Raw genomic sequence first — 56985 nt, 5'->3', positions numbered from 1 at the left:
ATTCTTCAGATTTCAGGTCGAGCCTGTTACATGATTCTTGACCATGCCATGTTTTAGTTTCTGGATTATATGTTTCACCTGAATTCGGATAAACAATAATTGGTTTATGCGTGTTTGCACGCAACACCTTTATGGCTTCCGTGATACCTGATACAGGCGCACAGTTGATGCCAATTGCTGCAATTTGCTCACTGTCCCCAAACAATTTCGCACACTCCTCCAGCAATGTACCGTCACTTATCGCTTTTTCATTTTTCAACGAAAAGGATAGCCAAGCATAGACTTCTGGATAATCTTTCAATAATGAATATAATACTTTTGCTTCTTGCACGGAAGGAATCGTTTCAAATGCTAAAATGTCAGCACCTGCTTCAATCAAAGCTGATATTCGTGAGCGATGAAATGCCGCCAAAGTTTCATCTGAAACACCATAGTTCCCTACATACTCTGAACCATCTGCAAGAAATGCCCCATAAGGTCCAACTGATGCAGCAACCAGTGGCCTAGGTCTAATCGTTTGATATTCTTCCTTCCAAAATTCATCTCTTGCTTTTCTTGCAAGTAAAACCGTTTTCCGGATAAGCTCCAAAGCCTCTTTTTCTTGTATTCCGCGGAGGGCGAAACCTTCAACTGTTGCTTGGTAGCTTGCCGTTATCGCACAGTCAGCGCCAGCACGAAAGTAGTCAGAGTGAACCTGATAAATCACTTCCGGATTTTCAAGCAATACACGTGCAGACCACAGGGGATCATCCAAATCACACCCATACCTTTCAAGCTCTGTAGCTAAAGCTCCGTCCAAAATCATGACTGAATGATCTCGTAAAATTGTTTCAATTGGGTTATTTTTATTCTTCATGATCTATTCCTCTTTTCTTTATAGTTTGTGTCAGATAATAACTTCCATAGCAAAACAAAATAAAAGGAATGCCACAATATAGTGCAATTCGTTGTGTAGGATCAAATGCAATTCCTATGCAAGAAGCAAGACATAGCATAAAAGAAACGATTGGTACGAGTGGATATAATGGTGCATGATAAGCCAAATCATTTACTGAATTCCCATCTTTTATAAATCGTCTGCGAAATAGAAACTGTGACGCGCTGATACTCATCCAAACTACAACCACGGCTAGTCCAGAAATGGATACAAGCACTATGTATACAGTATCCGGTGCAATAATACTTGAGAAAAGGGCTAAACCACCGCCCAACATACTGAAAAGGACTGCATTTATCGGAACACCCCGTTTTGTCAATTTTGCAAATATTGGTGAAATAGTTTTTTTATCTGCAAGTGACCAAAGCATTCTGGAAGAGGCATATAGTCCTGAGTTCGCAGCAGACAATATGGCAGTTAATATAACAAAGTTCATAATATCCGCTGCATATGGCACTCCAATTCGTTCGAGAACTGTAACAAAGGGGCTCTCTAATACGTTTGCATCCGAAATAGGCAATAATGCGGATAATACAACGATGGTACCTACAAAAAATATAATCAATCTCCATACTGTCATACGGATTGCCTTTGGTATCGTTTTTTCTGGATTCACAGTTTCTCCAGCTGCAATTCCGATTAATTCAGTTCCAGAAAATGCAAAATTCACCGCGAGCATCGTCATTAGAATGGCAAAAGCACCATTCGGAAATAAACCTGCACTTGTAAAATTGGAAAGTAACGGAGCTGATTGTGAATGAATTATTGGAATAAAACCTACCATTGCCGCAGCTCCCAGAATAATAAATATCACAATAGCAACTACCTTTATAGACGCAAACCAGAATTCGGATTCAGCGAAAAACTTAACGGTCCACGCATTTAATGCCAAGACCAATATGGCAAATAGAGCACTCCAAATCCAGACATTGATTGATGGAAACCATCGCTGCATCAACAAACCTGCAGCCGTGAACTCAGAACCCAGTGCAACAGTCCAGGTTAGCCAATACAACCAGGCTACTGTATACCCTGTCCCTGGTCCGATGTATTTGGCTGCGTAGCTATGAAACGCACCTGTCTCGGGCATATGTACTGCCAGTTCACCTAGACATAGCATGACTAGATAAACCACTAATGCTCCAATCAGATACGAAAGGATGGTGCCAAATGGGCCAGCCTGTTGAATCGTATAACCCGAACTTAAGAATAAACCAGTTCCAATCACCCCGCCAAGCGATAGCATTATTATATGCCGTGCTTGCATTTGCCTTTGAAAATCATGCTTCCTTTTGTTCTCCATTCTTACTCTCCTTAATCTTGCATCCAGAAAAAAACGAAAACGCACTCTAAAAAAGAGTGCGTTACTGACAAATAAACACGTACGGTCTTATCTATCAAGGTTTCACCCCCTGGAATTAGCACAGTGTCTTTGTAGACCTGTTGCTGAGGTTTCATAGGGCCAGTCCCTCCACCTCTCTGGATAAGAAATTATTTTTTTATAACTTTATCAGTCTATGAAAAAATTGTCAAGTTTTGTTTCGGATTCTAAAGAATTCCTTTTAAATTCTAACGATCACGGCGCCTGCGGCATAAAAATGAAATGGCTGCTTGTTTTTAGAACAGTCGCTCCCGTATTAAAATTGCAGATAAATTAATTTTTAGTCTAAAAAAATGACGACATCTTAAAAGATGACGCCATTTTTCTTTATGAATTCCCTAAGGACGTTCTATTTCAAATAATTCCCCTAGTTTTGTATAAGTATGGCCCGCTAATCTTGCTACAGGTTTTAGCCCATTCTGGTCAATTCGGCCATTATGGTAAATATCTTGCTCTATATGGTAGCAGACAATTTTCCCTATCAATAAATCACAACCAGGTTTATTCTTGGAACCTGCCAATGGTATCGCATGCTCTAATGTACATTCAAAGCGTACCTTCGCTTCTTGCAACCCTGGTACGGATACCTTATCACTAACAGCCTGCGTAAAATTGGTAAGACCCAATTCACTTTCGTCAGATGGGAGTTCCTTGGCCGTTCGATTTGCATCAACAACATTATTTTCATCAGTGATATGAACAACGAATTCACCTGTTTGAATTGCATTTCGGGCTGTGTCCTTTGAAACTCCTTCTTTCCGTTGAACAGAAATGGAAATCATCGGAGGATTTGAACTGACTATGTTAAAAAAGCTGAACGGCGCTATATTGATTGTACCGGTTTCGGATTTTGTCGTAACCAGGGCTATAGGTCTCGGTATTATGCTTCCAGTCAAAAACTTATAATTATCCCTTTCAGTCAGACTTTCAGGATTAACAGAAATCATCTTCATTCCCTCACATTCTTATAAAAAGTTCTTTTGAAACCATGTACCTGCTGCCTCAACCTCTGAACGTGTTAACTGATGACCGTAATTTTCCCACTGAACATCCACTGTAGCACCAGCTTGCAGTAAAAGTCGTTTAAGTTCATCAGTTTCTTCTGCCGGGCAAATCGGATCGTTTTTACCTGCAGCAATAAATACAGGTATATCCGAAAGCGGCGGCAAAGCAATCCCACGTCTAGGCACCATTGGATGATGAAGAATCGCTCCTTTTAGCGCCCCTTCGAAATGGAACAGCAAACTTGCCGCTATATTTGCACCATTGGAATAACCTAATGCTACCACTCTGTCACGATCGAAGTCATATTTTCCGGACGCTAATTCCAAGAAGTCATAAAGCTCCTTCGTACGGAAAATCAAATCTTCTTCATCAAAAACCCCTTCAGCTAACCGGCGGAAATAACGAGGCATTCCGTTTTCAAGTACATTTCCCCGTACGCTCAATACGGATGAACCCGGTGAAACCATTTCCGATAATGGCAAGAGATCTGTTTCCGTTCCTCCAGTGCCATGTAAAAGCAAAAGTAACGGAGCTTCAGAATTACTTCCTTGTTGAAAAATATGCTTCATCATTTATCCTCCTCTAGTACTCTCGGCACTGCCGGCAGTAACGTTTTCTCCATAATTCCCCTTTTTTCTTCCAGCCATGGCGGCAGCATTAATTTACTACCCATCGTTGCCTTCGTTTCATCATGAGCAAAGCCAGGTGGATCTGTGGCAACTTCAAAGAGTATGCCTCCATCTTCCCTGAAATAAATGGCATCGAAGTATTGACGGTCTGTAAAGGGGGTCACACCATAGCCATGGTTACCGATATGCTCCCTCCATTCTTTATGATCTTCATTATCGCTTGCACGCCATGCAAGGTGATGGACAGTTCCCACTCCGATTTTCCCATGTGGCAAAACCGTTTTTTTAACATCTATCAAATTTCCGATGTCCGATGTGGATTTGAAGCGGATGAAATCGCCCTCTTCCCCTATCTTTTGCAGGCCCATCACTTCCACTAATAGTTCCATCGTTTTGATCGGTTTTGACGTCAATAATACAGCACCGCCGAATCCCTTGACCGCCTTATCAGCTGGTACACCTCCGAATGACCACTCGCTATTTTTACCTTCTTTACGCTCAACCAGTTCAAGCTGCAAACCATGCGGGTCTTGAAATTCCAGATATTCCTCACCGAAACGTGAAACCTTTTCAAATTCTATGTTAAATTTACCCAAACGCATTTCCCAGAAGCCCATTGACCCTTCCGGAACGGCATATGTTGTAATCCCCACTTGTCCAGAGCCAATTGTCCCTCGGTATGCTTCAGGCCACGGAAAGAAAGTGATGATAGAGCCCGGTGAACCTGATTCATCTCCGAAATATAAATGATAGGTGCCTGGATCATCAAAATTAACGGTTTTCTTCACCATACGCATCCCCAATACTCCAGCATAAAAATCCACATTCTCTTGAGGATTGCCTACAATTGCGGTTATATGATGTATTCCTGCATTTTGCTTTTGCATGCCGATTACTTCCTTTCCCGTTGATTAATTGGTTGATTTTGTATTCAGTGGTTTTAAATTCGCTTCAATATCCTTTCTTTTCGATTCTAAAAATGGTGGCAGGGCAAGGTTCTCACCTAGGTGCTGCTCTGCTTCGTCCACTGCAAAACCAGGTCCATCAGTAGCTAATTCAAATAATATGCCATTCGGCTCCCTAAAATAGAGTGAACGAAAATAAAAGCGGTCCACATAGCCCGAGTTCACGAATTTCGATTCACTAATTTTCTCTATCCATTTTCTCAATTCTTCCTCATTATCCACCCGGAAGGCAACATGGTGCACTCCACCCCTCCCCAACCTTTCCCGAGGTATGTCATTCCTTTCTTCAATATGGAGTTCCGCTCCTGTTCCACCCTCACCTGTCTCGTATACGACAATCGGATTTTGCCCCCTAATTGAGGATGGGTAAGTGCCTGATTTCCTGAACCCCAATACCTCGGTAAGAACGCTTTCTGTTTGTTCAATATTGGGTACAGTAAGTTTTACTGGTCCTAATCCAAGGATGGAAAACTCTTGCGGTACAGGACTTCCATCCCACGGTAATCCTCCTTGAACGCCGTTATTATCCTGATCGGAAACCAGAAGAAGCCTCTGCCCTTCAGGATCTTTAAAAGAAAGCACCTTCCTCTCAAAACGGCTCGATATTTCATCATGTTCAACATTGAATTCCACAAACCGTTTTTTCCAATATCCTAGTGCTTCATCATCCCTCACCCTTAAAGAAATTTCTGAAATGCTATTGTTTCCCTCATGAGTGCGGGCAGCATTGGGAATTTCAAAAAACGTCAATTCCGTACCCGGTGAACCAATTTGATCTCCATAAAATAAGTGATACACACGAACATCATCTTGATTCACCGTTTTTTTGATTAATCGCATCCCTAAGACTTTTGTATAGAATTCAAAGTTATTTCCCGCTTTAGCTGTAATAGCCGAAACATGATGTAATCCTTTTAATTCCATCCGTACCACTCCTATCTTTATAAATAAATCTCCCCTAAAGGTTATGAATGAATCCTGGATAATATCTCGAATTCAAGGTATTTAATCTGCATAATACTTTTAATAAAAATATCTTGATTTAAAGATAAACGACAGTGATATATTTGTCAACCATTTTCATTCAAATAATTTCACCTGTATTCACTTATCATAAAATAATAAAATCAGGTCAAAATAAATCGGTATAAAGAATGGAGGTGTGATATATGGTTAAAGATTTTTTTAGCGCAATTGAAGATAGACGCTCTTATTATTCCCTTAGCAAGGAACGTGTTGTTCCTAATAAAAGGATTAAAGAAGTTATCGATCATGCCGTTCAATATTCCCCTTCCGCTTTCAACTCCCAAAGTGCAAGAGTGATTGTTTTAACTGGTCAAAGCCACGACCAATTATGGGATATCACGAAAGAAACATTAAGAAATGCAGTCGGTGACAAAGACTTTGCAAAAACGGAAGAAAAAATGAAGTCATTTATAAATGGTTATGGTACGGTTTTATTCTTTGAAGACCAGGCCATTATAGCTAGGCTTCAAGAACAATTCAAAACGTATGCCGAAAATTTTCCGATTTGGTCGAACCAATCGTCTGCCATTTTACAATTTGTCGTATGGACTTCCTTGGAAATTGAGGGGTTTGGTGCAAGTCTTCAGCATTATAATCCTTTAATCGATGACGAAGTGAGAAAGACATGGGATATATCACGAGATTGGAAACTCATCGCACAGATGCCCTTTGGAAAACCCACTGCGGAGCCTGGCGATAAAGACTTCTCACCTCTAGAAGAACGTGTGAAATATTATCAATGATACAATAGGGGCTGGCTCTACATACCGAGCCAGCCCTATCATTTATTTTACTTCAGTAATCCGGAAATGTTGAAAAAAATTTTGAAATTTCAACGACGCAAAGCCTATAAAATCTAAAACCGGCATGATTTTGGTATCCTCACTGGTGTTCAACAAGCACATTTCACATCCCTCTAGTAACCTATTGAATTGGTGAAGAACGCCCTGGTAGCCATTCCTTCAAATAATATGGAAGTTTTCCGGAATATTGTTTAGCAGCAGCATGTCCACTTTTCAGTAGGCTATATGTCTTATCCTTACATGTTAAATGCTCCATTACCGGATAAATCATTTCCTGTGGGACCAATCGATCATACTTACTCGCTATTACCAAAACACTAGCGTCAATTTTCGATAGCTTCGCTTTTTTCCCCCTTACTTTAAAACCCCCATTAACCAAGCTATTTTTCATCAAAAGGTCTTTGGTTATTTGTTTTGCGGCTGCTCCGGATAATGGTACATGACCATTAGCCCAAGCATTGAAGCGGCGCCAATTTTGAACGTATTCATCATCATCCGCTTGATTCAATAAAGATAAATAGGGTGATATATAGATAGGAGATGTAATTAACCGGATTCCATATTTAACTGCACTGGCTGGGATCGTTTGATAAATATCAATCGTCTCGTTAAAATCCGCGGTACCTTCCTTTAACGCTTCCTGCCATTGATCAAAAAATTCTGAGGCACTGAAATCAACCGGTGTAACGGAGAGGATCAAATTCTTGATTGGCTCGTCTGCAATGGCAGCATATATTGCGGCTATTGTACCGCCGAGGCAAAACCCCATAACTGTTATTTCTGATGCTCCAGAGTGGCGTAATGCACGCTGTACTCCTTTTTGAATATAATCGACGATATAATCTTCGATCGATATTTCACCATCTTCAAAGCTTGGACTTCCAAAATCAAGCAAATACACATCAAAACCTTCATTTACAAAAGATTCTATTAAACTATTCCCAGGGGACAAATCAAGAATCAAAGGGGTATTTATTAGTGAATATATAAGAAAAACCGGCACATCATACTTTTTTTGTGCTGACGGATAATACCAAAGCGTTGATTTGTTTTTTTTCCACACCGCTATTTTCGGCGTCAGTCCCATTTCAGGCATTGGCTGATTGGGAATATCCATAAAATGTTTCCATTTATTCATGGATTCGGATTGATTTTTCGGCACTTTCCGCTTAGACACTTGAATTCCCCTGTCCATGTGAATCGAACTCAGGTAACTGTGAGCTTAACAATAAGGAGTTATTTATAAAATCAGATATCCTTTTTTTACGCCCTTCCATTTCATTGGATTCCCAACTTGATTTCATTTTCTTACTGCGTGAAGCATTCCGTTTATTGCGGAATGAAGAATTACCTTTGACGTTCCCGCCCCTATCCTCAACAAGTGTAGAGACCAACTCATCTAACCTATCAATTTTTTCTTCGAGCTGGATGACTAATTTCGCTACACTCGCTACATCTTTTTTTGTTGGGTAATTCATGATAATGGACATTCTTTCTGAGGCTTCCTGCATTCTATTTATTCTTGGAATCTGCATTTGGGCATTGTCGCTTACTGCTTCTATTAATTTGCGATTATTCAGCAGACTTTGAATTTTAGAATTCAGCTGTTGCTCTTTTTGTGTGCCTAGTAGTTTAAGCCCTTTATAAAAATTTGATTTTTCCGTCATATATTTTTTCCTTCCTTTCTCCTCCGTTTACACTAATGCCGATATTCCACCGTCAATGATTAAAACATGACCAACCATATAGTCAGAAGCCTGTGAGGCTAAAAATACGGCGGCACCCTTTAAATCATCTTCATTTCCAAACCTGCCAGCCGGAGTTTTACCTAATATGTCATAGTTAGACTTTTCAAGAATTTCCTTTGTGATTTTAGTCGGGAAAAACCCAGGTGCAATTGCATTGACTTGGATGCCGTATCTAGCAAGTTTAACTCCTAAATCCTTGGTCATGGTAATGATGGCACCCTTACTGGTGTTATAAGCTATCGTATCCAATAGCTCAGGAAACGTCCCGCCAAGACCTGTCACCGATGCAATATTTATGATTTTTCCGGAATTTTGCTGCTTCATGACCTTCGCTACAGCCTGTGAAAAAAGGAATGTACCTGTAACATTAACATTCAATACTTTTTCCCACTTATCCTTGGGAAGATCCAAAAGCGGACCTGACCAGGACGTACCGCTATTATTGACAAGAATATCAATCGTGCCGAATTGAGCAACCGTTTCCTGGACGACATGGCCAATGGCACTCTCATCCGTGATATCACATTCAAAGGCAACGGCATTAACACCTATCGATTGCAAGTCTTCACATACCTCCTTACATACAGGAAGATTTCGTGAAGCAATGACTATATTTGAACCAGCCTCCCCCAACGCCATGGCGATCTGTTTGCCCAGTCCTCTGCCGCCGCCGGTAATGATAGCCGTTTTATTAGTCAAATCGAACATATTACTCAATGTAGTCAATTTTCCAGCCCTTCCTTAATGAAATATTATTTATATAAAACCGTCTATATCATTATAGAAAAGCCTATCCAATATTGTGCTTAAAATAGCCTAATGCCTCTGCCTTTTGTTTCATCAACATGTATCCTTTATATCAATAAGAATGCTTCGGTCAGCTGGCCGAAATTTGGCCTACCGGAAACTTAATTCGGCCGATCGCTGGATTATTCGGCTGAGTGAGCAAAATCGGATACTTAACCTGTTTAATCGTTTACACTATAGAATAGTTAGGAGGTTGAAAAAATGACGATACATCACTTTCATTTAACCGCGGAATGGCCCGGCGGCAGAAATGATATCGGTACGATTCATTCAGGGAATCTTCGAACACAGATAAGTATTCCTACTGGAATGGAGGGACCAGGGATCGGCACTAATCCCGATGAAATGCTGCTTGGGGCGGCATCGACCTGCTATATCATTACCTTTGCTGCCATGTTAGAGCGAGCCCATATAGATAAGGTGAGCTTGACCATGCAATCGGAAGCGTTAGTGGATGTTACGAATGGTGTATTCACCTACAAGAAAATAATTCATCGCCCTGCACTTATATTAGTACCGGGCACTTCTGAAAAAGTGGTTGAAAAAGCGAGGAAACTTGCTGAAAAAGCTGAAACTTCATGTATGATTTCTAGAGCGATCAAAGGTAATGTAGTGGTGGAATTGATTGCGACAATTTCCATAGCACAGTAACCTTGAACAGAAAAAGTGCCTAACCCTATATCGGTTTAGGCACTTTTTGAATTATTGAATGGCGTTCACTTTATTTTCAACTTCGCGGCACACTTCATCAGCCGTTAAACCATTTGCCTCAATGATAGACGCTTTTAATGAAGTATCGCTTATACCCATCACATTACTGTCCAAACCTGTTACTACACAACAATCCACGTTTTTTGCGTCAGCTTCTTGTTTAATCTCCACAACATCAAAACCTTTATCACGAAGTGCTTCCTGAATATTCGTTAATGATTCTTCAACACCGATTTTTGACATCAACACACACCTCCTCTACCTTCTAACCTGTCCTTTTCACCTTGAATATATGTATAGGATGCAAAGGAAATAGGGAAAGTAATATCGAGGTGATAAACATGAATGGAAAAAACAAGAAAGATGCTTCACAAACTCGTTTAGGTTCTTCTCAGGTAGAGGGGCAAGGTACCACTACGAAAGAAACCGGGTCCTTCACTCAACCCTCTTCTCTTAAAAAGCAAAAGCGTACATGATAAAAGAGAATCCTATACCACCATGGAATACACAAAAAAACGCTTGGTTTAACCGCCAAGCGTTTTCCTCTGCATGATCCTCTTTACTTCGACGATCAGGGAATTCTCTTATATATTTTGCTTTCTGATTTCCCTTTGAATCTTTAGATCATTCAATTGATCTCCATCAATTATTTTTGAATCCATTTTTACTTTATCGGCTCCATCTGGGTTTAAATCACTTGCCCTTAAATTATTATTGGGAGCTGCTTGCTCGTTCCATTTGGTCATCATGATCTCCTCCTCAGTCCTTTATCCTTCCCAAACCTAAGAATATTCATGAATACACCCCATGATTTATTGCAAAGATAGAAATGGAGGTGGTTTTATTGGAACCAAACAAACCCGGCAATAAGAATATACCGGATTTCAAAGAGTTGAACGACCGTATCATCCGAGAAGCATCACAGAGTCCACGTTTAGTGATTAAAACAAATTTGGATGCAAAGAATGTAAAGGATGAGAACCCATATACCGATCGGATTAACAGTGAAGGATTTGCTGATTTTTTTGAGGAGTAAGATAAAACCGGCTTGGCAGCCTCAATTTTACGAACCAAATGGTTCGCCGGCACCAGTTGCTCTAAAGTAATCATTTCAAGTTGATCTCGCTGAATAGAATGATGTTTCGAAAGCATCCTCATCACCTCAAGTTTTAATCGTTCTATTTTAAAACAAAAAAGACTGTAGGCAAAAGGAGTTCTATCTAAATTTTTAAACATAGTTGATTGGAACGGAAGGTGCGAAGACTCCTGCGGGAATAGCGAGTCCAAGGGAGACCCCACAGGCGCAAGTGCGCCGAGGTGGCTCCCGGACCGCCGCGGAAAGCGAGTGCCTGAAGTGGAAATCAACGTCCAAATTTGTACAAGCAAAAAAGACTGTAGACAAACTCGATTTTCATCGAGTTTGTCTACAGTCTAAAACTGGCTTAATAAGCCGGTTAATTTAAAAATATTTTTTCTTCCAAAAAATGAATGCCGTCGTCCCAGCCAAAGTGATGGCAATTAATAATGTAAAAATGAAAGCAAACCGATTATGTTCAAATGGCAATTCCACATTCATTCCGTAAAAACTTGCCACCATCGTCGGCAGCGTTAAAATAATGGTCACTGAGGTTAGAAACTTCATGGCATTATTGACATTATTGGAAATGATCGAAGCGAATGCATCCATCATACCGCTAAGAATGGATAGATACACTTCTGCCATTTCGATTGCCTGAGCATTTTCGATGATTACATCCTCAAGCAATTCTTTATCTTCTTCGTACATTTTTAAATAATTAAAACGGAGGATCTTATCCAGTACTACGCGATTGGATTTCAATGATGTCGTAAAATAAACCAGGCTTTTTTCCAAAGCAAGGAAAGTGTATAATTCTTTATTTTTCATGGACTGATGCAATTCACGTTCCGCTTCATTAGTCATCTTGTTAATCTGTTTCAGGTAACGTAAATAATAGGATGAAATCTCAAATAATAATTGTAAAGCAAACCTTGTTTTCTTGTTGGTGAAAAATCCTTTGATCTTATTGTTTTTAAAATTAGCCAATATCGGTGTTTCTTTTAATGATACAGTAATGAAACAGTCTTTGGTAAAGATCATGCCTATGGGAATCGTTTCAAAGATCGGTAAGTCGGCTTCGTCCCTGGTCAAATATGGGAAGTCGACAATAATTAAAACATTATCTTCCTCTTTTTCGATTCGAGGCCTCTCCTCATCATCCAGTGGATCTTTCATGAAATTGATCGGTAACTTCAAAGTTGTGCATATATAATCTATTTCAGCTTCTGTGGGCGCGACAATGTTCACCCAGGAACCTTTTGTCATATCCTCGACATTGTTAAGGTGACGGTTTTCATCCGTCTTGTAGATTTCAATCATTTCTTGACCTCCTCTTCTATAGAGAAAGCCTTATTTACCTTCTTCGAGCAGATACTCAGGGAGAATAACAGTCTCGACTTCTAGCATCATATTGGCTTCCTCTTGCTTTCTGGGTTCAGGATCATAAGAACTGCTGCTCACTCGTATCCACTTCCTTTCGATTCTTTAATCTTAATCCTTATTCTTTTAAAGCACAATAAAGAATTTAATACATTGATTCCCTGTTTAGAATTCGTAATTATCTGATTTTCACTTTTAGAAAGATAATGAAAACGACCACAAAAAAACGCCTGGGTATCCCCAAGCGAGTCTGATTACTTTATCCATGCTTAGCATTATTATAATAGTGAACACCATACATGGCGCCTTCATCTACCATTTTATTGTCCTCATGATCATATGGGTCAGGGTGACCTGCCTTTTCAATTACAGGATTCAGCTCTGAAGCCGTCCTATTCCAAAAGCCTTCTGTTCTCGCTTTTGCTTTGGACCATATGTCCTTCATTTTTCCTCTGTTCGTTTTATTCGATAAAAATGAGACTCCGGCAACTCCGACTCCCAGTAATACCACGTTTCTACCTAATGCCATCATTACCTTCCCCCTTATTTATTGGCTTGCTATATATATACCCAACGCCAGTTAAAGTAAACCTTTATTTATATGGAGGAATTTGATAAAAGAAATTAGGTTTCATTATTTCATTGTTGTATGACTGATGAAAAACGTGTGTCGTGGCTGGAGACACCGGTGGAATTAACCAAGTCCAGTCCCCCGTAACTTTTCGGTCACAAGAGGCTTCTTTTTCTTCGAATTTCTTGAATTGTTTAGCTGCTGTATGGTGATCAACAATGCTGACTCCGTGTTTTTTAAACGAATGAAGGACTGCTTCATTCAGTTCGATAAGGGCTCGATCTTTCCATAAGCTCGAATCACGTTTAATATCCAAGCCCATCCTCTCCCCGATTGCCGGCAGCATATTGTAGCGTTCTTCATCAGCAAGGTTCCTGGCACCGATTTCCGTTCCCATGTACCACCCATTAAATGGGGCAGCTGAATAAGTAATACCGCCAATTTCCAGCCTCATGCCAGATATGATTGGAACTGCATACCATTTGATTTGAAGATCTTTGAACCATGTCAGTACAGGGTGGGTAATTTGAACTTCTTTAACGAGGCTTTCAGGTATATCATGAAAACCAGGGGTTTTTCCGTCCAATTGGACTACAAGGGGTAAAATATCGAAAGGTCCGAATTTCCCTTCCCATCCTAATGCCATACATTGCTTGGTGAATTCTATTGAACTGGAATCGCCGATTACACCATGCTCCGTCTCATATCCTGCATATCGAATAAGCTGATGATTCCAAATATCCACTTTTCGATCATGATCTTTCTGTTTGAAAATTGTAATCACAGGTCTGATGCTCCCATTATTCGTAGCATATTCGATATGCTCAAAGAGAGCCGATACAATTTCTTCTTCGCTTTGAATCATCCTTTTATCAATCACCCTCAACGATTCCCAAAAAAAGCGCCCAATGCAACGATTGCTATTACGCCAAGCTAATTTAGCACCAAAAACCAATTCTTCATATGTATGTTCATATCTGTCTGTTTCATTTATTTCCTTTTTAATTTGTTCGATCCTTACATTTATGTCCTCTTCCGTTTTCAATAATTCCGGATAACTTGTCCTGATAAAGGATACGGCCTCTTGCAGTAAATCACTCATCTTTCCCACGGATCCTTCCATTTGCAAAACTTTGACTTCAATATTAAAATAACATATTTTTCATGGTATCTCTAAAGAACACATTTTTTAAAGCGCATTTTTTAAAAAATGTGGCAATTCCAAGGCGGAATACTTTTCATGATACTTAAAGTAAGTTCATAAATTTCTTATACTATAACATCTCTAGTAACTAAATAATTATCGGTAAAGTTGTTACATATAAGGTAAATGCATTATAATATAATAATAATGAGGTGATATGATGAATAATACGACACTTTGTCCACGATTTGAAAAAGGAATGCAAATCTTGAGTAAACGCTGGACTGGATTGATTGTCAATCAATTACTTAATGGCCCTCAACGGTTTTGTAATATTGAATCTGCATTCCCGATAAGCGGCAGGATTCTTTCTGAACGTTTAAAGGACTTGGAAATTGAAGGTATTGTTAAAAGGGACGTATATCCAGAGACACCGGTCAGGATTGAATATTCTTTAACTGAAAAAGGCAAGGCACTTGCACCAGTAATGAAAGAAATTCAAAATTGGGCACAAGAATGGCTCGAACCAATACAGAATCAATGATATTGGCATTAAAGAAAGGGAGGAAGGTCTGCCAGCTGCGGACTTCCTCCTTTTTTGTTTAAGCGCCAGCGACTAGTGGTATATTTTTTACAGATAGAATAACACTAGGTTTATTCCAATTTTATGGGCGGTGAATTCATGAAACAAGCAGATTGCATTATTATTGGTGGAGGTATAGCCGGTATTCAGGCAGCCATCCAGCTCGGAAGATATAAACATGATATTATCGTCATTGATTCTGCCCAAGGCCGCTCTTCCATTGCCAAGGATTACCATAACATTCTTGGATGGCCGGATGGGGTAAGCGGCAAACAATTAAGGACCCTTGGCAGACAGCACGCTGAAAAATTCGGTGTCGAATTCTTGGATGATACAGTGACATCTCTTGAAAAAAAGCAGGGCAATTTTTTTATCCAAACAAAAAATGACAGGGAATATCAAGCAAAAATGATTTTTCTTGGTACCGGCATTACCGATAACATTCCTCCAATCAAAAACATCTATCCAACTCTTGGGACGTCTACATATATATGCCCCGACTGTGATGGGTATGAGATCATGGATAAGCAAACCGTTGTCCTTGGAGGCGGAAATGCTGGTGCAGGGATGGCGCTTACTCTATTATATTGGTCAAAAGATATCATTTACGTAAATCATTTGAAATCAAAAATTGATGACGAGTATAAGGAAAAGTTAAAGGAAAATCAGATTCCTGTATTCGAAGAGGAAGTTTGTGAGGTTCATGTTGATGCCAACCAGCAGTTAACAGCCATACAGTTAGTCTCCGGTAAAATAATCGAAGCTGAAAAGGCATTCACGGCATTTAAAGGGAACAAACTTAATAATGACCTAGCCTTACAATTAGGTGTACAAGTCAATGAAAACAATCATGTCGTGATTCATCCCCGGACTAAAGAAACGAATATTAAAGGAGTCTGGGCAGGCGGTGACCTCGTTGCCCATTCCGAACAAGTCACCATTTCGATGGGGGATGGTACCCAAGCAGCGATATGGATTCATAAGAGGCTGTTAGGACAGCCACTTCCTTATGATTGACAACCTGATGGAAGATTAAAAGGCGACCTGTCCACCAGGCCGCCTTTTACATTGTTAATTACAAAACTTTTCAACGTTAGCCTTCGATACACGTCTACATTCGATTCCTTCCCTTAAAAACTTTAACCAAAATGAGAATGACCGCGATAATAAGCAAAATATGTATAAAGCCTGCAGCCACTTTAAAGACTAACCCAAGAATCCATAATAATATTATTACACCAATAATTGTCCAAATCATGATAATCCCCCTTTCTTCCCTTCTTAAAAGGATTTTTTTAATAAGAAGTTACAACAAAATTTTCTGCTTACATTTAAAATACCCATATCTTTTTGTAACAAACCCTTACCTAATTTCTTTACATAAAACTGTAAATGCTGTAAATGATAATAAAGAAATAAGGAATCTTCCATATTGAAAAACATTCACCATAAGGAAGAGACTTTCAGGTACTGAAGGTTCACCAGTTCTTCATAAGGCAGTAAAATTCAAGAAGAAGGAGTCGTTCATTCATGAAAAAGTTTTTAGTCATCTGTTTAACAGCTTGTTCCCTATTCTTAGTCAACCTTAATCATCCGGCTGCACAGGAAAATAAAGAAAAAACGGAAAGTGTGCAATTCACTGATGCTCAAAAATCGGAAATCGCTAAGATCCAAAAGCAGATACTCGCTGACAAAAAGATATTGATTGAAAAATATGTAGAGTATGGCGCGCTTTCGAAAGAAGAAGCCGATAAAATGGTTTCACATTTTGAAAAACATTATAAAATGATGGAAGAACATAATTTCCAAGTACCGCCGCACCGCCCACATACACCACACATGCATAAGTAATTGTAAGTTATTTGCCTATATAGCCTGATAATCCGACCTGATGAAAAGGCCGGATTTTTTTCATTTCTTTCGTTCTTGATAAATAAACCTCTCGTGTTTACCATTTACTAAAGGATTTATATTTCTCTTTAGCGAAATACATAACTATGAGAAATGAAAGGGTGAAAAGGATGAACAAAATAGGTATAACAGCAAGAGACTTATTTCACTTGAAATCAGTGACCGATCCAAAGCTATCACCGGATGGCAGCATGGCGGTTTATGTCCAAACCAGAATAGATGAAAAAACGGAAAAATACATTTCCAATCTGTTTATGTTCAGCCTGATTACGAATGAAACAAAGCAATGGACGTATGGGGATAATCGTGATACATCACCAGCTTGGTCCCCCGACGGCAAGCATATCGCTTTTATATCAGACAGATCAGGTAAAAAACAAGTCCACATTATTGGGAGCATTGGCGGGGAAGCTCGCCAGTTGACCCATTACGTTAACGGTGTAACCAAGCCTATTTGGTCTCCTTGTTCCACCAAGTTGCTGCTTTCTACCGGGTTAAAGGAAGGCGAAAACCTTAATACGGTTAAGGAAAATGATCTGTCCAAGGAAATTCATAGGTATGACCGAATCAAGTATAAATGGGATGGGAGAGGCTATTTTGATCAGTTATATCAGCAGCTGGTCATAGTGGAAATTTTCAAGGGAGAATCAACATTGCTAACGGAAAACAATGTTGATCATAATCCGAATGCATGGTCCCCAGACGGTCAGCATATTGCATTCATAAGCGGGGATGCAGAAAGAAGTGATGATGAACTTTTTTCCGATATTTTCATCATGGAGCTTGAAACGAATTCTTTAGAGAAGATAACGGATGGTACAGGTTTCTTTAGAGATCCGAAATGGTCTCCAAATGGCGAATATCTATCTTTCATTGGCCATAATAAAGAATTTGCCGGTGCCACCTTTTCAAAAATCTGGTTATATTCCATTTCCGATCAAACGACTCAGTGTTTGACCGATGGATGGGACGTCCAAATTGGAGATTCTGCAATTGGGGATTTCCAAATCGGAGCCGTCGACCCAGGTATTTTATGGACAAACGATAGCCAAGGTTTTTACTTTTTAATAAGTGATTACGGAAATACCGGAGTTTATTATGGCTCGATCGAAGGAGCCATGTATCCATCAATCCTTGACCCGCAGCATATATACGGCCTGACTATAGATCCAGAAAGCCATCGTGCTGTCGTGGCCATCAGTACACCTGTTCATCCCGGCGATCTCTTTGCTTATAACCTTACCAATGGCGATAAGGAACAAATCAGTTTTGTTAATGAGGATTTTTTGAAGGATAAACACTTGTCCATGGCTGAACCCATTACTTTTCCATCTGTTGATGGACTTACCATCCACGGCTGGATCATGAGGCCGACCGATTTTAATGGTAATCAAAAATATCCGCTCATTTTAGAAATCCACGGCGGTCCGCATATGATGTATGCCAATACCTATGTTCATGAATTCCAGACCTTGGCTAATGAAGGATATACTGTATTGTTCACTAACCCGCGCGGGAGTGTAGGATATGGCCAAGACTTCGTAAATGCCTGCCGGGGCGATTATGGAGGCATGGATTATAAGGACTTAATGGCTGGAGTTGATCACGTTTTAGCTACGTATGATTTTATAGAGCATGAAGATTTAGGGGTATCCGGAGGAAGTTATGGAGGGTTCATGACAAATTGGATCATCGGACATACCAACCGCTTCAAGGCCGCTGTGACTCAGCGTTGCATTAGTAACTGGCTAAGTTTTTATGGGGTCAGCGACATTGGCTATTATTTTACAGAGTGGGAAGTAGGCGGTGATATCGTTAACTCTGCTGAAAAATTATGGCAGCACTCCCCTTTAAAATATGTTTCCAATGTGAATACCCCTTTACTTTTACTTCACGGTGAAAAGGATTTTCGATGTCCCATTGAACAGAGCGAGCAATTTTTTGTCGCTTTAAAACGTCAAAATAAAGAAGCGGTACTTGTTTCATTCCCAGATGAAACTCATGAAGTATCCCGAAGCGGATCTCCAAAAATGCGCCTGCAACATGTTGAGGAAATCAAAGGATGGTTCAATAAATATCTTTAAAAACAAAAACTCTGTTAGCAAAAGCTAACAGAGTTTTTGTTTTTAGTGTTGTATTTGGTCTCTATCCTCGGAAATTGAACTTAAAGCATTTCCCGCCATTGTATTTGTCTGTTGGTGTACAGCAAGATCACCTAATGCCACGACTCCGACCAGCTTGTCATTCTCAATGATAGGGAGCCTTCTGATTTGTTCGGTAGCCATTAACTCCTCAGCTTCTTCCACTGACATATCAGGTGTGCCTGTCACAAGATTGGTGGAAATGACATCGGTAATTCTAGTCGAATTCGGCTTTTTCTCGGCAACGCAGCGAATGACGATATCCCTGTCTGTAATGACACCAATTAAATGGTTATTCTCCAATACAGGAATGACACCAACATCATCATTCTTCATTTTGACTGCTGCTTCATATATATTATCTTCCGCAGTGCAGCAGTCCACATCTGTTGTCATGATATCTCTTAATTTAGTCACGGATATCCCTCCATTTTTCATAAGTTGCTTGTTTATTTTGGACTTCTGAAGAGAAATTATTCATGAAATACGCTTCATTCCACATATTTCCCGTGATCCGGTTTAGCTAATGAATCGAATTCCTTTGCAAGCATTGCTAAACCCATTTCCAGTTCTTGCCCTTCAACAGGATACCCGTGTCCCGTTATCGCAACAGCCGGCTTCAGACTTTCCAATAACTTTACCGATTCTTTGGCAGCTTCCCAATCGGTTGTCAAATACCGCGGCGGGCCTGCTATTTCTTTCTCCTGAGTGATAACCTTGTATAGGGAATCTTGCCTGACATTCACAAAAGCATCTCCAGCAATCAAACTTCGGTCACTTTCACGAAAAAGAGAAATATGTCCTTTTGAATGACCAGGGGTGTGAACCCATTTCCAATCGCAAAGCCCGGGAACACTATGATCATCAGGCAATGGCTGAACTTTTTCATCAAGGTTGATTCCCTCATTTGGAAATACCCATGAAATTTTTGCGACCATTCCCCCTTCAACAGTAGGATCCGGTTCGGGATAATTTTCCTGTCCAGTTAAATAAGGCATTTCTTTAATATGAGCATAAACAGGAGCCTTCCAATACTCCATTAACTCAATCAGTGCGCCAACATGATCGAAATGTCCATGTGTCAAAATAATGGCAGCAGGTGGATTTTGTGGCCCGTATATGTCTTCAGCAGTTTTCTTTATTACTTCTGCTGAACGTGGCATCCCTGCATCTATCAATACCCATTTATCATCTTTGGGTGACCTTACAAAAATTACATTTACGATTTGGACGGACAGACAATATATATATCCTCATTTATAATCTGTACATCTCCACTGGATACTGAAGTCATCGGCATCCATTTTTCATTCAAATGATTATCATCCATTTATACCCCTCCTATTTTGAACATACTGTTTTTTAAAGGATACCCTGTACGGGAAAATAAAAAACAACCTATAATTTATATAGGCTGTTTCAGACAGTAGACAAATTCGAAGAATAAGCGAGTTTGCCTATAGTTTTTTATTTTCCAAAAAGTTGCAGATGATTTCAGAAACCCGCTTCCTTTCCTCCGATTGTCTGCCAAGCTTCTCGCCGCAAGCATCTTTGGGGACTCGGCTAGCCAGTTAAACCCGGGTGCGACAGTTCCGTACCCCTTTTGTCAACAAACTGTAACAACTTATAAGTTATATAGGCTGTTTCTCAGTATACATCCCTCCGCGTAAATACTGTAAAGGATACAATTAAAGCAAGTGCCCACCAAACGAGCAGAGTGATGACGGAGGATAATAAAGTCATCCCTTCTATCGGCGGAGCCGTCCCGCTAATATAAGCGGTCAACTTCAAATTCACCATAAAGAAATATTTCGCTGATTCCCATGATGAAACCATATTGTTCAATATAGCCCCGGAAATCAATGCAGCCAGCATGATGCCCATGCCTGCAGGGGTGCTTCTCACTAAAACCGAAAGCATGAAAGAAAGGGTCCCTACAACAACCGCCACCAGCCAGACAAGTCCCAAATCCATGAATAGGAATTTCCATTGCTCAACTAACCTTACCTGACTGACATCCACATCAGCACCATTCAATTCGAATCCGGTTATTACGGGGGCCCCCCATCCTTGATATCCGAAAACGATTCCTGATAAAAGGTAAGACAATAAGGCTGTCATCGCCACGATAATCGAAACCGATAATAATAATGTTACATATTTGCTAAATAAGATTTTCCAGCGCTCCACTGGCCTTGTCAGCAGAAGCTTGATCGTGCCTTGACTATTTTCGGAAGAAACCAAATCACTCGCCACAATCATGATCAACAGCGGAATGAACAAATCAATTGCATTTTCCAAAAACATGCGTGTAAAGGTGGCTGCGCCTGGTTCTGAGGGATTGATATCATGATCGAGATAATATTGCTGCTGCTTCAGACTAACTTGCAGCTGTTCACGCCACTCATCCAGCATCCTATTCGAGCCCAATCGATTTTGAGTATCAATGATTTGCTGCTGAAGCGCTGCACGCCAATCATCCGTTCCCAACTTCTCCCGCTGCTCTTCCACTTGTTTATATTGGGCATATGTAAACATCAGCACTAAAATTCCAACGATGATTCCGATTATGATTAGCCGTTTCTTTGCCAACAACTTCATCATTTCATTTTGGACCAAGTTATTCAATGCCTGCACCTCCGACACCGGTAACCTGCAAAAACAACTCTTCCAATCCCGGGAGCTTTCGATTCATTTCATGCACCCTCACCCCTGCTTGGTTAAGTGCAGCATTCCATTCGGGTGTTTTGAGTTCATCATAAGCTGTAATGATATATTTTTGATCCAGGGTAATATCGGTGAAGCTTCTAAGAATTTCCACTCCCTTTTGAATAGGTTCCACCCGCCAAATTATCCGCTCCTGCGTGGATAATAAGCTTTCCACTGTATCTGTTTTGATAATTTCCCCACCTTTAATAATTGCGACCCGGTCACAAAGTTGCTGTATTTCACCTAATAAGTGTGAAGAAACCAAAACACTCATACCTTTTTCTTCAGCCAACTTCCTGATGAATTGTCGCATTTCACGGATTCCGGCAGGATCTAGACCGTTAGTCGGTTCATCCAAAATTAACAGCTTAGGCCTGTTCAGCATTGCCTGCGCGATTCCTAAACGCTGCCTCATACCTAACGAATAGGTCTTCACTTTATCGTGAATTCTCGCTTGCAGACCGACGAGTTCAACAACCTCGATCATTCTTGTTTCATCAACTTCAGGTAACATTCTTGCAAAGTGGAGCAAATTATCCCAGCCGCTCAAAAATGGATATAACTCTGGATTTTCAACGATGCAGCCCATTTGCTTCATAGCCTTCGTAAATTCCTGACGAACATCATACCCACATATATGGATGGAACCCGACGATGGCTTAATCAATCCGACCAACATGCGGATCGTAGTAGTCTTACCTGCTCCATTCGGTCCTAAAAAGCCGAAAACCTCACCTTCATTCAGCTCAAAATCTATCCCTTTAATAATTTCCCTTTTGCCAATCTTTTTTCTCAAGTCCCTAACAGACAATGTCACCTGTTTCATCATTCCACATCCTCCCATTTTATTAAAGGAGCAACTCTATCAGCAATTAAACGATAACCCTGCTTATTAGGGTGAAATTTGTCCGAATACAAATACTCATTGACCGACAATTGAAATAAATCAAATGTTGGAACGAAAATTGCATTTTCATAAAGAGCCACGACTTCTGCCGTTTCATTATTCCAGTCCCGTACGATGCGGTTCGTATCAAAGTCTTCATCCAAATCTATAAATGGATTATACAGCCCCAGCAACAAAATGGTAGCTGTATCATTGACTTTATTGATATCTTTAAAAATTTCATGTAAATTTCCCAAGAAATTCTTTTGTGATACAGATATAGCTTCATGATCATATTCTAGCAGCGTCTGGCCTTTTTGAAATAAATCATTACCCCCGATTGTTACTAAAATAACATTAGCTGCCTGGATTTGGCGCTTCACTTCCGGTTGTTTCACTTGCTGCACCAATTCTTTAGACACTTGTCCATTAATTCCGAGGTTATGAATGATTGGTTTTCTATTGTATTCACTCTTCAAATCTTCAACAACAAGGCCAACGTAGCCTTTCCCTGTTTCATCACCTGTGCCACGTGTCAATGAATCGCCTAACGCCACTACCGTAAAATCATTAGGAAGATCATTTTTAATGGGGGTTTCTTCAATTACTTCCGTATCGGACGTTCCTTTTCCATAATGGTCCATAATCGCCCATCCAAGGCAAAATAAAAAAAACAGTCCGATAAGAGCTGATACGATGGTAGCAGCCAACACTTTTGGTTTGCTCAAAACACTCACCCTTCCATTCATTCTCTATCTTCCATTAAATCATATTATTTCCAAAAACAAAAAACTGATTGTTCTGGTTAAAGATCCCAATCGATAACAGCATTTCTTTTATAAACTTACCAATAAAAAGGCAGAAAGGGATTAAATGAGTCCCATTCTGCCTTTTTTTGAATTACTGCATAATCGTTTCCTGACCCGCCATGGAATTCCCTTTGATTTTATCTGCTCTTTTTGGCCAATAGGGTTCAATCTGCTTGATCATTTAACAGTCCTTCTCCCAAACTTGTAGAGAGACAAGTAAAAAAGGCCTCTTCACCATGATAGGTGGAAGAGGTCTCTCACTTTGGATTAGAAGATATTTCCCATCATTTTTCTAATATTCCTATGGGTTTTTCCATTACTCTTAAATTTTTTTCTAACCTCATGAGCCAAATTGTAAGCAGCATCCCGATCAGTGTGAGTGAACCATAAAATAAATAGACTGAATATATTCCTGATTTATCCAAGATTATCCCGCCGCTGAAGGTACTGAACCAGTTCCCCAATCCATTGCCAATGGCAGAATAAAGCGTTATTGCTGTTACTGTTATACGTGCAGGGACAACTTCCCTGATATATTGTAAAGCTGCAGGAATGAATAAGCCAAGAGAAAACCCTTGAATGATCGAAGTCACATATACGATAGCCAAACTTGGTTCGGTAAAGTACAAAACCCAGCGGACCAATGAAGCCGTTCCAGCCAATAAGGTAATTGGAAGCAGGCCTATCTTATGAATCCAGGTACTTGCGATTCTCATAAAGGGGATTTCCGATAATACAGCTAAAAGGAACGCAATGCCAATTCCTGTATATGTCCCGCCTCTTGCCTCGACAAACAAACCATAATATACATTATTTGCAAGATTAGGACCAAAAAGTAAGAACGTTATTGCAAGAAAGATAAGAAAACGTTTCATGGTGATCAATTCTTTCATTCCACCGAAAAGCTTCACCCTTTCCCCAGGTGGCTCTTCGGGCAAACGAAGAGCCAGACTAGCCGCGATCAAAAGGCCGAAGAAAAAGGCATAAAATATAACGGAAGGACCCATGAAGGATTCAGATAACTTTCCCATTACAAAAACGGCCACACCGTAACCAAGTGATCCGAATAAACGGATTTTCCCATAATTTGATTTGATTTTTGTTGTATATTGAAGGGTGATGCTATCTGAAACTGGTATTATCGCACTTTGAAAGATAGCCAAAGCGATTGCGACGGATACTATAAGTAGATAGTGCTCGAACAGCAAGTAGCCTAAACCGAATACACCAGCCAGCAACGATGTCATCGCAAGTATTTTTGCTGGTCTCCCGCTCCAATCACAGACAATTCCCCAAAAAGGTTGAAAAACGATCATCACTATCGGTCCAACAGACATGATCGTACCTATTTCAATACCGGACAATCCTGCCTCATTGGCCAAATAAACGCTTAATAGCGGTGTTAAACTTCCTACTGCAAAAAAAGAAAAAAGGTAAAATACCTTCAAGCTAATAATATTGACATGCTTTTGTTTTTCCAAATCCAGTTCCCCCATGCAGACATCTTTTACAAAGTTGTTGATTTTTTCAATGCTTCCTATCAGGCATTCTAAATAGGGAGCACGATTTTAAAGACTGTACCTTTATTGACCTCGCTCTCGACAAAGACATTTCCCAAATGGCTTTCTATGATTTTAAAGCTGATCATGAGACCTAACCCATTACCAGATTTTTTCGTTGTGAAAAATGGTTCTCCCAGTCTCTTAAGCTGCTCTGGCGGCATCCCAATTCCTGTGTCGGTAATCGATATATGCACTTTATCCTCTTTAAGTTCAGTAATGACTTTTATGAACCCACCGTCAGGCATGGCTTCCATACCATTTTTAATGAAGTTCAAGATGACTTGTTTTAATCGATTCTCATCACAACGAACGAGGATTTCTTCGTCATTACAATCCGAAATCAGCGTGATGTTCTTCTTCCTGGCTTCAAACTCCGTCAAAGATACAACGTTTTGAATGATCGGCACAAGATTCTTCGTTTCCAAAATTAAGGCCTGTGGTTTGGCCAATTGTAAGAACTCTTCAACTATCTCATTCACACGGTTGATTTCATCCATGATTATTTCCAGATATTCTTGTTTATTTTTGTCCGATTCATCCAATTGCAAAAATTCCGTATACCCTTTCATGGAGGTCAGCGGATTCCGTATTTCATGTGCGACCCCAGCAGCAAGCTGACCGACAGAGGCTAATTTATCCTGCCGATGGAGCATCTCTTCCGATTGTTTACGCTCAGTTATGTCATATCTAAGTGCCAAAAACTGAAATGGCTTTCCTTGTTCGCTGAAAAATGGAACAATTGTTGTATCGACCCAATAAAAACTGCCGTCTTTCGCCTTGTTTCTAATTTCACCTTTCCAAACTTTCCGTTCATGGACGGTCTTCCACATTTGTTCAAAGAATTCCTTTGTGTGGTATCCAGAATTAACTATCTTATGGGTCTGGCCTATCAATTCACCTCTCCCATAACCGGAAACCTCTGAGAACTTTTCATTCACTTCGATAATGACTCCTTTATCATCGGTAATCGCCACAATCAAGGATTGGTTGATGGCATAATGCATATCTTCTAGTTCCTTGATCGACCCCTTTAAAGCATTTTCTGCTTTTTTACGACTGGAAATATCCGAACGGATGGAAATATATTGATATGGTTTACCCTTTTTCATAAAAGGAACGATAGTTGTATCCACCCAATAAACATTACCATCTTTAGACCGATTGCATATTTCACCATGCCATGTTTTGCCTTGGCTGATCGTTAGCCATAAGTCAGTGAAAAATTCTTTTGCATGATAACCAGAATTGATTATGGAATGATTTTTCCCTATTAGTTCATGTTTTTCATATTGTGATATTTCCAGGAATTTTTCGTTAACATATGTAATGATTCCTTTTGCATCCGTGATGGCGACGATCGCCGATTGATCTAAAGCATAACGGATATCGCTCACAGTATTATCACTTTTTGCTAACCGCCGGCCAACGATCGTACTTGAAGCTATCAAGCTGGCAAGGATGAATAATGAAACGAAGCATGTAAGATAAAGCATAATTGGAGTGAGTGGAACAAATTCACCCGTTTCATTTTTCGCGTTCATTGGTAACACTCTCAAAAAAAGATAATAGCCTTCAATGATTGCCCCACTCATCATGAGAGTACTGACTGGCTTTAGTGAAGATTGACTTAATTTATTAAAATAAAATAATATTGCAAGTGCTGCTACAAATAAAATAAAGATACTGAAAAGCGTACTTAAGACTGACAATGGGCTAAAGTGCAAAGAGTGGTTTAAAGAAGATGTTCCCATTATATAATTAGATAATATAGCCATCGTAAACATGAAGCCGCAAAAAACAATTTGCAGGACTTGTGTTTTATACGATATGGCCAATAACCCAACCCCTGCGAGAGCGATCGCTAATGCTAACGAAAAAATTATTGTAGAAAAGTTGTATGCTCCCATTCCTGAATTATCGAGGGTGAATATGACCACAAAATTAAGCGTCCAAATAGCCACACCCATAGAGCAGCTGCTCCCTATATACACTAGGCGTTTATATCTCTCTATCGTCAGTAATGTTGTCAGTAAATCCAACGCCGTATAACACGCCATTATTATCAAAAGTACTGCTATCATAAAGAGAACAGGATTTGATGCCACAATTGATTGTTCCATTTTTTTACTTGATCACCTCAAACGTTCTATTTTCCTATATTGTAATGGAAATTCATAGTACCTCAAAGGTTTTTTATTTCCTTACTCCTATATTTACACACTGATTCTTTCGGTGCACCCCATATCTCAAGAAAATGCAGGTTTCTTTCATAAAAATCAATAACATTAGAAATACTATTGTTTTATATGGAGTAGAATAGGAATACATGGTAATGACAAGCTTTCACAACCCTGCTTCATCATTGCAGGACATTATCAATAACAAAAATAATTATACAGGAATATATTAATCAAGAATGTTAATTTCTTTATTTACTTATACCTATAGGTTTATAATTAAATAGAACCTATATAGAGAGAAGGAGTGGGGGGCATGATTATGTCAGACCTGGCAGGTGCAAGTACAACAGAAATTATGCAAAAGAAGACACAGCATAAAAAATTAACACTGAGACAAATATTACAGAGAGGTCTATTAATTACAATCGGTGCGGTTTTGATGGCAGTCGGCCTCGAGATTTTTTTAGTGCCGAATAACGTAATCGACGGGGGCATAACGGGTATATCGATTATGTTATCGTACATCACTGGATGGAAACTCGGAATTTTTCTTTTCGTTTTAAATCTTCCTTTCTTTTTCATCGGGTATAAACAGATCGGAAAAACCTTCGCATTATCTACTCTTTATGGAATTTTGGTCCTTTCCATTACCACTACATTGCTTCATCATGTACCAGCTTTCACTCAAGATATCCTCCTAGCGTCCGCTTTCGGCGGAATGATTCTTGGCATTGGTGTTGGAATGGTCATTCGATATGGCGGCTCATTGGATGGTACAGAAATACTTGCCATACTCGCTAGCAAGAAGATCCCCTTTTCCGTTGGGGAGATCGTGATGTTTTTTAATTTATTCATCCTTGGCAGTGCGGGCTTCGTTTTCTCGTGGGATCGTGCCATGTATTCGATCATAGCTTACTTCGTGGCATATAAAACGATGGATATCGTCATCGCAGGTTTGGACGAATCCAAATTTGTTTGGATTATCAGTGATGAATTTAATGATATCGGCGAAGCCATAATGAATCGCCTTGGACGGGGCGTAACCTTTTTAGCTGGCGAAGGTGCTTATTCTGGTGATGATAAAAAAGTCATCTTTTGTGTAATAAACAGGCTTGAGGAAGCTAAACTTAAAGAGATAGTCAAAAGCTTCGATCCATCTGCATTTCTTGCCGTAGGGGATATCGCGGAAGTTCGAGGCGGTCGATTCAAGAAAAAAGATATCCACTAATCTCACCTACTTTTTGCTTCCTCCAATTGGCAAAAAGATAAAAAAAGCTGAAGGGAGAATTCCCTTCAGCTTTTTTTATAGCCTTAATAATTTCTTGGATTGTTGATTGCTTGAAGCATTCTGGTGCCGGGTTTCATCTCGCTGCTACATAACGGACAAACGTGTTCATCATTACTCGTAAAGTTATCGCGAATCCAACCTTTGCAATCTTCTGATGTACATTCCCACACCTTTGTTTCTTCAGGAATGATTTCTTCCGTATTATTTCTTCTATACATATATCTCACTCCTTAGAATATAATTGACTCCGTCCTGCATAACAGATCACAAGCCATAAAGATAAAAAAAGAATAGATGGCGTTTAATCTAAATTGTGAGTAAATAACCATTCGCAAATCTAAGTATGATTATATTGTTCTTTCAACCAAACTTTCTAAATGGTAAGAACTTGAGATTACGACATGAATTTTTCATATCTCAGTAACCATTATACCATATATATGCTTTATATATTTGTGGAAAGATTCTAAAAAAGAAATGATTCCTCGAAATGAAACACAGTCCCTGACTTACCCTTCAAGATAATCGAGACTGCGCTGTTTAAGAATCCATTCCATATGGTTCTTCCTGCTCGTTCGATGAACATTTCAAAGCGAATTGAGCATGAGAGTAATTTTTAATGCCAAAACCTAAAACAATGAAAGCCCTGCCTCTCTCCCATCCATACGGTTCCTAGACCGTGCCTGCGAGAATCAGATAAAAGCTTGTAAGTACATGTTTATTAATTAAAACCGTCCGTAATTCCAATTGGGTAGATTAAATTCCAAAAGACAAATGGTACATAGAAGTAAGTTAATGAAGAACAGAAATGGATCGAGGAAAATACTTGGTGATTACATGTATTTCTTTTTCTAGATATGTTTAACTTGTTTCTACTTCATCATAAAAATGATGAAAAATTATTTTATTAATAAAAATGTTACTTTAAATTACCCTCCAGTGCATTCTTTTCATAACACTGAAATTTAATAATACCATACATTTTTTTATATGTAAAGCATTAATCCAGAATGAAACCACTCCGGCATACTTCTTTTTAAAAAATAAAAAATAAAGAGGCTATGATACACCTCTTTTATTTAAACGCATTATACTCATTTTCAATTTTCGGAAGTTCCCTGACTTCCTCTACCAATTGACTTCCACACATTGGGCAATCATAGTTTTCCGAGGCAAAATCTTTTCTCATCCAACCATTGCAATCTGCGGATCCGCACGCATATACTATCGTATCTTCCATAACGATTTCTGGTTCCTCTGAATTCTTTTTACCAAAATACATGAGCAACCTCCTCTTTTTTATATAAAGACTCTGATTAAAGGCGGGAAATTTCACCTTTTTATCATTCCTAGTATACGCATTAAACCAATTTCTTATTTATTCACTGAAGAAATTATCCAGAAAATCTTATCACCTTTCGTTTTCCAGCCCTGCTTTAACCAAGATCGCTTTAATCATGAAGTAGGAAATATGCTCAGGCAAGGCTTCTTTTAGTGGTTTCAATTTTTCAGAATCCAATTGTTTCGCAGTTTCCAAAACAAGATCAAACTCTTCATCCAAGAATATCTCATCCCATTTGATATCCAAATGTTCTTCTGCACACTTTAATAAATGATTTTCAATTGAAATGGAAGACAGCCCTCTCAATGTCCCTATTTCCTTGATTGATTTGCCTTCCTGATATAAGCGATAGCTTTCTAAGTGAGATGGTTTAGTAGCTCGCTTTACCGTTTCTTTTGTAACCATAGTATTCGTTTCTAATTCAGGATGTGCCTGTACATACTGGGAAATCCCTTGTAAGAACACGTAACCGAAGCGTTCGAATTTCTGGGTGCCTACCCCTTTAACTTCCAGGAATTCCTCTTCCGTCCTCGGAAGTTTGACGGCCATATCTTTCAATGATGCATCGGAAAAAATAATGAAAGGAGGTACATTCTCCTTACTTGCCAATTCTTTTCTTAACTGTCTCAACTCTTCGAACAACCCATGATCCACACTGATGCTGCTTACTTTTTTTATTTCCTTACGCAGGACTTTTTTCTGCCCCAACAGCACTTCCCTGCCAGCATTGGTTACTTTAAGGACTGGAAATTGGCCGCCCGTCATTTCGATATACTGTTTTGCTGTCAGGAAATCAATGAAATCACCTACATCCTTTGCAGATTGATCATTGATGATTCCATAGGTTGAAAGCTTCTGGAATCCAAACTCTTCAATTTTCTTATTGCGTGAACCCGTAAGGACTTGGGAGATCATCGTTTTACCGAATCGCTCACCCATTCGCAACATGCATGAAAGGACCATCTGTGCCTGTGTAGTTACATCAACAGAATCTCGTTTATCTGTACAATTTTCGCAATGACCGCAATCTTCAGGGTTTTCATCTCCAAAGTATCGAAGAATGAAAGCTTGCAAACACCCCTCGGTAAAACAATAATCCTTCATTCTGTTCAACTTCTTCAATTCCTGGGATTGCCACTCCTGCGAAGGGTTTGATTGATCGATCAAGAAACGCTGTATCTGCATATCCTGGGGGGAGTACAAAAGGATACATTCACTATCCAAACCATCCCTCCCTGCACGGCCCGCTTCCTGATAATAACTCTCCATGTTCTTAGGAGTTTGGTAATGGATGACGTATCTAACATTCGACTTATCGATTCCCATCCCAAAGGCAGATGTCGCTACCATCAAGGGAATGTCATCCCGAATGAATTGGTCCTGCTGTTCCGAACGGTCTTGTTCATTCATGCCAGCGTGGTATCGACCTGTTTTGAACCCGGCTTTAATAAGCTTCGCATATAAGGAATCGACTTCTTTCCTAGTGGCTGCATATATGATACCCGATTCATTTTTGTTTTTCTCTAAATAGCGCATTAAAAACCGTCCGCGATTTTCTTCTTTCACTACGGAAAAGAACAAGTTATCTCTGGAAAATCCCGTTGATATTGTATGCTCCCCTGATATTCCGAGCGACTGACAAATATCATCGGTCACATTTGGAGTGGCTGTTGCCGTTAATGCCAGTACAGTCGGAGAAGATGGCATGTTTTTCAATAAGGTTTTGATTTTTAAATAGCTTGGTCTGAAGTCATGCCCCCATTGAGATATACAGTGGGCTTCATCAATGGCCACCAATGAAATGTCCACATTAAATAAATCTTGTTGAAATGCAGGATTTTCCAAGCGTTCCGGTGCCACATAAACCAATTTATATCTTCCTTGCTTAATATCGTTCATTCTATTGGATGATTCTAACCCAGAAATGGAGCTATTAAGAAATGTGGCATCAATCCCGTTTTGTTCGAGGGCATCTACTTGGTCCTTCATCAAGGAAATAAGTGGGGAGATCACGAGTGTTATACCAGGTAACAAAAGGGCTGGAATTTGGTAACATATCGATTTACCTCCGCCAGTAGGCATGATTCCCGCGGTGTTTATTCCTCCCAACACCTGTTCGATAATCTGTTCCTGACCTTTTCTGAATGACTCATATCCAAAATATTCTTGTAAATACTCACGTGCTTTTTCCATCAATTTACTACTCCTCCTATTTACCTTGTAAGGATTTATAAGGATCTATTACTTTCATTGTACCTGCTTTTACCGTGAACCAAAAGGATAAAAAAAGCAGACACATTATGTCTGTGTCTGCTTTTTTCAATATATAAACATGTTTTGCATGGTTAAATTAATTCAGGATTTGCACTTTAACGCTTTTAACGCCCCAATTCACGGCATCCTGTTCGTTTGGAACAAATATGTCCACTCTATTTCCTTTGATGGCACTGCCTGTATCGGCTGCCGTTGCGTAGCCATAACCTTCAACATAAACCTTTGATCCTAGTGGAATGACCGAAGGGTCCACGGCAATCACTTTTGCATCAGGATTAGCTTTCAAGTCCACTCCTGTGGCTGTTGTTCCGCTGCAGCCTTGACAATCAGCCGTATAGGCGGTTGCACTAACAGTAATCTCTTTTCCAGATTCCGGTTGATCTTGGGATTCATTGTTTGTGTCTGCTGGTTCTGATTGTTCAACCGGCTTTGTTTGTTCTGCTGGCTTCGATTGTTCTACTGGCTTGGATTCTTCTTTTGGTTCGGATTGTTCTACTGGTGCAGCTTGCTCTGATTTCTGCGCAGGCTCTACACTCGCCGCTTCGACTTTGTTAGCCGCTGGTTTAATGATTAGTTCCTGATTCGGATGGATAGTATCTGAATTTAAACCGTTCCAAGATTTAATATCATTTACAGCTACATCATATTTGTCTGCAATGTCCGATAATGTGTCCCCTGACTTGACTTTATAATGCTTTTCTTGAGAAATATGTATGGTTTCCCCGACATAAATCGCGTCTGAAGACAAATCATTCCAAGACTTAATATCTTCTATTGATACTTTATATGTTTGAGATATCCCCCATAATGTGTCTCCATCTTTCACTTTGACATCTTCTGCTTGTACCGGAATTGTAAATGCACCGGATATTGCAGCCGCTGCCGCTAACGATAAGATTGATTTTTTCATATGTTGTTACCTCCTTGTGAGCTGCTTTATAAGCTACGAGTTAAATCTTAACATAGTTTTTTTCTATACAAAGAACAAACAGATAAAGAATAGATGACAAACATCACAGTAAGATAACGGGACTATAACAAGATTTTATAATATTCTAAAAAAACATCATTTTCCAGTTAATTCCCTTTCCAAACCAAGGGAGTCATATAATGCATTACCCCGGCATAAGAATTAAAGGCTATATCTTTACAAAGGAGGTATTTTTTTGACTCGCGAAAAAACTTTTACCTTAGTTAAATCATATAAGCCTTTCCATAGTAAATTCGATCCGTGCCCGCCTATTGGGAGAAAGTACTACCGGACACCTCCCAATTTGTATATTAATTTTCAACCGCCTAATTTGGAGCAGTTCACACCGGAAGAAGCTTTGAAATACGGTACACTTTGGAAATTCTTTTATGATTTTTATGATAATCCATATCGGGAAAGGGAGACGTAAATGAATAAGAAACTGGATGATGAATATTATCAGTTGCTTGAACAAATACAGGCTGCCGATTTCGTACTTGTCGAGTTGACTCATTATTTGGATACACATCCTAACGATCAGCAAGCATTACAGCAATTTAATCAATTTCATGAATACTCCAAACAATTGAAATCGGTTTTCGAGCCTAAATATGGTCCATTATTGGGTTTTGGAAACAGTTCGGGCGGTGAAAATAAATGGGAATGGGGCCAAGGCCCTTGGCCATGGCAGGTATAAGGAGAGATAACTATGTGGGTTTATGAAAAGAAGCTGCAATATCCAGTTAAAGTAAGAGACTGTAATCCTCGATTGGCAAAATATTTAATAGAACAATACGGGGGTGCTGATGGTGAGTTGGCTGCAGCACTCCGATACTTAAATCAACGATATACAATACCCGATAAAGTGATTGGCTTGCTTACTGATATCGGAACTGAAGAATTTGCCCATCTGGAAATGATCGCGACGATGATTTATAAGCTTACAAAAGACGCCACTCCTCAGCAGATGGCTGCAGCTGGCCTAGGTGACCATTATGCCAATCATGATAGTGCCCTTTATTATCATGACGCAGCGGGGAATCCTTGGACCGCCACCTATATCCAAGCCAAAGGAGATCCCATTGCAGATTTATATGAAGATATCGCCGCTGAAGAGAAGGCCAGAGCAACCTACCAGTGGTTGATTGACATCTCGGATGATCCTGATATCAATGATTCACTCAGGTTTTTACGTGAAAGGGAAATTGTCCATTCGATGAGGTTCAGGGAAGCTGTGGAGATTTTAAAAGAAGAAAAAGGTAAAAAGAAGTTCTTTTAATGAAATTCACATGAAAAAAGCAGCGGAAAAATCCGCTGCCTTTTTTCATTTACGGTCTGAGGAATATGTCCATCCATCTTCCTGGTAAACCTTTTCTTCTTTCATCAGTTTGCCGAGAGCACGTTTGAACGCTCCCTTGCTTAAACCGAAGTTAAACTGGATATCATCTGGTGGCGTTTTGTCGCCATATGGCATAGCACCGCCACGATTCATTAAATAAGTGAAAATGACATCAGCATCTTCTCCCATTAAATCTTGTTTAAAGGGAATTAAAGAAACGTTAAGCGTTCCATCTTCTTTACTATCAATGACTCGCCCTTCAACTAATTCACCAAGACGGGGCTCCTCCTTGCGTTCACTTTCGTGAATGAAACAGCGGTATCCTTCTTGTGAAATAAAGAAAGATCCAACCATAAGCAAACGATAGACATTTCCCTTAACAGTGGTGTTACGGACACCTTTTAATGGAGCTTTCACTGCAATCTCCTGAATTACATCTTCCGTTGCAAGTTTACCAAACAGGCGATCATGTCGATCTGTCTTCAGGGAAACATATAGACGATCTCCAACCTCAGGCCATAAGCGATCAATATTCGGAAGGTCGTCTAGGGATACAAGAATATCTTTGGAAAGGCCGATATTCACAAAAACACCAAGTTTCCTTTTCACATTGACAACTTCCGCCCAACCATACTGATCAATCTGAATTTCGGGGATCTTCATTGTCGCTGTTAGCCTTGCTTGTTTATCATGGTAGATGAACACAGTTACTTCATCTCCAAGTTCAAGTTCCGTTCCTTCATTCATTTCATTATGATGAAGTAAGACATCTTCTGAACCGTCCGTTAAAAACCATCCGAAATCAGCCTTACGTTCCACTTCTAACTCTACAGCCATACCGGCCTGAATTTTTTGCATGTATTCATATCCTCCTGTAACTTACCTTTACCTACAATTGTACCCAATTATTTATTTTTCCATCATATTTGAATTTATCATTTTTTTGTTGTTCTGTATACCTATTACGATTTTTTATTTTTTACCCTTTTCGTCTTCATGTAATCCTGCGGGATCAGAATCTGTCCTTGTTTACCGTTACTTAACAAGGTATGCATGATCACTTTGGATAATTGGCTCGGTTTATAAGGTTTAACTAAATAATCCTTAGCTCTTTCAAGGAAATTCCCTTCTCCCTAACGTCAAGAGCGGTCGATACAAAAACGGGAACCTCATTCAGCGGATCCTTTTAATTCCCTCAGGATCGTCCTTCCGTCCATCTCTCCCTCTTCAAGAAGAATATCCAGTACTATGGCATCAGGAGGTGAGGTTTTTAGCTTTTGAAATGCCTTTCCACCACTTTTTAAATGGCTGACGTGGAAGCCACTGTCCACCATAGTTCAGCCCCACTTCTTTCAGAGTTACTCTAGGTAAGGATATGGTAAATGTATTTCCATGTCCTTAATTGGTAACCACCGTAACATTTCCGCTGTGTGACTTTATGATTTCATCAACAATGGCTAATCCAAGGCCCGTTCCCCCAATCCGCCTGCGATTGAATTATCGACCCTATAAAATTTCAGTAATAAATGCGGCAGTGATTCTTTTGGGATCCCTACACCCTCATCCTGGATATCTACGGAAAGCATATCGTTCCTGCTATATACACTGAGAGAGATCCTGCCCCCATCCGGAGAATATTTGATTGCATTGCTTAACAGGTTAAAAGGCTTGTTCGATTTTTAAGCGATCCCCTAGAATCATTAAATCCTTGGTTTCGATATTGAGCCGAATGTCATGCTGCGCTGTATTTATTTCTAAATGTTCGATTACCTTTTGAATTAATGGAATGATTTCCACATATTTTTTTTAAGGGTTAGTCTATAAATAGAATATTGCCATCTTGCACAATTTATTTAAAATTTGTCATAAAGTTTACTTATTTACCTGACTAATCTTCTAAACCCGCAATTTCAAACTCAGGTATTTCGGTGATATAATTTAATGATCAACTGAAAGGAAAAAGAAATCATTCATGACAAAAAAATTGTATTACACGTCCCCCAAGACTTCCCAATGGGATACCAAAATTCAGAGTACCTTTGAGGAATATGGCTTTTACTACATCACTCTTGAAGAAACCGCTTTTTATCCCGAAGGGGGCGGTCAGCCAGCAGATACTGGTAAAATAGAAGGAATCACCGTTCTTGACGTTATAAAAGGCAATGATGGAAAGATTCTTCATAAGACGGAGAGGCGGCCAGATTCAGAGATCGTTTACTGTGAACTTGATTGGTCTCGCCGCTTCGATCATATGCAACAGCATAGCGGCCAGCATTTACTCTCTGCTGTCTGCAGGGAACTGTTCGACTCTAATACGGTCAGTTTCCACCTTGGAAAGGAATATTTAACGATCGATATAATGTCAGGATTTCAATGGACTCAAGTACATACGGCTGCTGCTGAAAAGCTAGTTAATCAATATATCATCGAAAATCGCGAAATACTTATCTATTACGTGACAAACGAGCAATTACAGACACTTCCTGTCGTCAAAATGCCTAAAGTGTCTGAGAATATCCGTATTGTTGAAATAGAAGGAATTGAATATAACCCTTGCGGTGGAACCCATGTAGGGCGTACCGGTGAAATTGGCTTAATAAAAATTTTCAAAACGGAGAAGCAGAAAGAACTTACCCGTCTCTATTTTAAGTGCGGCTTCAGGGCATTGAACGATTATTCCGAAAGTCTAGGTATTCTTTCAGCATTATCGAATAAATTCAATACCGGACGTACAGAGATTCTTAATAGGGTAGAGAAACTGGAAAATGACTATAAGCAGCTGCTATCGGCAAATGAAAACTTAAAACTTGAAAATGCAAATTTTCTTGCTGACTCCCTGCTTGCAGAAAATGGAGGGGGATTCATCTCTCAAATTTTCGAAGATAGCTCAATGAAAGAACTGCTATACCTTGCAGGTACGATTGTAAAAAAGGAAAAGGTTACCGTATTATTAGCATCACGTAAAGAGCAAAAGATCATCCTTTCGCACAGTGGGGCCATTCCCTTTCATTGCGGACAATATTTCAAAGCTGAACTCAGTTCGTATAATGGGAAAGGCGGAGGGAACGAACAGACTGCACAAGCAGGTTTTGCGTCACAAAATGACTTACATGCATTTTACCAATACACAGTTGAAAAATTAGGCCAAAATCCTGGTGTATAAAACCGCTGCGTAGTGGCCGATGGCATTGCATTCATGCGAACATGGAAACTATGATTTTTCATAATAAGAAAAGAGAGGACAATGATGCCCTCTCTCCAGACTGTAGACAAACTCGAAGAACAGTGAGTTTGCCTGCAGTTTTTTTATTTAGTAAACGTTCCAGCTGTTTTCAGAAATCCGCTCCCTTTCCGCCGACTGTCTGCCAAGCCTCCTCGCCGAAGCATCTAGCGGGGGCTTGGCCAGCCAGTAATTCGGCAGGAGTGTCGCAAATTTCTTCAATCTAATGAGGGTTTCATAAAACAGTAAAAATCCATAAAGTATAAACTAGCTTAAACAGCTTCGGGATGAGACCATTCTACAGTACAGTTTTTCTAAAAAAACAATCCAGTTGATTGGAACGGAAGGTACGAGCCTCCTGCGGGAAAAGCGCATCCAAAGGAGACCACACAGGCGCTAAGAGGGCCGAGGGCGGACCACCCGCGGAAAGCGAGTGCTTGGAGCGGAAATTTCAACGTTCAAATTAACCAGGTAAAATCATGGAGTAAAACCAAGTCTTGTTTTAATTTATGATATTCATTCCCTAATAGTAAACGGATTGAGACCATTCTGACCTCATTGTCGAGAAACTGGAGAGAGGACAAATTAAGTCCTCTTTCTTTTTATTCTTCTAACTTCAATTTACGTAACCCGTGTTCTTCAATATGAAGATGATATTTTTCCTCGAGTTCCATGATACGGATAAACGCTTCCTCCTGATTGTATTCATGGTTTTCCGATTCCTCGGCAAACTCTTTTCTTGCCAAATGGTAAGCAAGCTTATCCCTGAACACTCCTTCTTCATACTCATTTATGACTGTATGAAGTTGATCCTCCAATTCCCTGCTCAGATCATAAATTTCATATTCCTTCACAAACTGTACTCCTTCCATGCCGAAATCTTTGGCAAAGGAATTGAGATACTGTTCCATCTCACTGAATTCTTTATTATCTTCAGTATCGGAAGCAACCCAATATCCGTACTGAACCATTTTAAATAATGTTTCATACTGTTTTTTGGTAAAATTGATTTTCATTGTCGGTTACTCCTTTTCCGGTTTCCTTACAACAAAAAGAATAAACCGCAATGGAACAAAAGTCCAATGCGGTTTATTCTCATTCCAATATTTCCGTTACAGAAAAATAAGCTGCTTTTTCCGTATCTACGACATAATGGCAATCGCCTTTAACTAAATTATAATAACGATGCTTTTGAATATTTGAAATCATTTGAGTTGAGTCATCGCCTTCTACCTCATGCTCCAGGTCTTTGCCGCCCGGAAAATAAAAACCAACTTTTAATTTCATCTTTCTCATCCTTCCCTTCATCTGGTTGAATCACTCTTTTATTTCTTATCCTTTCTCATGCGGTTATAAACATAAATAAAATGCTTATTCACTTTTTCCATGATATTCTAGGGGAAAATACAAAATCAGAAGGTGTTTTTCATGAAGATAAGGATAGCCACAGAAGAAGATGTAAATGGAATGGCAAATGTACATATAAACAGCTGGAAAACGACTTATAAAGGAATCCTCCCGGATCAATATTTGTCTTCCATGAATCTGGAAACCAAAAAGAAAAACTGGCTAAGAAATTTAAAGATGCTGCATAATGTCACCTTTATAGCGGAGAACGCCAATGGGGAAATCATCGGTTTCGCTGCCGGCGGACCTGAACAAACGAATGACTGGCCTATTCAAGGTGAAGTATATGCCATTTATTTTTTAAAAGAATATCAACGACAGGGACTCGGACGAAAAATGATAAAAGCCGTCATACATGAGCTTATGAAAATGGAACATAAAAATTTAATAATCTGGGCATTAAAGGATAATCCGTCATGCGGTTTTTACAGAGCCATTGGCGGGCAGGTGATAGCTGAAAAAACCGTTAAAATGGCAGGCATCGAGCTCATCGAAGTCGGTTTTGGGTGGGAAGATATCAAGGATGTTCTTTTGTATTTGTGAGTGTTTCCCGGAGGGTGGTTACATTCCACCCTCCCCCTCTCATGTCTTGATAAGGAAAGCCTTTTTCTCATTACCTAAAAAATAAAGCCGGTGCAATGGCCTTGTCATTGTGACGTACAGCAATTTGATATCAAGCTCATTTCCATGGCAATACGCTTCTTCCAGGGATATTGCAAATACGACATCGAACTCTAGACCTTTGGCTTGATAGGAAGGAACAATCAACGTTTTATCTTTAGGGATGTTTCCCGCTTCATCTATTAAATGGAAGCCTTTATGAAGTCCACTTAGTTTCTCGTTTGCCAGTTTGCAATCTTTCATCGTTTTGGCAATAACGGCAAACGTTTTAAAACCTTCTCCTTTAAGGCTTGCGATAAGTTCGATGAGCTCTTCTTCCCAACCTTCCTTTTCAATGGAAATGAATTCTGGATCCTTGCCATGACGGACTACAGGTTCAACTTCAGGGAAATCATAAGTTAACAACTGAAGTATCTCATTGGCTTGTTTCATTATTTCAACAGTTGTTCTGTAGCTTTTTTGTAATTCAGTATACGTCGCCCGTGGGAAAATACGACTGTGAACCTCTTCCCATGTTTGAAGTCCGCGGTATGAATGGATGCCTTGTGCAAGATCGCCTACAAGTGTGAACATATCGGTATCCACTGCCGTCTTGAGTGCCTGTAACTGCATGAAACTGTAATCCTGCGCCTCATCAATGACGACATTTTTTGCTTTGTTTTCTTTATCGACACCAAAAAGCCGCTCCTGAAGATATAATAATGCTCCTAAATCCTCCATCTCATAACTTTTAGCAGAAAATAATTCATGATTATACACACATAAAACACTAGCATCTTCAACAGTAAGTTTACCGTTGCTGTAAGAGGCGAGACGCTCCGGATCTTGGTATAATTCCTGATAGTAATCCAAGAGAACTTTACTTTTGAATTGCTTAAAATACCCTTTTACCGAAGAACGGATCGCCTTTTGGATCTGTCCTATCCTTTCCTCCTTTTTATCGAGGCATTTTGTAACAAAATCCTTACGTATGACTGGATCGATATTTTTATAGAGTGCCTTCTCAATTTTGGCCTCATAAAAATCAACAACACGTTCAAGCATTATTTTCTTTTTCAATTTCACTTCATTTTGTAAAATGGCCTTCAGTTTGTCCAGCCTGCTGTATAACGGTAAATACCAATAATCCTCTTCCAATAATCTAATGAACTTCTTAGCGGAATAGAGGCGATATTTATCACAATAAAAATCAGCATCCGGATGAAAGCCCCTGAAAATATCTTTTACATATTCGTCCAATATATATTTAAAGGCAGGGGAGCCCTTAAGACCTGATATCCAGACGGCTGAATTAATTCCTTCATCATCCTTTTCCAGCAATCGAGTTAATTTATCATCCTCTACAAGCTTCACTTGCTTTCCTATCGCTGCCTGAACATACTCGGAAAATGTGAATTGTTTTACTTTTTCGACACCCAATTCAGGTAAAGCTTCAGATATGTAATCAATGAAAACCCGGCTAGGAGCAAGAATCATTAATTGTCGCGGATCGAACAAGTCTTTATAGTGATAAATGAAATAAGAGATCCTATGTAAAGCAATTGTAGTTTTACCACTGCCAGCTGCGCCCTGGACAATGATCGGTTTATTCAAATCTGCACGAATGATTTTATTTTGTTCTTCCTGGATCGTGGTAATGATATCTGTCAATCGATTGCTGGAACTTTTAGATAAGGATTCCTGCAACAATTCATCCGTTGTTGTCAAATCAATGTCCCTTATCTCCTCCAAGACACCTTCTTCTATCATAAGCTGCCTTTTTAAAGTGATGTTCCCGCTGAATGTTTCCCCTTCCGCTTCATATTCAATTTCACCAATCCGTCCCTCATAATAAAGGTTTGCAATCGGTGATCGCCAATCGACGATGATCTGTTCCTGGCTTTCCCTCTGATAAAGCGATGTTTTTCCGAAATAAAGGACTTCACCACTATCACTGTCATTCCTTTCAAAGTCCACTCTTGCAAAGTAGGGCTTTTTACTTGCTTTGCGTAAACTTTCAAGTTCGGTTTTGGACATCTCAAAAAAGTTGGCCGTCGTCAGCAACTGAGAATATAAGCCTGATTCAGACCAATCGGCATCGCCAAAAGCTTCTTGCATATTCCGCTGAAATTGATCTTTGCTTGTTTCTGATGTTTTGATGACTACATCCATATAACGTTTCGTAAAATCCAGCCGCTGTCGTTCATGTTCAAAATCAGGGTGATTTCTCAATAAAACCACTTCCCCTTCCTTGTCTTTTTATCAAATTTAATAAAATGCCGAGCTTAGACGAAATGGACATTTATACTATCAGAAAAGCCAATGGTTGACAAATCTGGAGATATAGAATTATATAGTTGAAATTTACCTTTCATGTTATTTCATATAATTTGAAGAATAAAACATATATTCCAGTCTGGATTTTGCTATAATGTGCTGACTTATGAAAGAGCATCCAAAATGCTTTCAGTAGGGAAATTATTGAAAACTTTTCTATAAATCCGAAAGAGAAATATATAATAATTACATCTTGGAAAATGTCATTACCATTCTGGGAGCAGGAAGTTTATTTCTATTTCATCAGATTGATATCACTTTATCCGATACAATTATGTTAATGGCAATTATACAATTCTCTTTATTCATAATGATATGCAGTGAATTAATTGTATATCAAAAAGATGGCAAACCCTGATTGTGCATTACTTATGGGCAACCATACTTGTTATTTTATTTATATATTGGGAAAAACTAGATTCAGGCACTTGGGTGCTATTGGGATTGATCGTTGGTGTATTTACGTCTGTGATGCACGCTTTAATTGACTTTTTCTTATCCATGAAAGCCGTCCGCCCTATAATCGTTGAACTATCCAAGCGGGCAGAAACCTTGTGCGGGGAAAATGGAAAGCTACAAAGTAATGTTTTTATAGGCATTCAAACAAAATCTCTGGCTAGTTCTATATTTCTGGATTTTTTTCCTATCCTATTATTCAGTTTACTTTTAACAGTTATTCTAGATGTAAGAGCCGCATCCTTTTTGGGGGAGTTTTCCCTGACACCGGGATTATTTTTCTTCATGATCCTACTTTTCCTTATTGGAGGAGTATATCTTCTTCCCGATCATATCCTAGCACCCATCCATACGCTAAAAAAAGGCAGATCAACTTTTCAAAATGGGAAATTTCACGATCTCGAACATAGAAAAATATAATATGGGCCGGGCATTACTAAAGCTGTTTAATGTGACCCCTACGACTACAACTAAAAATCAAGGCTAGCTTTAATGCTTCAATAATATGTGGCCATCTTGATTCTCTGGGAATGATCAACACTTCCCTTAATGTGCTCGATTATACCTTTCTATTACAATTGACATCAATTCTTAACATAAATAACGCTAATTTAATGTTTTATTGGAAACTCACATTATATAATTAAATTACAATTAAATAATTTACAATTAAATAATTTTTTTAAGAAAGTGGGTACTGTCATGGAAATAAATGAAAGACAACCAATGCTATCCCCTAAATTAATCCATGAACTTGAAATTTTATCATCCAAAACAAATATGCCTATCTCCGAATTATTGGAAATATCTGTAGTATCGCTGCTAGAAAAAGTGAATAATACCAAAGAACTGAATGTTGGACTCAATAATAAGGAAATGATTTTAAGAAATAAAATCATCATTAATCAAAATAAAGAGGTTTTGAATAAACAAAGCACTTGACTATATAGGTTAAGTGCTTTTTAGTTCCTATCTGCCACTATTTTAATGAATAAATATTCTATCGTGGTTTCCAATGTAATATAAATTCCTTAATGTGCCCTCCAATAAAGTAATCATCAATATTCCTACATATTTTAAAAATTATATCGGTTTTGAATGTGTAATTTTGCATAAAAAAAAGCAGCTATTAAACTGCTTATCAATTAATCATGGTTTATTTGATGTCACGTATGTACCTGCTATGAAATCATGTATCGCTCTATGATCTTTCCTTAGGCCGACCATGAATGCACTAACAATAAACCCTATCCCTAATGTAATGACATAAATCAAAGCAGCAACTAAATACCTCAATAACATTGTGCCTATGCCTAATTTTTTGCCATCCATCCTTACTATACGTATTCCCATAATCCTTTTACCCACTGTATAGCCATACCATAATATCGGGACAATCAGCATGTATAGAAAGTCGAAAAACGTTGAAAAGTTCTCATTTTCCCAATCTCCAGTAATCAACCCGAAAATTATCGCTAATGGTAAAGATACTATTATGCCATCCAATAATCCTGCTAAAAACCGTTTCCAAAAACCTACTGAATCACTCATATACGATCCTCCTGATGTGTTAGTTACAGTTACCTATATTACCAATTATATGGTTGATGCGTAATGAGTCTTTATACCTATAAATTTCTTTTAAAAAAAATATAACATACTTTATACGCGACAATTTATAAACAATATCAAATTCTTTTGTAATTTTTGCTTATAAACGTTTGTTTTTGCTAATCTGCCTTTAATTTTCATAAGAAATAAGATACAATTTAACGAGCGGCATGTAAAAAATTATTGGACATAAACTGCTGTTTGTGTGAATCAGCGTAAAACTAATGAAACAAAGTGTTGGACACGTTGAAACAAAAGTATTTTGGAGGAATGTAAATAAATGATTACAGTAAATAATGTTGGTTTACGCTATGGCGATCGTAAACTGTTTGAAGATGTTAATACTGGAGTAAAACGCTGATTCTACGCTGTGCAGTTTACGCTCTTGTTTACGGTGTGTCGTAAACTATATAGGGAGCGTATTTATTATGAAAAGGACTCGTTTTTTAACTAAGGATGAACAACAAAAACTTAATACAGTAGATAAAAAGGTTAATTACGTTACTGATTGGACAAGTGCTATGGAATCGTTCTTAAAGGATTGCGAGATAAGGGGTTTACGTGAAGCAACTTCTTTCTATTACATTAAAGAAACTCGCATGATATTTCGTTACTGGGAAGAACAAGAACTAGATATCTCACCAGATCAATTAACTAGTGAACACATCACCGATTTAATACTCTACATGAAAAACAAAAAAGAGTTGTCTCCTTCTAGTATTAACATTCGTTTAAGAGCATTCAAAACAGTACTCAAATGGCTTTATGACAATAAAAAAGTGCCAATTAATGCTGGTGATGGCGTAAAGCGTCTGAAATTCCGACGTGCTGCTATAGAAGCATTTTCAGTTGAACAATTACGTCGCTTTTTCAATGAAATAGAAAATAATACTTGGATAGGCGTTCGAGATACGGCTATTTGCCTTGTGTTACTTGAATGTGGTCTGCGTCAAAATGAAATATTAAATTTAAACGTCTTTGATGTGGTATTTGAGCAAAATTATATTATGGTTCGCCATACAAAAACATACCATATGAGGAAAGTACCGATTACTCATCGGACTAAAAATGCTATACGAAGATGGCTTACTGTACGTGGCGAAAGTAAATATTCGCAACTATTTATTAATATTGCTGGTAACCAACTCACTAATCGTGGTATATATCAACTTATTGAAAAATATGGGAAGCGAGCTAAGATTGAAGGAATTCGTTGTAGCCCCCATACTTTTAGACATACATGTGCAAAACTCTATTTAAAAAATGGCGGCGATTTATTCAGTTTACAGGCTATTTTAGGTCACATGAACATTGAACAAACAAAACGCTATGTGACCCTCAATCATGATGATGTTGCAGAGTTACATGCAGAACATAGTCCATTGAATTCCGTCTGGAAAAAATAATATTGAATATTAGGTAGTCATCTTGACTGCCTTTTTACTTTGGAGAAAACACTACTCAACCATACTAGATTTCAGTTCAATGATAACCTGTTGGTTTAGAGAGCCTAAACATCACGCTTAAACTCTCTAATTTAAACCTCTTCTATTTGGCATCCGGGAACATTCTTTGTGCCATATCTCCAAACTCATCAAATAGTCCGCTAATCGGCTTTCCATTTTGAATATCGTTGACATATCCCTTCATACTTTTAACAAAGTCTGGATTTGCAGAGACATAAACGTTGTCTGCACCTTCATCATGTTTTTTTACTTGATCAACAATTTTCTTTTCTAAGTCATTTGTCAGGTTCTTGTCATTTGTCAGATTCACGGCGACATATGCGTTATTATCTGTAATAATGACAGAGGCACCCTTTACATCCTTCATGTCCTCTAGCCGATTTGCTACTTCATCTGCCACGCGCATTTTATTATCATTGTCATCATTGCTTAATTGCCTTGCATTGTAATCGTTGTCGCCGTTTCTGTCATTTACATTCAAGGTATTGTCAAAGGCATTATTTTGATCGCTTCGATTATTCATTCCAACATTTTTTCCATCATCATTATTATCATTTGTCCCACAGCCGGTAAGGAATAGAGCAATCAAGGCGCTTGTTAAAAATGTGTATTTCATGTTAGTCACTCCTTTAAAATTAGATACCCTAGTACTATCTGCTGTATTTTCGAGAATATTCATAAAAAACACTTTAAGTTAAACTATACCCCGGTAACGGACACACATAAAAAAGTATCCCTTATCCGGGTTTTTTAATGTTTCAATAGATGTAATGAGTATAGACGGAGGGTTTCTATGAGTAAGAATTTATCCATTTTCCATTTAAAGCACCCCAATCGTTTAATGGTTATACTACCTATCAAAAGTAAATCCCTCCAATATTTATCGTATACTTCGAAGGGGATTACTCTCATTGTGTTTTTGCTAGATTAAGATTATCGGTATATAGCACTAAATTTCCTGCGAGCTTTCGGATACACATTCGAATTTATTGTTATCGGTCAGGGAAATAACCAATAAGCTGTCCTTAAGAAAGAAAATTAAGGTAAATTTCCTCACCGTTTAATCGAACTGTTCGGTTAAACCGAATACTTCAATATGTCATATCCATAACGTTTGTTTTATTAAATTTCCTTAGCAAGAATTCTCCTTCGCCTTTTTGGAATAATAAAGCTACAATCAAAATATGGAGGTTCTATATGCGATTAAAATTCCCCCTGCTCTTTTCAATTCTTGGCATTATTGTTGCATCTTTATATGGCGTTATTATGATTTATCAAGCCCTCAGCAAAAGTAACCTTTCTTAGCTGCACATCATGTGTCAACTATTTCTTTTTGAGTAGTCTCTCTTGTTCCCCTTTAGAAAGCTTAGTCCAAACCGCAATAGCCTTAGCTTCACACTTCTCACAAAGCATCTTCTAGGATCTATCCAATCACTACATTCAAGACAACTAGCCATTTATTTCACCTTCTTCTTACTTCACAGTTTGTGTCGACAGTGCTATTTCTTTGACACTATGACCTTGTCAAACACACCCCATATTTGTTCACACTACCTCGTGATCCGATAATCCAAATTTAAAAATTCTCCCCTCCCTACTACGTTTAGGTAAAGACTTTCGCATTTCCTCATAAGATGTCAGCTTTATCATTGAAGCGAATAACACTTCTACCGTGACTTTCGCAGCTTCTTTATTATCTTTCCTATCGTATTCTTTAACTCGGTAATCTCTAACTCAGTGGCTGTGATAATTTCTTGGAGGACATCATTGGCAGAGTAATGGACGGAAGGTTTCTGTTATTCATTAGTTAATCACCCGATATTCACATACATAATCATTTGGAGACTCTTCTGGGTAATCCTCTGTGTGCCATTTAGCAACACCTTCTGCAGTTTCAACGTTATATGTAAAGAATTCACCAGTAGCTGATACGTAGTCGTGAAGGTCTTCTATAGAAGCAAGTTGATAATTGAATCCTGCTAGCATTTGTTCTTCTAATACGATCCACTGTGCGGCATTATCGATTGATACGTATACTTTTGTAGCTTCGATTGTTTGAGTTGTCATTTTGGTTATCCCCTTTTAAATTCAATTTTTGTTGGGTTCACATTGAACCTGACACTGACTAATGTAGAGGACTCGGAGTTTAAGTCCACAACCTCAACTTCCTAATTACACCTGTTCCTAACTCAATTAATACTTAAGTCTTTCACCTGTACCTGTCTGTTACGTTGGATGAGTTGGTAATGAACTACGTATACCAAATTACGTTATTTCGTATTTTTTAACTCTTGAACTTATTATAATTCCGTTATTTCGTAATTGCAAGCTCTAAAATACGAAATTGCGTAATTTATTTTTCCAAGGTATAATATCGTTAATAGGTAATGTTCGTTAGGGGGATTTAAATGAAGATTGTTTTAAGGGTACGATTGGATGAAATTCTAAAGGAAAGAAACATGACACAAAAGGAATTAGTGGAATTAATTAAAGAAAAGTTAGATAAGGATGTTAGAACAGCTTCAATCAGTGAGTTATATAACAATCAGAGAAAATCACTAAACAAAGAATTAATTGAAAATATTGCAAGTGCTTTGGAAATTAGCAACATAAATGAATTTATTACTTTTGATGTTAAATAGCAAAAAACCGCCAATCAAAATAAACTGGTGGTTTTTGTATAAAAGGTATTTTATTGTAAATAATAATTATAACCCAGCTAATTCTTTTTCATAGAAATTCCCCTTTATTGAGCTAAGGTATATTCCTTAGCTTTTTTTCGTTCACTTTGAATATTTTGTTACGATTAAATTTACTTCCTTTTGCAAGTATTCGTCTACTGTAAATTCATTTAGGAATGTTCTACTTTTGATCCACAGTTTTGTTTTACCTTTAGACTTTTCAACTTGGGTTTCTTCCTTTGTTCAACCATCTACTTTATCATTCCTTTTTTATTTTCTTAACAATAGATTTTCTTCTTTTTCATAGTAGTCCTTTAGTGTTAAATTTAAAATTTACTTTGAAATTTTTTATCCTAACCTTTTGCTATTTATTTTCTTTTATCTTGTCAGTTTCATTCATTCCAGCACCTCGGAAACAAAAGATTATTCCCTTAAATCATAATTATTTTTATTAAAGTACTAATTAATCCGATTGTAATAGTAGCACTGATGAAATTATTAAAAAACAATCTTTCTTTTACTAAAAATGACCCGTATGTTCCTTTAAGTTTGACCAACTTTGTGGATCTTAGTTTGAATTCCATATCTGACTTTTTTGCGAATCTTCCTCTAGTATCCCTAGTAGGATATTGCTTTTTAAAAGCTTGTCCCTCTTTAGGCTTTAAACTTCTTTTTTTATTTTTTATCATCTAAAATCCTCCTTATATAATCCTTGATACTACAATATTTTCCATGTATCGAATTTTTATTCACATTTCATTAACTTTTCTATGAAAATAGTAACGAGTAAAATTATAGAAAATACACGATAGAGTAACACGTAAAATTATATAATAGAAGAAAGATGCAATTTCCTCTTCAATCTTTAACCTCTACCCCTACAAGATCCTCAAACTTAACCCTTATAATATGCCCCTTCTCTTTTTCCAACTCTAAGTGAATCACCTTTGTCAACGCATCTAACTTGTGTATCATCCCAACATACTCCCAGTCAAATCCATCTTTCCAAACAGTAAACTTTACAGCTGAACTAAACTCCATAGCTATGTGTATTTTGTTCTCAAACTCCTCTAACTGGTATTCATCTAATATTGGCTTTATCTGACGGTAATAATCTTGTTGTAAACCTTTAAGTAATTTTACGTGTTCAGGCATAAAGAACCCTTGCCATTTTAACTTTCCACGATCTTTTAGTGACATAAGAACATCTCCATTCATTCTATAACTACATTATAGAACATTTGTTCTTATCTATACATAAAAAAATACCCCCATTTCTTTGGGAGTATATAGAAATAATTTAAAACCTTTTATTAATATTTTCTTTAAGGTGTATAATTTCTTCTTTCTTATTTTTTAACCCTGCAAGTTCCAATTCAATTAAAATGTTAGCATATTCTTTTGCTTCTTCTAAATTTGACTTTAAGAAAATCTTACTATGCCAGAGTGCTTCATTTTCGTATTCCACATAAATAATTGCTCCATTTTGTCCAATACTCTTCTCGATTTCATTAAAAATAGAAAAGCGACAGTCGGTAACCATTACTTTATCATATGTTGTAGTTGATAAAGTTTCAAAGGAAATTGAATTACTAACACCGTATATATGATCTTCAAAGTCTTTAATAATTTGAAAAAACATTTTATCAACAAATTCGTAGTCATCATAATTCGAAAGATTTGCATAACCTAGTTCTTCATTTCTCAATAAGTTATCAATCATCCATTTTTTCAGGTCTTCCGTTTGGTCCTTTTCAATAATTTTTTTCATTTCATCCCCCGCTTCCTATCTACACTTTCGACAAAAGGAGAAAATTTCCTCTTTAAAAACAAAAAGCCTATCAATCGATAGACTTCAATATTACATTATTCAGTTTTTCAAATTCCTGTATCGCTAATTGAATCGCTTCTTCTTCATCATATTTTTCACGGCACAGCTTTACAGGCATACAATCTTCAGCCATTAAGAATACATGATCATCAAATAACTGTAACTGAGCCTTTATGTAACCGATTCGCTCAAAACTCAATTCCTTCAATTTCACAAAACCAACCTTCCTCATAGAATATATACACATTATATAGACAAAAGGTCCTTCTGACAGCATTGTAAATAAATTATTTCCTTAACTAGCAGTGGTTTTCTCAAAATGTTTAAAAGCACCCTTTAAACAGAGTGCTTTTTTTGTATTTCAGATTCAATTCGAGTAATCACCTTGCTCATATTTCCATTGATGGCACTTCCACTGAACCGCAGCGTTTTCCATCCGATTGATCTTAGATATGCGTCTCGCTTCCTGTCGTGTGCTTTAGCTTTCTTACTTGAATGAAAATCTTTACCATCACATTCAATGGCTAGTCGATATTCTGGAAATGCCACATCAATTCTATATCTTCTTATCGGATACTGTGTAGTTACTTTATAATCCCTCATCCATAATGCTTTTAATACCTTCTTCTCAATAGGACTTTGACATTTATCCAATTCCACAAAGTATGGGGAAATGTATTGATCCACCGTCACTCCTCTGCTTCTTCGTATGTCCAAACCTAGAAAGACAAACCCTGATATGACAAGTCCAAAAAACACGATATATTCTACCATTGTAAATAAATTTCCCCTTTCTCGTAGGTACAAGCAACATCTACGAACTTTCTACATATCATTTACCAAAGTAGATACAAATCCTTTATTGAATCACCTACTAATTATCTGAAAAAAATCAACTAATTACCGACTGATCAGTTACTTTGTTTTTACTTATTATCATTACCAATGAAAAACAAGTTTAATCTGTTGGTATGACTGAAACAAAGGCATTTGTTAAGAGTGAACGTAGTGAGGGATTAAGGGGGAGCGCGAGGGGGATTTATTTAATTTGTAATTGACTAAGTATTTAAAAGGAGGAATTACTCTTATGAGAAGAAAGAATACTATTGAGTTGCATTCATTTATGGACAGAAGTTTTAAGGATAAAAAGAAGGTAAAAAGGAAAACTAGTCCGAATATTAACCTATATTCGGTTAGTCCACTTATTTTATTAGATCCTACAATTTGCCTTATGGGCGTTGGACTTGTATCGGTTGCCCTCTTGGAAAAGTTTTTTGAACAACAGGGAAATTATGATGTAGCTGAAGCCCTACACACAGGAGTTAATATTGCTATACCTTGTATAGCATTCGGATTTATATGGAAACTAATTCTCGCTGTTAGTGGTGCGTTCCTATGATGAAGTTATGGAGAACAAAGATGAAGCTGCGTGGTTCGTTAATGAGGGCATTTAAGCTTGGTGGAATTCATAAACAAACGACAACACAATCAAAGACGTATACACGCTATCCTAAGATTCACGAAGTCCATATTGATGAGGAAAGTGAAGCTGTTCGATTTACATTTACTTTACCCGATGGTTCTAATCCTGATTTAGTTTTGAAACAAGAATGGGTATTCAAACAGTGCTTTGGTAATAACATTGAAATAGATGGTAAGGTGAAGAAGTTTATATTGTGGTGTTATACAAAGGACATGGAAAAAGATATTCCATACGAGTTTAAAAAAATTCAACCTCATTTGAAGGATAAAATAATTCCTATTATGTGTGGTGTAGATAGGTCAGGTAAGTTGAATGTAAAGGACATGGCAGAAGAACATCATATGTTGCTCACAGGAACTACTGGAAGTGGTAAAAGTTCTTTAATTAGGGGAATATTGACCTCTTTAATACTGCATAAAACACCGAATGAAATACAATTCTTACTTGGTGATTTAAAGTTTTCAGAGTTTGGAATATACAAACGTTTGCCGCATGTAATGGGTGTTTATATGGATGCCCAGGCATTATTACCTCCACTTCAAAGAATTGCAAAGGAAATGGAACGTAGAGGTAAATTACTCGACAAGTATGACGTAGAGAGTATTTATGAACTAAAAGATAAGCCACCTACAATTGTGGTGTGTATTGATGAGGTTATATTGCTCAAAGATAAACCCAAAATAATGAAAATAATTGAAAGTATATCTTGTATAGGTCGGTCTAATGGAGTTTATCTATTATTGTCAATGCAACGTGGTGATGCAAAGTCATTAGGTGGACAATTGAAAAATAACCTTACCTTTAGGATATCAGGTAAACAGTCAGATGAAACGAATGCAAAAATAAGTGGATTGAAGCAATCAGTTGATTTAGATACTGCAGGTAGGATGATACTTTCAACTAAAGAAGGAGAAATAATGATTCAAGTCCCTTACATGAACAAGAAAAAAGCTAAAGGATTACTTGCTCCGTTAAAAGTGAAACAAGAAAAACTAGAAATTGAAGATGTCTCAGATCGAAAGGTAAATGAATTTTCATTAGATGAGGTGTTCGATAGTGAACCAAAGGGATAAAGCCATTATTAATGACTTGAGACAATTTAGAATGATGTCAAGAAACCAGATAGTTGAATTACACTTTAAGCATCTTAAGAACCCTATAAATTCTTGCAATAGCGTTTTAAAGCGTTTAACAAGGGATAACTTTATCAAATGCAGCACACTTCACTCTCCATACGTTTATTTCAACTCTGACTGCAACATTAAACCAGACTCAACTAAAATCCCCCACTTCCTTGAACTTGTAGATACTGTTATTGAAATGAAAGCGCATAGGGAAACCAAAAACCTTATGATTGAGCCTAAATATGGAGACAAAGGAACAATAGAACCGGACATCTTTGCTATTTGGTTTAACCCTATATTTATCGAGGTTCAACGCAATGTTTATACAAAAGAAGTCATGCAGAAGAAAATTGATCTTTATGAAAATTATTATGATACAGGCGATTGGAAAGATGAACCCTGGCAAAAACCAGATAAAAAGGTGTTCCCATCTATCCTAATTATTACCCCTACTCGATATGCAATTAAAAGTACAAAGCTTGAAATATATCAATCTCCTTCCATCTCTGACTTCATTGAAAGTAGGTTAGGTGAATCAACACTACAAATCAAGCCTAATCCTGTTAAAAATGTAATTCAATCCAATGGCGGTTCTTTGAAGCTGAAAAAGTAAAATTCATTCACAAATTATATCTATAACTATTAATCTTTAATTAAATAACGTTAATATATCATCTGAAGGGGGAATAAATATGAGTCAGAAAAGATTCACTGTTACCTACAATATCAATGGTGCCAATGAAAAAACAGTAAATATTTGGGTTGATACATTGTACACTATGGATATAGAACACATGATCAAAGTGGAATTAAACGAATCTATAGAAAGTAATATTGGTATAGACAAAATAAATTTAATCAAATTCTAGCGCTTTAATTAAAGAAAATATTGTACATTTCGACGTTAAAAAGTAAATTAAATAGGAGGTTAATCGTGAAAAATAATCCTTGTGATAACCCGCTATTTTCAGCTATTGAAAAACAAAGCGAATTTATTAAACTTTCTATAGATCATGTAAATTGGCTCAATGATATGATACCTCCAGTATTCAGAGAAATTCAAGCTAGTACATTAGCTATTGACAGAATAATGAAATCCGTTAGTCCACAGTATAAAATTTTTGATACGTTTGAAAAGATTAGAAGGGATATTGAGCAAACTGAGGAAGACATGGAAGTATTTCAGGCAGCAATTGTTGAATTGGGATACCCTCCTCATTATGATGTTGATATTAGACAGATGAGAAAGATCGTAAAGGATTTCATAGAGGATAAGAAACAAGTGGTTGAGTATATTGATGAATTTATGGCATTAAACTATGATGCTACTGCAATGAATGAAATGTTAATTAAATGGGATGGAAAACCATTCCTTGAAAGAAGAATTCAGATTTTAAGAAATGTAGTTAGAGCCCATAATCAAGGAATGTATCATCTAGCTGTTCTAGGAATAATTTCTCAGTACGAAGGAATTATAGTAGACGCTTTTAGTATTACTGGTCATGTAAATGGACACATTCAACAAATTCTATTGGAACACTTGTTGAAGCATAAGAATGTGATCAGTTTTGGTTTTGACAAGGTGATTTATGATTATTATAATTCAAATATTTTAGTTTCTTTTCGTCATGGAGAAGAATTAGGGGCCAATATTAGTCGTCATGCTATTTTACATGGTGGTCACACTGATTTTGGTACATTACCTATATCGCTAAAAGTAATTCTACTATTCGATTTTCTAGTAGATGCTATCGAAGAGTTAACTCCAGAAAGAATTTTAGATTGTCAGAATGCTGTTGAAAAAAAGAGAAATAAAAAATGATTGTTTTAAAGTGAAACAAATTTCAGAGGAGAAAAACACATGGATGACAAAAGGTTATTGTTAATTTGGACAGATATTCTGAACGAACATGGTGGAAAAGAAACAGTTGATTCTTTAAAAGATGAATACAGCAAGTTGAATATTTCTCAACTAATTGAGTTTTTAAACTCCCTACTAATCACAGAGTTTGAGAATAAGCCATTTCGCTCTAGAGCAGAAATTCAGACCTCACCATTTCTAAATAAAGAGAATGAAACAATTGTTTATGATGAATCTAATATAATTTACAAAGATTTGCTTGTATCATTAGTGTCTTTAATGTTCTTGACGAATGTGGAGGATAGTCCTACTTTAATTATAGATGTAGCTTTTTGCTTAAAGGAAATAGATGATGTAGTTTCTGAACAATTTAGAAAGGATATTGCTGAAAAAGTTTATAGAACATATAGGTAGTATTATCTACTACTTTAATAAGTTTCATCCTAACATTAAGGAGACTAAAATAATGAGTTCTGATGATAACAAACTAATAAAAATCCCGATAACGAATGCTCAAAGAAAAATTAATGAATATGGAAATGGTTACGTACCTTGTGAAGTTACTGAAAGGTGGCTGCAATTTTCAGAAAATGGATCATCGAATGGTCTCGTGGAAGTGAATGTAATGACTTTAGGAGCTAATGATAAGCCAAGAAAAGTATGCGAACTAGTTTTAACTAAAGAAAATATACTGAGAGCATTGGAAAATGTAGATTTCAAATAAGTTCTTAGATTTAATATATGGAGAAGTAGATTCACTTATTTATTAGAAGAAAAGAAAAAAACCTTCTCGATTAAGAGAAGGGTTTTTTTGTCTGAAGGAGTGTTGTTGGAAATACAATAATATATTATCCAATTAATGATTTTATAAGCATTGTAATAAAAAAGCCCTCTCCAATTAAGAAGAAGGGCTTTTGGAAAAGGAGTGTTACTTGGAAGTAGTAACACATTTAATATGATATCCACTGAATTACAATTTATTCTTTCATTTGAAAACAAAAGTATGCCCCTACTCGAAATGAGTAAGGGCTACATTTATAAAAAAGATAGATCATTTTTGTGTTCCTTAATCAACTAATGCATTATTTGAGGAAACAAGGATATAAAGTAATGCAGATCAGTGGCAGCATTGTGAATCGTATGTCGCAAGTTTTAAAAAGAGTGAAAACAAGGTAAATTAAGATTTTTCTTCTCGAATAGTGTGTAATAACGTGAGCTAAAAAAGGATTTTTTGTAAATAAATCATATCTATTACTTCGGGCATACTATTCTTTGAAACAACACATTATAAATAATGTGGATTTATTAGAATTGGGAGGGCATTTGATGGAGGATAGTAATGGTCATCGGAGCATTATCTGTTGATGGAGTGGTCAAGAGAACATGGCCGACACTTGATCTTATACGAAGTTTTGAAGTCTCCGGTTTGATCTTTAAACGGTTTAAATCTTTATTGCTCGTGGTTTGGATTATGCAAATACTTTCCATATTTATCATCACATACTATGCAGCTACTTTATTTCTAGCTCAACTTTCGAACATTCACCCATTTATCTATGGCTTGCTTCCGATTCTATATATGATTGCCATGATTCCGAAAAAATATCAATGACCTATTTAAACTTAGAGATTTCGTCGGCAATGTCGCATTGTTGTTATTTGGTTTACTACCGCTACCCCTGCTTATTATCTCCAGAATAAAGGGAGGAAAATATGAAACAATTACATAACAATATACGTACACTCCTAATTTCCCTCTCCGTTCTTTTGTTCTTAACCCTTACAGGATGCTGGAGCAGTCATGAAATTGAAGAGCAAAGTTTAGGTATAGGTTTGGCATTTGATAAAGGTAAGAAGTCCTTCATTGAGAAAGAGTTAAACGAACAAGGGGGGGGATATTTTAAAAAAGACCTGATTACTTCAACCTATCAACTAATCACTCCACAAGTAGCAAGTTCAACAACTAAACAAGCAGGACCACAACAAAAATCCTATGTTAATGTTTCTGAAACGGGAGATTCCGTCCTTCAAATGGCTCGTGAAATATCATTAAGGAGCGAACAGGCAATAACCAGTAATCACATGAAAGTAATTGTTATCAGTGAAAAGCTTGCAAAATCGTATGATTTGGAACAATTATTTGATCAAGATCTTCGTGATAATGATTTTAGACCAAGCTGTCTTGTGCTCATTAGTAAAGGAAGAGCAAGCAAAACACTGGAAACAAAGACAGCAGGAGAAATTCCAGCGTTTCGTCTGGTTGGTATTGTAGAAAATACCTTTCGAACAACGAGGATTTTGCCTCCTATGTCGCTTATTAAAATAGAGAGCAAGCTCCATTCAGGATCTAGTTTTCTGTTGCAAAATGTACTATCAGTGAATGGGCAAGTCAAATTTGCGGGAGCTGCCGTGATCAATGGAAAGACCCACAAAATGACTGGTTTTTTGAATGAGGAAGAACTGGAGGGCGTAATATGGATAACAGGCAAGGGGAAAGGTGGTGTAGTGAAAAGCTTTGATAAAGAAACGGGTCAGCTGATTGTGTATGAGATAGAGACCATGAAAAGCACTATCATACCACGAGTTAAAGGAGACAATATCTCTTTCGATGTAAACATCGAATCAGTGGGAAGACTATCTGAAACTTGGGTGGTTCCGGGAAATACTTTTAAAAATGAATTTCTAAAAAAAGCAGAAAAATCCTCTGAAAAAGAAGTGGAACGCTTGGT

The 56985-nt window shown here is 37.8% G+C and carries 65 protein-coding genes, 2 pseudogenes and 1 riboswitch (2 of these 68 running past the window's edge); of the genes and pseudogenes, 26 read left to right on the top strand and 41 right to left on the bottom strand.

Annotated features, from left to right (window positions below; translation table 11 throughout):
- From mmuM to Q8G36_RS14145, 6 genes are all read right to left on the bottom strand, one after another.
- Positions 1 to 856, bottom strand: the 5' portion of a protein-coding gene (mmuM, locus tag Q8G36_RS14170) for a homocysteine S-methyltransferase (protein ID WP_305160446.1). The gene continues 107 nt to the left of window position 1, outside the view; only the first 856 of its 963 coding nucleotides appear in the window; the start codon lies at positions 854 to 856; the stop codon falls past the left edge of the window.
- Positions 846 to 2240 carry an S-methylmethionine permease gene (gene mmuP / locus Q8G36_RS14165; RefSeq protein WP_305160447.1) on the bottom strand — a complete coding sequence of 465 codons (1395 nt, stop codon included), beginning with the start codon at positions 2238 to 2240 and terminating at the stop codon, positions 846 to 848. The genes mmuM and mmuP overlap by 11 nt, the downstream gene beginning before the upstream one ends.
- 84 nt (positions 2241 to 2324) lie before the next feature.
- Positions 2325 to 2427: riboswitch (SAM riboswitch) on the bottom strand.
- 229 nt (positions 2428 to 2656) lie between these two features.
- Complete coding sequence (locus tag Q8G36_RS14160) at positions 2657 to 3265, bottom strand: flavin reductase family protein (RefSeq protein ID WP_305160567.1); 609 nt, start codon at positions 3263 to 3265, stop codon at positions 2657 to 2659.
- An 18-nt stretch (positions 3266 to 3283) separates the two neighbouring features.
- Entirely contained in the window at positions 3284 to 3892 is a 609-nt protein-coding gene (locus tag Q8G36_RS14155) for an alpha/beta hydrolase (RefSeq protein ID WP_305160448.1), read from the bottom strand.
- On the bottom strand, positions 3892 to 4839 hold the full coding sequence (locus tag Q8G36_RS14150; RefSeq protein ID WP_305160449.1) for a ring-cleaving dioxygenase: 948 nt from the start codon (positions 4837 to 4839) through the stop codon (positions 3892 to 3894). Before Q8G36_RS14150 ends, Q8G36_RS14155 begins: the two co-directional genes overlap by 1 nt.
- A 24-nt stretch (positions 4840 to 4863) precedes the next feature.
- Positions 4864 to 5841 (bottom strand): ring-cleaving dioxygenase, encoded by a 978-nt coding sequence (locus Q8G36_RS14145; protein WP_305160450.1) that lies wholly within the window; start codon positions 5839 to 5841, stop codon positions 4864 to 4866.
- A 245-nt stretch (positions 5842 to 6086) separates the two neighbouring features.
- Between Q8G36_RS14145 and Q8G36_RS14140 the strand changes: the two genes are divergently transcribed.
- Positions 6087 to 6686 (top strand): nitroreductase family protein, encoded by a 600-nt coding sequence (locus Q8G36_RS14140; protein WP_305160451.1) that lies wholly within the window; start codon positions 6087 to 6089, stop codon positions 6684 to 6686.
- 181 nt (positions 6687 to 6867) lie between these two features.
- Here Q8G36_RS14140 and Q8G36_RS14135 read toward each other — a convergent pair whose 3' ends face one another.
- From Q8G36_RS14135 to Q8G36_RS14125, 3 genes are read right to left on the bottom strand one after another with little or no spacing between them, the layout of a single operon-like run.
- Positions 6868 to 7923 carry an alpha/beta fold hydrolase gene (locus Q8G36_RS14135; protein WP_305160452.1) on the bottom strand — a complete coding sequence of 352 codons (1056 nt, stop codon included), beginning with the start codon at positions 7921 to 7923 and terminating at the stop codon, positions 6868 to 6870.
- The gene (locus Q8G36_RS14130; protein WP_305160453.1) at positions 7916 to 8413 is read right to left on the bottom strand and encodes a hypothetical protein; all 498 of its coding nucleotides are present in this window, start codon (positions 8411 to 8413) and stop codon (positions 7916 to 7918) included. The genes Q8G36_RS14135 and Q8G36_RS14130 overlap by 8 nt, the downstream gene beginning before the upstream one ends.
- Before the next feature lie 27 nt (positions 8414 to 8440).
- On the bottom strand, positions 8441 to 9202 hold the full coding sequence (locus Q8G36_RS14125; protein WP_305160568.1) for an SDR family oxidoreductase: 762 nt from the start codon (positions 9200 to 9202) through the stop codon (positions 8441 to 8443).
- 300 nt (positions 9203 to 9502) lie between these two features.
- On the opposite strand from Q8G36_RS14125, the gene Q8G36_RS14120 reads away from it, so the two are divergent.
- Entirely contained in the window at positions 9503 to 9952 is a 450-nt protein-coding gene (locus Q8G36_RS14120; RefSeq protein WP_305160455.1) for an OsmC family protein, read from the top strand.
- A gap of 51 nt (positions 9953 to 10003) precedes the next feature.
- Here the strand turns inward: Q8G36_RS14120 and Q8G36_RS14115 are convergent, their stop codons facing one another.
- Complete coding sequence (locus Q8G36_RS14115; RefSeq protein WP_305160456.1) at positions 10004 to 10255, bottom strand: YkuS family protein; 252 nt, start codon at positions 10253 to 10255, stop codon at positions 10004 to 10006.
- Positions 10256 to 10353: 98 nt separating this feature from the next.
- On the opposite strand from Q8G36_RS14115, the gene Q8G36_RS14110 reads away from it, so the two are divergent.
- Complete coding sequence (locus Q8G36_RS14110; RefSeq protein ID WP_095392115.1) at positions 10354 to 10488, top strand: YuzL family protein; 135 nt, start codon at positions 10354 to 10356, stop codon at positions 10486 to 10488.
- A gap of 108 nt (positions 10489 to 10596) precedes the next feature.
- Here Q8G36_RS14110 and Q8G36_RS14105 read toward each other — a convergent pair whose 3' ends face one another.
- Positions 10597 to 10761 (bottom strand): hypothetical protein, encoded by a 165-nt coding sequence (locus Q8G36_RS14105; RefSeq protein WP_305275091.1) that lies wholly within the window; start codon positions 10759 to 10761, stop codon positions 10597 to 10599.
- 95 nt (positions 10762 to 10856) lie between these two features.
- On the opposite strand from Q8G36_RS14105, the gene Q8G36_RS14100 reads away from it, so the two are divergent.
- Positions 10857 to 11048 carry a hypothetical protein gene (locus Q8G36_RS14100; protein ID WP_305275088.1) on the top strand — a complete coding sequence of 64 codons (192 nt, stop codon included), beginning with the start codon at positions 10857 to 10859 and terminating at the stop codon, positions 11046 to 11048.
- 423 nt (positions 11049 to 11471) lie between these two features.
- Here the strand turns inward: Q8G36_RS14100 and Q8G36_RS14095 are convergent, their stop codons facing one another.
- The 3 genes from Q8G36_RS14095 to Q8G36_RS14085 all read right to left on the bottom strand — a co-directional run bounded on the left by Q8G36_RS14095 (position 11472) and on the right by Q8G36_RS14085 (position 14143).
- On the bottom strand, positions 11472 to 12410 hold the full coding sequence (locus Q8G36_RS14095) for a magnesium transporter CorA family protein (protein WP_305160459.1): 939 nt from the start codon (positions 12408 to 12410) through the stop codon (positions 11472 to 11474).
- 319 nt (positions 12411 to 12729) lie between these two features.
- A complete protein-coding gene (locus Q8G36_RS14090) occupies positions 12730 to 13002 on the bottom strand; it encodes a hypothetical protein (RefSeq protein WP_305160460.1) in 273 nt (90 codons plus the stop codon).
- Between the two features lie 61 nt (positions 13003 to 13063).
- Positions 13064 to 14143: a nitric oxide synthase oxygenase gene (locus Q8G36_RS14085; protein WP_305160461.1), complete on the bottom strand. Its 1080-nt coding sequence runs from the start codon at positions 14141 to 14143 to the stop codon at positions 13064 to 13066.
- 262 nt (positions 14144 to 14405) lie between these two features.
- On the opposite strand from Q8G36_RS14085, the gene Q8G36_RS14080 reads away from it, so the two are divergent.
- Together Q8G36_RS14080 and Q8G36_RS14075 are read left to right on the top strand one after the other, a co-directional pair.
- Entirely contained in the window at positions 14406 to 14729 is a 324-nt protein-coding gene (locus Q8G36_RS14080; protein WP_061463475.1) for a winged helix-turn-helix transcriptional regulator, read from the top strand.
- A gap of 138 nt (positions 14730 to 14867) precedes the next feature.
- Positions 14868 to 15785 carry an NAD(P)/FAD-dependent oxidoreductase gene (locus tag Q8G36_RS14075; RefSeq protein WP_305160462.1) on the top strand — a complete coding sequence of 306 codons (918 nt, stop codon included), beginning with the start codon at positions 14868 to 14870 and terminating at the stop codon, positions 15783 to 15785.
- A 94-nt stretch (positions 15786 to 15879) separates the two neighbouring features.
- On the opposite strand, the gene Q8G36_RS14070 is transcribed toward Q8G36_RS14075, so the two are convergent.
- Positions 15880 to 16026 (bottom strand): lmo0937 family membrane protein, encoded by a 147-nt coding sequence (locus Q8G36_RS14070; RefSeq protein ID WP_305160463.1) that lies wholly within the window; start codon positions 16024 to 16026, stop codon positions 15880 to 15882.
- A gap of 272 nt (positions 16027 to 16298) precedes the next feature.
- Here Q8G36_RS14070 and Q8G36_RS14065 point away from each other — a divergent pair, with 272 nt between their 5' ends.
- Positions 16299 to 16619: a YckD family protein gene (locus Q8G36_RS14065; RefSeq protein ID WP_305160464.1), complete on the top strand. Its 321-nt coding sequence runs from the start codon at positions 16299 to 16301 to the stop codon at positions 16617 to 16619.
- A 170-nt stretch (positions 16620 to 16789) separates the two neighbouring features.
- Entirely contained in the window at positions 16790 to 18763 is a 1974-nt protein-coding gene (locus Q8G36_RS14060) for a S9 family peptidase (RefSeq protein WP_305160465.1), read from the top strand.
- A gap of 42 nt (positions 18764 to 18805) precedes the next feature.
- Here Q8G36_RS14060 and Q8G36_RS14055 read toward each other — a convergent pair whose 3' ends face one another.
- From Q8G36_RS14055 to Q8G36_RS14025, 7 genes and pseudogenes are all read right to left on the bottom strand, one after another.
- Entirely contained in the window at positions 18806 to 19237 is a 432-nt protein-coding gene (locus tag Q8G36_RS14055) for a CBS domain-containing protein (RefSeq protein ID WP_305160466.1), read from the bottom strand.
- 74 nt (positions 19238 to 19311) lie between these two features.
- Positions 19312 to 20150 (bottom strand): annotated as a pseudogene (locus tag Q8G36_RS14050) (MBL fold metallo-hydrolase).
- A 317-nt stretch (positions 20151 to 20467) separates the two neighbouring features.
- Positions 20468 to 21448, bottom strand: a complete 981-nt coding sequence (locus tag Q8G36_RS14045; protein ID WP_305160467.1) for an ABC transporter permease — start codon at positions 21446 to 21448, stop codon at positions 20468 to 20470.
- The gene (locus tag Q8G36_RS14040) at positions 21441 to 22358 is read right to left on the bottom strand and encodes an ABC transporter ATP-binding protein (protein WP_305160468.1); all 918 of its coding nucleotides are present in this window, start codon (positions 22356 to 22358) and stop codon (positions 21441 to 21443) included. Before Q8G36_RS14040 ends, Q8G36_RS14045 begins: the two co-directional genes overlap by 8 nt.
- On the bottom strand, positions 22355 to 23143 hold the full coding sequence (locus Q8G36_RS14035; protein ID WP_305160469.1) for a GDSL-type esterase/lipase family protein: 789 nt from the start codon (positions 23141 to 23143) through the stop codon (positions 22355 to 22357). Before Q8G36_RS14035 ends, Q8G36_RS14040 begins: the two co-directional genes overlap by 4 nt.
- Positions 23144 to 23508: 365 nt before the next feature.
- Positions 23509 to 24705: an MFS transporter gene (locus Q8G36_RS14030; protein ID WP_370694054.1), complete on the bottom strand. Its 1197-nt coding sequence runs from the start codon at positions 24703 to 24705 to the stop codon at positions 23509 to 23511.
- Positions 24706 to 24773: 68 nt separating this feature from the next.
- Positions 24774 to 26906 carry a PAS domain S-box protein gene (locus Q8G36_RS14025; protein ID WP_305160471.1) on the bottom strand — a complete coding sequence of 711 codons (2133 nt, stop codon included), beginning with the start codon at positions 26904 to 26906 and terminating at the stop codon, positions 24774 to 24776.
- A gap of 373 nt (positions 26907 to 27279) precedes the next feature.
- Here Q8G36_RS14025 and Q8G36_RS14020 point away from each other — a divergent pair, with 373 nt between their 5' ends.
- Entirely contained in the window at positions 27280 to 28194 is a 915-nt protein-coding gene (locus tag Q8G36_RS14020; protein WP_305160472.1) for a YitT family protein, read from the top strand.
- Between the two features lie 83 nt (positions 28195 to 28277).
- Here the strand turns inward: Q8G36_RS14020 and Q8G36_RS14015 are convergent, their stop codons facing one another.
- From Q8G36_RS14015 to Q8G36_RS14000, 4 genes are all read right to left on the bottom strand, one after another.
- Positions 28278 to 28472, bottom strand: coding sequence for a cold-shock protein (locus tag Q8G36_RS14015; protein WP_034307294.1), 195 nt, complete (start codon positions 28470 to 28472; stop codon positions 28278 to 28280).
- An 857-nt stretch (positions 28473 to 29329) separates the two neighbouring features.
- Positions 29330 to 29536 (bottom strand): cold-inducible protein YdjO-related protein, encoded by a 207-nt coding sequence (locus Q8G36_RS14010; protein WP_061463486.1) that lies wholly within the window; start codon positions 29534 to 29536, stop codon positions 29330 to 29332.
- A gap of 129 nt (positions 29537 to 29665) precedes the next feature.
- Positions 29666 to 31792: a DNA helicase RecQ gene (gene recQ / locus Q8G36_RS14005; protein WP_305160473.1), complete on the bottom strand. Its 2127-nt coding sequence runs from the start codon at positions 31790 to 31792 to the stop codon at positions 29666 to 29668.
- 154 nt (positions 31793 to 31946) lie between these two features.
- Positions 31947 to 32780, bottom strand: a complete 834-nt coding sequence (locus Q8G36_RS14000; protein ID WP_305160474.1) for a 3D domain-containing protein — start codon at positions 32778 to 32780, stop codon at positions 31947 to 31949.
- A gap of 256 nt (positions 32781 to 33036) precedes the next feature.
- Here Q8G36_RS14000 and Q8G36_RS13995 point away from each other — a divergent pair, with 256 nt between their 5' ends.
- The 3 genes from Q8G36_RS13995 to cotJC are packed head-to-tail and all read left to right on the top strand — an operon-like array spanning position 33037 to position 34119.
- Positions 33037 to 33270 carry a spore coat associated protein CotJA gene (locus Q8G36_RS13995; protein WP_063234475.1) on the top strand — a complete coding sequence of 78 codons (234 nt, stop codon included), beginning with the start codon at positions 33037 to 33039 and terminating at the stop codon, positions 33268 to 33270.
- Positions 33271 to 33537: a spore coat protein CotJB gene (locus Q8G36_RS13990; RefSeq protein ID WP_305160475.1), complete on the top strand. Its 267-nt coding sequence runs from the start codon at positions 33271 to 33273 to the stop codon at positions 33535 to 33537.
- A gap of 12 nt (positions 33538 to 33549) precedes the next feature.
- Positions 33550 to 34119, top strand: a complete 570-nt coding sequence (gene cotJC, locus Q8G36_RS13985; protein ID WP_305160476.1) for a spore coat protein CotJC — start codon at positions 33550 to 33552, stop codon at positions 34117 to 34119.
- A 45-nt stretch (positions 34120 to 34164) separates the two neighbouring features.
- Here the strand turns inward: cotJC and Q8G36_RS13980 are convergent, their stop codons facing one another.
- The 3 genes from Q8G36_RS13980 to Q8G36_RS13970 form a co-directional block, all read right to left on the bottom strand.
- A complete protein-coding gene (locus Q8G36_RS13980; RefSeq protein WP_305160477.1) occupies positions 34165 to 35037 on the bottom strand; it encodes a CvfB family protein in 873 nt (290 codons plus the stop codon).
- Positions 35038 to 35348: 311 nt separating this feature from the next.
- Complete coding sequence (locus Q8G36_RS13975; RefSeq protein ID WP_305160478.1) at positions 35349 to 35513, bottom strand: hypothetical protein; 165 nt, start codon at positions 35511 to 35513, stop codon at positions 35349 to 35351.
- A 123-nt stretch (positions 35514 to 35636) separates the two neighbouring features.
- Positions 35637 to 35837: a sensor histidine kinase gene (locus tag Q8G36_RS13970; protein WP_305160569.1), complete on the bottom strand. Its 201-nt coding sequence runs from the start codon at positions 35835 to 35837 to the stop codon at positions 35637 to 35639.
- Positions 35838 to 36151: 314 nt separating this feature from the next.
- Here Q8G36_RS13970 and Q8G36_RS13965 point away from each other — a divergent pair, with 314 nt between their 5' ends.
- Entirely contained in the window at positions 36152 to 37342 is a 1191-nt protein-coding gene (locus Q8G36_RS13965; RefSeq protein ID WP_305160479.1) for an alanyl-tRNA editing protein, read from the top strand.
- Positions 37343 to 38001: 659 nt separating this feature from the next.
- Here Q8G36_RS13965 and Q8G36_RS13960 read toward each other — a convergent pair.
- Positions 38002 to 38415, bottom strand: a complete 414-nt coding sequence (locus Q8G36_RS13960; protein WP_305160480.1) for a hypothetical protein — start codon at positions 38413 to 38415, stop codon at positions 38002 to 38004.
- A 79-nt stretch (positions 38416 to 38494) separates the two neighbouring features.
- Positions 38495 to 38686: a hypothetical protein gene (locus tag Q8G36_RS13955; protein WP_305160481.1), complete on the bottom strand. Its 192-nt coding sequence runs from the start codon at positions 38684 to 38686 to the stop codon at positions 38495 to 38497.
- A 141-nt stretch (positions 38687 to 38827) separates the two neighbouring features.
- Here Q8G36_RS13955 and Q8G36_RS13950 point away from each other — a divergent pair, with 141 nt between their 5' ends.
- Positions 38828 to 39349: a GNAT family N-acetyltransferase gene (locus tag Q8G36_RS13950; protein ID WP_305160482.1), complete on the top strand. Its 522-nt coding sequence runs from the start codon at positions 38828 to 38830 to the stop codon at positions 39347 to 39349.
- A 39-nt stretch (positions 39350 to 39388) separates the two neighbouring features.
- Here Q8G36_RS13950 and Q8G36_RS13945 read toward each other — a convergent pair whose 3' ends face one another.
- Together Q8G36_RS13945 and Q8G36_RS13940 are read right to left on the bottom strand one after the other, a co-directional pair.
- On the bottom strand, positions 39389 to 41647 hold the full coding sequence (locus Q8G36_RS13945; protein ID WP_305160483.1) for a HelD family protein: 2259 nt from the start codon (positions 41645 to 41647) through the stop codon (positions 39389 to 39391).
- A gap of 695 nt (positions 41648 to 42342) precedes the next feature.
- Complete coding sequence (locus tag Q8G36_RS13940) at positions 42343 to 42486, bottom strand: hypothetical protein (protein ID WP_305160484.1); 144 nt, start codon at positions 42484 to 42486, stop codon at positions 42343 to 42345.
- 415 nt (positions 42487 to 42901) lie between these two features.
- On the opposite strand from Q8G36_RS13940, the gene Q8G36_RS13935 reads away from it, so the two are divergent.
- A complete protein-coding gene (locus Q8G36_RS13935) occupies positions 42902 to 43141 on the top strand; it encodes a hypothetical protein (RefSeq protein ID WP_305160485.1) in 240 nt (79 codons plus the stop codon).
- 207 nt (positions 43142 to 43348) lie between these two features.
- Here Q8G36_RS13935 and Q8G36_RS13930 read toward each other — a convergent pair whose 3' ends face one another.
- The gene (locus Q8G36_RS13930) at positions 43349 to 43750 is read right to left on the bottom strand and encodes an RDD family protein (protein WP_305160486.1); all 402 of its coding nucleotides are present in this window, start codon (positions 43748 to 43750) and stop codon (positions 43349 to 43351) included.
- A gap of 488 nt (positions 43751 to 44238) precedes the next feature.
- Here Q8G36_RS13930 and Q8G36_RS13925 point away from each other — a divergent pair, with 488 nt between their 5' ends.
- Positions 44239 to 45216 carry a tyrosine-type recombinase/integrase gene (locus Q8G36_RS13925; RefSeq protein ID WP_305160487.1) on the top strand — a complete coding sequence of 326 codons (978 nt, stop codon included), beginning with the start codon at positions 44239 to 44241 and terminating at the stop codon, positions 45214 to 45216.
- Between the two features lie 142 nt (positions 45217 to 45358).
- Here Q8G36_RS13925 and Q8G36_RS13920 read toward each other — a convergent pair whose 3' ends face one another.
- Positions 45359 to 45892, bottom strand: a complete 534-nt coding sequence (locus tag Q8G36_RS13920) for a YhcN/YlaJ family sporulation lipoprotein (RefSeq protein ID WP_305160488.1) — start codon at positions 45890 to 45892, stop codon at positions 45359 to 45361.
- A 1187-nt stretch (positions 45893 to 47079) separates the two neighbouring features.
- On the bottom strand, positions 47080 to 47343 hold the full coding sequence (locus tag Q8G36_RS13915; RefSeq protein WP_305160489.1) for a hypothetical protein: 264 nt from the start codon (positions 47341 to 47343) through the stop codon (positions 47080 to 47082).
- A gap of 341 nt (positions 47344 to 47684) precedes the next feature.
- Between Q8G36_RS13915 and Q8G36_RS13910 the strand changes: the two genes are divergently transcribed.
- Positions 47685 to 47918: a helix-turn-helix domain-containing protein gene (locus tag Q8G36_RS13910; RefSeq protein WP_305160490.1), complete on the top strand. Its 234-nt coding sequence runs from the start codon at positions 47685 to 47687 to the stop codon at positions 47916 to 47918.
- Between the two features lie 470 nt (positions 47919 to 48388).
- Here Q8G36_RS13910 and Q8G36_RS13905 read toward each other — a convergent pair whose 3' ends face one another.
- The 5 genes from Q8G36_RS13905 to Q8G36_RS13885 form a co-directional block, all read right to left on the bottom strand.
- Entirely contained in the window at positions 48389 to 48646 is a 258-nt protein-coding gene (locus Q8G36_RS13905) for a hypothetical protein (RefSeq protein WP_305160491.1), read from the bottom strand.
- A 169-nt stretch (positions 48647 to 48815) separates the two neighbouring features.
- The gene (locus Q8G36_RS13900) at positions 48816 to 49157 is read right to left on the bottom strand and encodes a YolD-like family protein (protein WP_305160492.1); all 342 of its coding nucleotides are present in this window, start codon (positions 49155 to 49157) and stop codon (positions 48816 to 48818) included.
- 100 nt (positions 49158 to 49257) lie between these two features.
- Entirely contained in the window at positions 49258 to 49728 is a 471-nt protein-coding gene (locus tag Q8G36_RS13895) for a hypothetical protein (protein WP_305160493.1), read from the bottom strand.
- 70 nt (positions 49729 to 49798) lie between these two features.
- Complete coding sequence (locus Q8G36_RS13890) at positions 49799 to 50002, bottom strand: hypothetical protein (protein ID WP_305160494.1); 204 nt, start codon at positions 50000 to 50002, stop codon at positions 49799 to 49801.
- A 122-nt stretch (positions 50003 to 50124) separates the two neighbouring features.
- Entirely contained in the window at positions 50125 to 50562 is a 438-nt protein-coding gene (locus Q8G36_RS13885) for an endonuclease domain-containing protein (RefSeq protein ID WP_305160495.1), read from the bottom strand.
- Positions 50563 to 50875: 313 nt separating this feature from the next.
- Between Q8G36_RS13885 and Q8G36_RS13880 the strand changes: the two genes are divergently transcribed.
- The 9 genes and pseudogenes from Q8G36_RS13880 to Q8G36_RS13840 all read left to right on the top strand — a co-directional run.
- Entirely contained in the window at positions 50876 to 51187 is a 312-nt protein-coding gene (locus Q8G36_RS13880) for a hypothetical protein (protein ID WP_305160496.1), read from the top strand.
- A gap of 20 nt (positions 51188 to 51207) precedes the next feature.
- On the top strand, positions 51208 to 52344 hold the full coding sequence (locus tag Q8G36_RS13875; protein WP_305160497.1) for an FtsK/SpoIIIE domain-containing protein: 1137 nt from the start codon (positions 51208 to 51210) through the stop codon (positions 52342 to 52344).
- A complete protein-coding gene (locus Q8G36_RS13870) occupies positions 52328 to 53008 on the top strand; it encodes a hypothetical protein (RefSeq protein ID WP_305160498.1) in 681 nt (226 codons plus the stop codon). Before Q8G36_RS13875 ends, Q8G36_RS13870 begins: the two co-directional genes overlap by 17 nt.
- Positions 53009 to 53087: 79 nt before the next feature.
- A complete protein-coding gene (locus tag Q8G36_RS13865; protein ID WP_305160499.1) occupies positions 53088 to 53264 on the top strand; it encodes a hypothetical protein in 177 nt (58 codons plus the stop codon).
- 65 nt (positions 53265 to 53329) lie between these two features.
- Positions 53330 to 54217 (top strand): hypothetical protein, encoded by an 888-nt coding sequence (locus Q8G36_RS13860; protein ID WP_305160500.1) that lies wholly within the window; start codon positions 53330 to 53332, stop codon positions 54215 to 54217.
- A gap of 39 nt (positions 54218 to 54256) precedes the next feature.
- The gene (locus Q8G36_RS13855; protein ID WP_305160501.1) at positions 54257 to 54670 is read left to right on the top strand and encodes a hypothetical protein; all 414 of its coding nucleotides are present in this window, start codon (positions 54257 to 54259) and stop codon (positions 54668 to 54670) included.
- Positions 54671 to 54722: 52 nt separating this feature from the next.
- Positions 54723 to 54980, top strand: a complete 258-nt coding sequence (locus tag Q8G36_RS13850) for a hypothetical protein (RefSeq protein WP_305160502.1) — start codon at positions 54723 to 54725, stop codon at positions 54978 to 54980.
- Positions 54981 to 55589: 609 nt separating this feature from the next.
- Positions 55590 to 55986 (top strand): annotated as a pseudogene (locus tag Q8G36_RS13845) (GerAB/ArcD/ProY family transporter); the annotation flags it as partial.
- Positions 55970 to 56985, top strand: the 5' portion of a protein-coding gene (locus Q8G36_RS13840; protein ID WP_305160503.1) for a Ger(x)C family spore germination protein. It continues 199 nt past the right edge of the window; 1016 of the gene's 1215 nt are visible here — the first part of the coding sequence; its start codon is at positions 55970 to 55972; the stop codon falls past the right edge of the window. The pseudogene Q8G36_RS13845 and the gene Q8G36_RS13840, both read left to right, overlap by 17 nt.

It is taken from the genome of Peribacillus frigoritolerans, assembly GCF_030676415.1.
Taxonomy (GTDB): Bacteria; Bacillota; Bacilli; order Bacillales; family DSM-1321; genus Peribacillus; species Peribacillus frigoritolerans_A.
Note: the sequence above shows the minus strand (reverse complement) of the source record. Positions and strands in the feature narration are given on the sequence as shown.

Bases quoted from the DNA above. Each gene is read 5' to 3' on its own strand.
- Q8G36_RS14085 (WP_305160461.1), bottom strand. From the start codon at position 14,143: ATGAGTGATTTACTGCAAGAGGCCGTATCCTTTATCAGGACAAGTTAT.
- Q8G36_RS14160 (WP_305160567.1), bottom strand. From the start codon at position 3,265: ATGATTTCTGTTAATCCTGAAAGTCTGACTGAAAGGGATAATTATAAG.
- Q8G36_RS13990 (WP_305160475.1), top strand. From the start codon at position 33,271: ATGAATAAGAAACTGGATGATGAATATTATCAGTTGCTTGAACAAATA.
- Q8G36_RS13910 (WP_305160490.1), top strand. From the start codon at position 47,685: ATGAAGATTGTTTTAAGGGTACGATTGGATGAAATTCTAAAGGAAAGA.
- Q8G36_RS14130 (WP_305160453.1), bottom strand. From the start codon at position 8,413: ATGACGGAAAAATCAAATTTTTATAAAGGGCTTAAACTACTAGGCACA.
- Q8G36_RS14015 (WP_034307294.1), bottom strand. From the start codon at position 28,472: ATGTATAGAAGAAATAATACGGAAGAAATCATTCCTGAAGAAACAAAG.
- Q8G36_RS13885 (WP_305160495.1), bottom strand. From the start codon at position 50,562: ATGGTAGAATATATCGTGTTTTTTGGACTTGTCATATCAGGGTTTGTC.
- Q8G36_RS13955 (WP_305160481.1), bottom strand. From the start codon at position 38,686: ATGAAATTAAAAGTTGGTTTTTATTTTCCGGGCGGCAAAGACCTGGAG.
- Q8G36_RS13895 (WP_305160493.1), bottom strand. From the start codon at position 49,728: ATGAAAAAAATTATTGAAAAGGACCAAACGGAAGACCTGAAAAAATGG.
- Q8G36_RS13925 (WP_305160487.1), top strand. From the start codon at position 44,239: ATGAAAAGGACTCGTTTTTTAACTAAGGATGAACAACAAAAACTTAAT.
- Q8G36_RS14065 (WP_305160464.1), top strand. From the start codon at position 16,299: ATGAAAAAGTTTTTAGTCATCTGTTTAACAGCTTGTTCCCTATTCTTA.
- Q8G36_RS13880 (WP_305160496.1), top strand. From the start codon at position 50,876: ATGAGAAGAAAGAATACTATTGAGTTGCATTCATTTATGGACAGAAGT.
- Q8G36_RS14000 (WP_305160474.1), bottom strand. From the start codon at position 32,780: ATGAAAAAATCAATCTTATCGTTAGCGGCAGCGGCTGCAATATCCGGT.
- Q8G36_RS14075 (WP_305160462.1), top strand. From the start codon at position 14,868: ATGAAACAAGCAGATTGCATTATTATTGGTGGAGGTATAGCCGGTATT.
- Q8G36_RS13915 (WP_305160489.1), bottom strand. From the start codon at position 47,343: ATGACAACTCAAACAATCGAAGCTACAAAAGTATACGTATCAATCGAT.
- Q8G36_RS14155 (WP_305160448.1), bottom strand. From the start codon at position 3,892: ATGAAGCATATTTTTCAACAAGGAAGTAATTCTGAAGCTCCGTTACTT.
- Q8G36_RS13865 (WP_305160499.1), top strand. From the start codon at position 53,088: ATGAGTCAGAAAAGATTCACTGTTACCTACAATATCAATGGTGCCAAT.
- Q8G36_RS13920 (WP_305160488.1), bottom strand. From the start codon at position 45,892: ATGAAATACACATTTTTAACAAGCGCCTTGATTGCTCTATTCCTTACC.
- Q8G36_RS14115 (WP_305160456.1), bottom strand. From the start codon at position 10,255: ATGTCAAAAATCGGTGTTGAAGAATCATTAACGAATATTCAGGAAGCA.
- Q8G36_RS13855 (WP_305160501.1), top strand. From the start codon at position 54,257: ATGGATGACAAAAGGTTATTGTTAATTTGGACAGATATTCTGAACGAA.
- Q8G36_RS13930 (WP_305160486.1), bottom strand. From the start codon at position 43,750: ATGAGTGATTCAGTAGGTTTTTGGAAACGGTTTTTAGCAGGATTATTG.
- Q8G36_RS13950 (WP_305160482.1), top strand. From the start codon at position 38,828: ATGAAGATAAGGATAGCCACAGAAGAAGATGTAAATGGAATGGCAAAT.
- Q8G36_RS13900 (WP_305160492.1), bottom strand. From the start codon at position 49,157: ATGTCACTAAAAGATCGTGGAAAGTTAAAATGGCAAGGGTTCTTTATG.
- Q8G36_RS13850 (WP_305160502.1), top strand. From the start codon at position 54,723: ATGAGTTCTGATGATAACAAACTAATAAAAATCCCGATAACGAATGCT.
- Q8G36_RS13980 (WP_305160477.1), bottom strand. From the start codon at position 35,037: ATGCAAAAAATTCAGGCCGGTATGGCTGTAGAGTTAGAAGTGGAACGT.
- Q8G36_RS14110 (WP_095392115.1), top strand. From the start codon at position 10,354: ATGAATGGAAAAAACAAGAAAGATGCTTCACAAACTCGTTTAGGTTCT.
- Q8G36_RS14010 (WP_061463486.1), bottom strand. From the start codon at position 29,536: ATGTATTTTGGTAAAAAGAATTCAGAGGAACCAGAAATCGTTATGGAA.
- Q8G36_RS14105 (WP_305275091.1), bottom strand. From the start codon at position 10,761: ATGATGACCAAATGGAACGAGCAAGCAGCTCCCAATAATAATTTAAGG.
- Q8G36_RS14025 (WP_305160471.1), bottom strand. From the start codon at position 26,906: ATGGAACAATCAATTGTGGCATCAAATCCTGTTCTCTTTATGATAGCA.
- Q8G36_RS14140 (WP_305160451.1), top strand. From the start codon at position 6,087: ATGGTTAAAGATTTTTTTAGCGCAATTGAAGATAGACGCTCTTATTAT.
- Q8G36_RS13940 (WP_305160484.1), bottom strand. From the start codon at position 42,486: ATGAAGAAAAATAATCCCGGTGTCAGGGAAAACTCCCCCAAAAAGGAT.
- Q8G36_RS14125 (WP_305160568.1), bottom strand. From the start codon at position 9,202: ATGTTCGATTTGACTAATAAAACGGCTATCATTACCGGCGGCGGCAGA.
- Q8G36_RS14080 (WP_061463475.1), top strand. From the start codon at position 14,406: ATGAATAATACGACACTTTGTCCACGATTTGAAAAAGGAATGCAAATC.
- Q8G36_RS13960 (WP_305160480.1), bottom strand. From the start codon at position 38,415: ATGAAAATCAATTTTACCAAAAAACAGTATGAAACATTATTTAAAATG.
- Q8G36_RS14020 (WP_305160472.1), top strand. From the start codon at position 27,280: ATGATTATGTCAGACCTGGCAGGTGCAAGTACAACAGAAATTATGCAA.
- Q8G36_RS14040 (WP_305160468.1), bottom strand. From the start codon at position 22,358: ATGATGAAACAGGTGACATTGTCTGTTAGGGACTTGAGAAAAAAGATT.
- Q8G36_RS14070 (WP_305160463.1), bottom strand. From the start codon at position 16,026: ATGATTTGGACAATTATTGGTGTAATAATATTATTATGGATTCTTGGG.
- Q8G36_RS13935 (WP_305160485.1), top strand. From the start codon at position 42,902: ATGGAAATAAATGAAAGACAACCAATGCTATCCCCTAAATTAATCCAT.
- mmuP (WP_305160447.1), bottom strand. From the start codon at position 2,240: ATGGAGAACAAAAGGAAGCATGATTTTCAAAGGCAAATGCAAGCACGG.
- Q8G36_RS14145 (WP_305160450.1), bottom strand. From the start codon at position 5,841: ATGGAATTAAAAGGATTACATCATGTTTCGGCTATTACAGCTAAAGCG.
- Q8G36_RS13905 (WP_305160491.1), bottom strand. From the start codon at position 48,646: ATGATAAAAAATAAAAAAAGAAGTTTAAAGCCTAAAGAGGGACAAGCT.
- Q8G36_RS13975 (WP_305160478.1), bottom strand. From the start codon at position 35,513: ATGGTGGACAGTGGCTTCCACGTCAGCCATTTAAAAAGTGGTGGAAAG.
- Q8G36_RS13875 (WP_305160497.1), top strand. From the start codon at position 51,208: ATGAAGCTGCGTGGTTCGTTAATGAGGGCATTTAAGCTTGGTGGAATT.
- Q8G36_RS14120 (WP_305160455.1), top strand. From the start codon at position 9,503: ATGACGATACATCACTTTCATTTAACCGCGGAATGGCCCGGCGGCAGA.
- Q8G36_RS13965 (WP_305160479.1), top strand. From the start codon at position 36,152: ATGACAAAAAAATTGTATTACACGTCCCCCAAGACTTCCCAATGGGAT.
- cotJC (WP_305160476.1), top strand. From the start codon at position 33,550: ATGTGGGTTTATGAAAAGAAGCTGCAATATCCAGTTAAAGTAAGAGAC.
- Q8G36_RS14150 (WP_305160449.1), bottom strand. From the start codon at position 4,839: ATGCAAAAGCAAAATGCAGGAATACATCATATAACCGCAATTGTAGGC.
- Q8G36_RS14095 (WP_305160459.1), bottom strand. From the start codon at position 12,410: ATGATTGAAATCTACAAGACGGATGAAAACCGTCACCTTAACAATGTC.
- Q8G36_RS14090 (WP_305160460.1), bottom strand. From the start codon at position 13,002: ATGATGGCATTAGGTAGAAACGTGGTATTACTGGGAGTCGGAGTTGCC.
- Q8G36_RS14060 (WP_305160465.1), top strand. From the start codon at position 16,790: ATGAACAAAATAGGTATAACAGCAAGAGACTTATTTCACTTGAAATCA.